General features: G+C 66.4%; 44 protein-coding genes, 1 tRNA gene, 1 pseudogene and 1 CRISPR repeat array (1 of these 47 only partly in view). Of the genes and pseudogenes, 32 read left to right on the forward strand and 14 right to left on the reverse strand.

All coding sequences use genetic code 11. From position 1 onward, the window contains the following. The 16 genes from F573_RS0110060 to F573_RS0110135 all read left to right on the forward strand — a co-directional run. Positions 1 to 339: the 3' end of an IscS subfamily cysteine desulfurase gene (locus F573_RS0110060; protein ID WP_019022481.1), read on the forward strand. Its footprint begins 885 nt before the window's first position; the window shows 339 of its 1,224 coding nt (coding positions 886-1,224); its start codon lies off the left edge, out of view; it ends in the stop codon at positions 337 to 339. A 48-nt stretch (positions 340 to 387) separates the two neighbouring features. Continuing rightward, on the forward strand, positions 388 to 795 hold the full coding sequence (gene iscU / locus F573_RS0110065; protein WP_019022482.1) for a Fe-S cluster assembly scaffold IscU: 408 nt from the start codon (positions 388 to 390) through the stop codon (positions 793 to 795). A 7-nt stretch (positions 796 to 802) separates the two neighbouring features. Then, positions 803 to 1,126 carry an iron-sulfur cluster assembly protein IscA gene (gene iscA / locus F573_RS0110070; RefSeq protein ID WP_018870403.1) on the forward strand — a complete coding sequence of 108 codons (324 nt, stop codon included), beginning with the start codon at positions 803 to 805 and terminating at the stop codon, positions 1,124 to 1,126. A gap of 122 nt (positions 1,127 to 1,248) precedes the next feature. After that, positions 1,249 to 1,770, forward strand: a complete 522-nt coding sequence (gene hscB / locus F573_RS0110075; RefSeq protein ID WP_019022483.1) for a Fe-S protein assembly co-chaperone HscB — start codon at positions 1,249 to 1,251, stop codon at positions 1,768 to 1,770. 56 nt (positions 1,771 to 1,826) lie between these two features. Then, the gene (hscA, locus tag F573_RS0110080) at positions 1,827 to 3,716 is read left to right on the forward strand and encodes a Fe-S protein assembly chaperone HscA (protein WP_019022484.1); all 1,890 of its coding nucleotides are present in this window, start codon (positions 1,827 to 1,829) and stop codon (positions 3,714 to 3,716) included. A 3-nt stretch (positions 3,717 to 3,719) separates the two neighbouring features. After that, positions 3,720 to 4,058 (forward strand): ISC system 2Fe-2S type ferredoxin, encoded by a 339-nt coding sequence (gene fdx / locus F573_RS0110085; RefSeq protein ID WP_019022485.1) that lies wholly within the window; start codon positions 3,720 to 3,722, stop codon positions 4,056 to 4,058. A 19-nt stretch (positions 4,059 to 4,077) separates the two neighbouring features. Further along, positions 4,078 to 4,281, forward strand: coding sequence for a Fe-S cluster assembly protein IscX (gene iscX / locus F573_RS0110090; protein WP_018870399.1), 204 nt, complete (start codon positions 4,078 to 4,080; stop codon positions 4,279 to 4,281). Between the two features lie 397 nt (positions 4,282 to 4,678). Then, on the forward strand, positions 4,679 to 5,110 hold the full coding sequence (gene ndk / locus F573_RS0110095; RefSeq protein ID WP_018870398.1) for a nucleoside-diphosphate kinase: 432 nt from the start codon (positions 4,679 to 4,681) through the stop codon (positions 5,108 to 5,110). Positions 5,111 to 5,353: 243 nt separating this feature from the next. Next, positions 5,354 to 6,487, forward strand: coding sequence for a bifunctional tRNA (adenosine(37)-C2)-methyltransferase TrmG/ribosomal RNA large subunit methyltransferase RlmN (locus tag F573_RS0110100; RefSeq protein WP_019022486.1), 1,134 nt, complete (start codon positions 5,354 to 5,356; stop codon positions 6,485 to 6,487). Continuing rightward, entirely contained in the window at positions 6,487 to 7,260 is a 774-nt protein-coding gene (gene pilW / locus F573_RS0110105; protein WP_019022487.1) for a type IV pilus biogenesis/stability protein PilW, read from the forward strand. Before F573_RS0110100 ends, pilW begins: the two co-directional genes overlap by 1 nt. Next, a complete protein-coding gene (locus F573_RS0110110) occupies positions 7,253 to 8,527 on the forward strand; it encodes a helix-turn-helix domain-containing protein (protein ID WP_019022488.1) in 1,275 nt (424 codons plus the stop codon). The genes pilW and F573_RS0110110 overlap by 8 nt, the downstream gene beginning before the upstream one ends. 54 nt (positions 8,528 to 8,581) lie before the next feature. Continuing rightward, positions 8,582 to 9,856 (forward strand): histidine--tRNA ligase, encoded by a 1,275-nt coding sequence (gene hisS / locus F573_RS0110115; protein WP_026300884.1) that lies wholly within the window; start codon positions 8,582 to 8,584, stop codon positions 9,854 to 9,856. 13 nt (positions 9,857 to 9,869) lie between these two features. Next, complete coding sequence (locus F573_RS0110120) at positions 9,870 to 10,484, forward strand: tetratricopeptide repeat protein (protein ID WP_018870393.1); 615 nt, start codon at positions 9,870 to 9,872, stop codon at positions 10,482 to 10,484. Between the two features lie 14 nt (positions 10,485 to 10,498). Continuing rightward, positions 10,499 to 11,689 (forward strand): outer membrane protein assembly factor BamB, encoded by a 1,191-nt coding sequence (bamB, locus tag F573_RS0110125; RefSeq protein ID WP_019022490.1) that lies wholly within the window; start codon positions 10,499 to 10,501, stop codon positions 11,687 to 11,689. A gap of 7 nt (positions 11,690 to 11,696) precedes the next feature. Next, positions 11,697 to 13,142: a ribosome biogenesis GTPase Der gene (gene der / locus F573_RS0110130; RefSeq protein WP_018870391.1), complete on the forward strand. Its 1,446-nt coding sequence runs from the start codon at positions 11,697 to 11,699 to the stop codon at positions 13,140 to 13,142. Beyond that, the gene (locus tag F573_RS0110135; RefSeq protein ID WP_019022491.1) at positions 13,126 to 14,298 is read left to right on the forward strand and encodes an aminotransferase class I/II-fold pyridoxal phosphate-dependent enzyme; all 1,173 of its coding nucleotides are present in this window, start codon (positions 13,126 to 13,128) and stop codon (positions 14,296 to 14,298) included. The genes der and F573_RS0110135 overlap by 17 nt, the downstream gene beginning before the upstream one ends. A 30-nt stretch (positions 14,299 to 14,328) precedes the next feature. Here F573_RS0110135 and F573_RS0110140 read toward each other — a convergent pair whose 3' ends face one another. Both F573_RS0110140 and queF read right to left on the reverse strand, forming a co-directional pair. Next, positions 14,329 to 15,642, reverse strand: coding sequence for an FGGY-family carbohydrate kinase (locus F573_RS0110140; RefSeq protein WP_019022492.1), 1,314 nt, complete (start codon positions 15,640 to 15,642; stop codon positions 14,329 to 14,331). 7 nt (positions 15,643 to 15,649) lie between these two features. Continuing rightward, positions 15,650 to 16,072 (reverse strand): preQ(1) synthase, encoded by a 423-nt coding sequence (gene queF / locus F573_RS0110145; protein ID WP_018870388.1) that lies wholly within the window; start codon positions 16,070 to 16,072, stop codon positions 15,650 to 15,652. Between the two features lie 148 nt (positions 16,073 to 16,220). Between queF and smc the strand changes: the two genes are divergently transcribed. Genes smc through F573_RS0110170 form a run of 5 tightly spaced genes read left to right on the forward strand, consistent with a single transcriptional unit; the run spans position 16,221 to position 23,774 of the window. Continuing rightward, positions 16,221 to 19,736, forward strand: coding sequence for a chromosome segregation protein SMC (smc, locus tag F573_RS0110150; RefSeq protein WP_019022493.1), 3,516 nt, complete (start codon positions 16,221 to 16,223; stop codon positions 19,734 to 19,736). A 31-nt stretch (positions 19,737 to 19,767) separates the two neighbouring features. After that, positions 19,768 to 20,949: a cell division protein ZipA gene (zipA, locus tag F573_RS0110155; protein WP_019022494.1), complete on the forward strand. Its 1,182-nt coding sequence runs from the start codon at positions 19,768 to 19,770 to the stop codon at positions 20,947 to 20,949. Beyond that, entirely contained in the window at positions 20,946 to 23,075 is a 2,130-nt protein-coding gene (gene ligA, locus F573_RS0110160; RefSeq protein WP_019022495.1) for an NAD-dependent DNA ligase LigA, read from the forward strand. Before zipA ends, ligA begins: the two co-directional genes overlap by 4 nt. Further along, positions 23,068 to 23,466 carry an HI0074 family nucleotidyltransferase substrate-binding subunit gene (locus F573_RS14250; protein WP_019022496.1) on the forward strand — a complete coding sequence of 133 codons (399 nt, stop codon included), beginning with the start codon at positions 23,068 to 23,070 and terminating at the stop codon, positions 23,464 to 23,466. Before ligA ends, F573_RS14250 begins: the two co-directional genes overlap by 8 nt. Next, the gene (locus F573_RS0110170; protein ID WP_019022497.1) at positions 23,454 to 23,774 is read left to right on the forward strand and encodes a nucleotidyltransferase family protein; all 321 of its coding nucleotides are present in this window, start codon (positions 23,454 to 23,456) and stop codon (positions 23,772 to 23,774) included. The genes F573_RS14250 and F573_RS0110170 overlap by 13 nt, the downstream gene beginning before the upstream one ends. Here the strand turns inward: F573_RS0110170 and F573_RS0110175 are convergent. Next, positions 23,771 to 24,622: an ion transporter gene (locus F573_RS0110175; RefSeq protein ID WP_019022498.1), complete on the reverse strand. Its 852-nt coding sequence runs from the start codon at positions 24,620 to 24,622 to the stop codon at positions 23,771 to 23,773. The two genes, F573_RS0110170 and F573_RS0110175, sit on opposite strands and share 4 nt — an antisense overlap. A 119-nt stretch (positions 24,623 to 24,741) precedes the next feature. Between F573_RS0110175 and F573_RS0110180 the strand changes: the two genes are divergently transcribed. Then, on the forward strand, positions 24,742 to 25,332 hold the full coding sequence (locus tag F573_RS0110180; RefSeq protein WP_018945677.1) for a cyclopropane-fatty-acyl-phospholipid synthase family protein: 591 nt from the start codon (positions 24,742 to 24,744) through the stop codon (positions 25,330 to 25,332). Between the two features lie 19 nt (positions 25,333 to 25,351). Here F573_RS0110180 and F573_RS0110185 read toward each other — a convergent pair whose 3' ends face one another. The 3 genes from F573_RS0110185 to F573_RS0110195 form a co-directional block, all read right to left on the reverse strand. Continuing rightward, positions 25,352 to 26,881 (reverse strand): phospholipase D family protein, encoded by a 1,530-nt coding sequence (locus F573_RS0110185; RefSeq protein WP_019022499.1) that lies wholly within the window; start codon positions 26,879 to 26,881, stop codon positions 25,352 to 25,354. Positions 26,882 to 27,017: 136 nt separating this feature from the next. Next, positions 27,018 to 27,094: transfer RNA gene (locus F573_RS0110190), tRNA-Val, on the reverse strand. A 265-nt stretch (positions 27,095 to 27,359) separates the two neighbouring features. Continuing rightward, positions 27,360 to 27,569 carry a CopG family transcriptional regulator gene (locus tag F573_RS0110195; protein ID WP_018870379.1) on the reverse strand — a complete coding sequence of 70 codons (210 nt, stop codon included), beginning with the start codon at positions 27,567 to 27,569 and terminating at the stop codon, positions 27,360 to 27,362. A 158-nt stretch (positions 27,570 to 27,727) separates the two neighbouring features. On the opposite strand from F573_RS0110195, the gene F573_RS0110200 reads away from it, so the two are divergent. Genes F573_RS0110200 through F573_RS0110210 form a run of 3 tightly spaced genes read left to right on the forward strand, consistent with a single transcriptional unit; the run spans position 27,728 to position 30,138 of the window. Next, on the forward strand, positions 27,728 to 27,949 hold the full coding sequence (locus F573_RS0110200; protein WP_018870378.1) for a hypothetical protein: 222 nt from the start codon (positions 27,728 to 27,730) through the stop codon (positions 27,947 to 27,949). Next, entirely contained in the window at positions 27,942 to 29,180 is a 1,239-nt protein-coding gene (locus F573_RS0110205) for a site-specific integrase (RefSeq protein ID WP_081617422.1), read from the forward strand. The genes F573_RS0110200 and F573_RS0110205 overlap by 8 nt, the downstream gene beginning before the upstream one ends. Next, positions 29,170 to 30,138: a hypothetical protein gene (locus tag F573_RS0110210; protein WP_019022500.1), complete on the forward strand. Its 969-nt coding sequence runs from the start codon at positions 29,170 to 29,172 to the stop codon at positions 30,136 to 30,138. The genes F573_RS0110205 and F573_RS0110210 overlap by 11 nt, the downstream gene beginning before the upstream one ends. 225 nt (positions 30,139 to 30,363) lie before the next feature. Further along, positions 30,364 to 31,577: a CRISPR direct-repeat array (repeat unit 36 nt; unit sequence GCTTCAATTCCACCCCGGCCAGAAACCGGGGAACAC). A gap of 126 nt (positions 31,578 to 31,703) precedes the next feature. On the opposite strand, the gene csb2 is transcribed toward F573_RS0110210, so the two are convergent. From csb2 to F573_RS15065, 5 genes are all read right to left on the reverse strand, one after another. After that, positions 31,704 to 33,179: a type I-U CRISPR-associated protein Csb2 gene (gene csb2 / locus F573_RS0110215; RefSeq protein ID WP_019022501.1), complete on the reverse strand. Its 1,476-nt coding sequence runs from the start codon at positions 33,177 to 33,179 to the stop codon at positions 31,704 to 31,706. Between the two features lies 1 nt (position 33,180). Next, complete coding sequence (cas7u, locus tag F573_RS0110220; protein WP_019022502.1) at positions 33,181 to 34,209, reverse strand: type I-U CRISPR-associated RAMP protein Csb1/Cas7u; 1,029 nt, start codon at positions 34,207 to 34,209, stop codon at positions 33,181 to 33,183. Continuing rightward, positions 34,206 to 34,904, reverse strand: a complete 699-nt coding sequence (locus F573_RS0110225; protein ID WP_018870931.1) for a hypothetical protein — start codon at positions 34,902 to 34,904, stop codon at positions 34,206 to 34,208. The genes cas7u and F573_RS0110225 overlap by 4 nt, the downstream gene beginning before the upstream one ends. Beyond that, on the reverse strand, positions 34,901 to 37,450 hold the full coding sequence (cas3u, locus tag F573_RS0110230; protein WP_019022503.1) for a type I-U CRISPR-associated helicase/endonuclease Cas3: 2,550 nt from the start codon (positions 37,448 to 37,450) through the stop codon (positions 34,901 to 34,903). The genes F573_RS0110225 and cas3u overlap by 4 nt, the downstream gene beginning before the upstream one ends. Before the next feature lie 567 nt (positions 37,451 to 38,017). Continuing rightward, positions 38,018 to 38,410, reverse strand: coding sequence for a hypothetical protein (locus F573_RS15065; RefSeq protein ID WP_155986653.1), 393 nt, complete (start codon positions 38,408 to 38,410; stop codon positions 38,018 to 38,020). 158 nt (positions 38,411 to 38,568) lie between these two features. Between F573_RS15065 and F573_RS0110235 the strand changes: the two are divergent. Both F573_RS0110235 and F573_RS15070 read left to right on the forward strand, forming a co-directional pair. Beyond that, positions 38,569 to 39,324: pseudogene (locus F573_RS0110235) on the forward strand (leucine zipper domain-containing protein); the annotation flags it as partial. Positions 39,325 to 39,918: 594 nt separating this feature from the next. Then, positions 39,919 to 40,239 (forward strand): hypothetical protein, encoded by a 321-nt coding sequence (locus F573_RS15070; protein WP_155986654.1) that lies wholly within the window; start codon positions 39,919 to 39,921, stop codon positions 40,237 to 40,239. A gap of 1,139 nt (positions 40,240 to 41,378) precedes the next feature. Here the strand turns inward: F573_RS15070 and F573_RS0110245 are convergent. The 3 genes from F573_RS0110245 to F573_RS0110255 are packed head-to-tail and all read right to left on the reverse strand — an operon-like array spanning position 41,379 to position 44,808. Continuing rightward, positions 41,379 to 41,585, reverse strand: coding sequence for a hypothetical protein (locus tag F573_RS0110245; protein ID WP_018870935.1), 207 nt, complete (start codon positions 41,583 to 41,585; stop codon positions 41,379 to 41,381). A gap of 10 nt (positions 41,586 to 41,595) precedes the next feature. Next, positions 41,596 to 42,600, reverse strand: a complete 1,005-nt coding sequence (locus F573_RS0110250) for a sensor domain-containing diguanylate cyclase (protein ID WP_019022505.1) — start codon at positions 42,598 to 42,600, stop codon at positions 41,596 to 41,598. A gap of 57 nt (positions 42,601 to 42,657) precedes the next feature. Beyond that, the gene (locus F573_RS0110255) at positions 42,658 to 44,808 is read right to left on the reverse strand and encodes an ATP-binding protein (RefSeq protein ID WP_019022506.1); all 2,151 of its coding nucleotides are present in this window, start codon (positions 44,806 to 44,808) and stop codon (positions 42,658 to 42,660) included. Positions 44,809 to 45,003: 195 nt separating this feature from the next. Here F573_RS0110255 and F573_RS0110260 point away from each other — a divergent pair, with 195 nt between their 5' ends. The 5 genes from F573_RS0110260 to F573_RS0110275 all read left to right on the forward strand — a co-directional run. After that, complete coding sequence (locus tag F573_RS0110260) at positions 45,004 to 45,786, forward strand: hypothetical protein (RefSeq protein WP_019022507.1); 783 nt, start codon at positions 45,004 to 45,006, stop codon at positions 45,784 to 45,786. Positions 45,787 to 45,789: 3 nt separating this feature from the next. After that, complete coding sequence (locus tag F573_RS0110265) at positions 45,790 to 46,848, forward strand: hypothetical protein (protein WP_019022508.1); 1,059 nt, start codon at positions 45,790 to 45,792, stop codon at positions 46,846 to 46,848. 436 nt (positions 46,849 to 47,284) lie between these two features. Then, positions 47,285 to 47,905 (forward strand): hypothetical protein, encoded by a 621-nt coding sequence (locus F573_RS15075; protein WP_155986655.1) that lies wholly within the window; start codon positions 47,285 to 47,287, stop codon positions 47,903 to 47,905. Positions 47,906 to 48,032: 127 nt separating this feature from the next. Next, positions 48,033 to 48,317 (forward strand): hypothetical protein, encoded by a 285-nt coding sequence (locus F573_RS0110270; protein ID WP_026300886.1) that lies wholly within the window; start codon positions 48,033 to 48,035, stop codon positions 48,315 to 48,317. A 111-nt stretch (positions 48,318 to 48,428) separates the two neighbouring features. Then, positions 48,429 to 49,221, forward strand: a 793-nt coding sequence (locus tag F573_RS0110275; RefSeq protein ID WP_019022510.1) for a YafY family protein, incomplete at its 3' end; no start/stop codon positions are given.

Here is a 49,221-nt window from a genome sequence, read left to right on the forward strand (position 1 = left end):
AAGGAACGCCGCGTCGCCCATAACCTGAACGTCTCGTTCAACTTCGTGGAGGGCGAGAGCCTGATCATGTCGCTGCGCGACATCGCGGTTTCCTCCGGCTCGGCCTGTACCTCGGCCAGCCTGGAGCCCTCCTACGTGCTGCGCGCCCTGGGTCGCGACGACGAGCTGGCGCACAGCTCGATCCGCTTCTCCATCGGCCGCTACACCACGGTCGAAGAGGTCGACCACACCATCGACATCGTGCACAAGGCCGTTGGCAAACTGCGCGAACTGTCGCCGCTCTGGGAGATGTACCAGGACGGTATCGACCTCAAGAGCATCGAATGGGCGGCCCACTGAGGCCGTCCCGGAACATCCACCCACGGGTACGCGAACAGGAGAGATACCATGGCTTACAGTGACAAGGTGATGGATCATTATGAAAATCCGCGCAATGTCGGCAGCTTCGACAAGAGCGACGAGGCGGTAGGGACCGGCATGGTCGGTGCGCCGGCCTGCGGCGACGTGATGAAGCTGCAGATCAAGGTCAACGACGAGGGCGTGATCGAGGACGCCAAGTTCAAGACCTACGGCTGCGGTTCGGCGATCGCGTCCAGCTCGCTGCTCACCGAATGGGTGCGCGGCAAGAGCCTGGAAGAGGCGAGCCAGATCAAGAACACGCAGATCGCGGAAGAACTGGCGTTGCCGCCGGTGAAGATCCACTGCTCGGTGCTCGCCGAGGACGCGATCAAGGCGGCGATCTCCGACTATCAGGAGAAGCACGACGCCGAGGAACCGGAACAGAAGACGGCCTGAAGACGATATGGCAATCACACTGACCGACAGCGCGGCCGACCGCATCCGGCACTTCCTCGAACAGCGGGGCAAGGGTGTCGGCGTGCGGCTCGGGGTGAGGACCACCGGCTGCTCCGGCATGGCCTACGTGGTGGAGTTCGCCGACGAGGTCGAGGAAACGGACACGGTGTTCGAGGTGGACGGGGTGAAGCTTGTGGTGAGTCCCAAGTCCCTGGTGTACCTCGACGGGACCGAGCTCGACTTTGGCAAGGAAGGCCTCAACGAGGGGTTCCGTTTCAACAACCCGAACGAGAAGGCCCGCTGCGGCTGCGGTGAAAGCTTCAACGTCTGAAGGTACCGGACCAGCGCGGGGTGCGGCGGGATCGTGCGGCTACGGGCGTCCCGCTCACCCCTTTTCTTTGCCGGGCCTGTGGGCCCGGTTTTTCGCTATGGACAAGGAATGACAGTCGGCCGATGAACGATCCGTTTGAACAGTTCGATCTTCCGGTTACCTTCGAGGTGGATCGTGATGCCCTGGAGGAACGGTTCCGGCGCCTGCAGGCGGAGCTTCATCCCGACCGCTTCGTGCGTCAGGGCGATCAGGCGCGGCGCATGGCCGCGGCGATGGCCGCGGACGTGAACGAGGCCCACGATATCCTGGCGAACGACTATCGGCGCGCCCTGCACATCCTCGAGCGGGCGGGATTCGAATTCGATCCCGAACGCGACACCAGCCGGGACATGGGTTTCATCGAGGCCCAGATCGAATGGCGGGAACGCCTGGAAGACGCGGAACGTGCCAGCGATGCCGCGGCGCTGGACGCCCTGGCCGACGAGCTGAACGGGGCGCGGGCCGAGGCGCGCGAGAAAGTCGCCACGGCCCTGGCCGATCCGGAGAAACCGGCGGACGACGCCCGTGATCGGGTGCTCGAGCTGCGATTCTTCGACCGTTTGCTGGAGGAACTCCAGCGAACCCGACAGTCGCTGGCGTCGTAACCGACGCCGGCGGAAGATTCCCCTTCGACCGAGAGCTTCCTCAGGAGCCGAACGCGATGGCGTTATTGCAGATCACCGAACCCGGCGTTGATTCCGCCCCGCACCAGCGTCACCTGGCTGCGGGCATCGACCTGGGCACCACTCACTCGCTGGTGGCGACGGTTCGCAGCGGCGAGGCCGATACCCTGCCCGACGAACAGGGCCGGCACATCCTGCCCTCGGTGGTGCATTATTCGGCGGACGGTGCGCAGGTCGGATACGAGGCGGCGGAGCATGCCGGCGATGATCCGCACAACACCATCGCATCGGTCAAGCGCCTGATCGGCCGCGCGGCATCCGACGTGGCGACGCTCTCGGGCGAGCTGCCGTTCCGGCTGAAGACCGGAGACGGTTCGAGCGTGCCGCGCATCGAGACCGCCGCCGGGGACAAGAGTGCCGTCGAGGTCTCCGCGGATATCCTCGGCAGCCTGCGGGCGCGGGCCGAGGAGAGTCTGGGTGACGAACTGGAAGGCGTGGTGATCACCGTGCCGGCGTATTTTGACGACGCCCAGCGCCAGGCGACCCGTGACGCCGCCCAGCTTGCAGGCCTGAATGTCCTGCGCCTGATCTCCGAGCCGACCGCCGCGGCGGTCGCCTACGGGCTGGACCAGGGCGAGGAAAGCACCATCGCGGTGTACGACCTCGGCGGCGGAACCTTCGACATTTCCATCCTGCAGCTGCGTCGCGGCGTGTTTGAGGTGCTGGCCACCGGCGGCGACTCCGCGCTGGGGGGCGACGACGTGGACCGCAGCGTGGCCGAGTGGCTGCTGCAGCAGGCCGGCATGCAGGGCGAAAGCGATCCGCAACGCCTGCGCCGCGTGACCCTGGAGGCGCGTCGCGCCAAGGAGGCCCTGACCGAGGCCGACAGCACCGAGGTGCGGGTGACGCGCGCCGATGGCAGCGAATGGCAGGGGCAGCTGGATCGTGCCGGCCTGCTGGAACTGGCGCGACCGCTGCTGGACCGCACCCTCGACTCCTGCCGCCAGGTGCTGGCGGATGCCGGTCTGGAGCGCGATGCCATCGACGAGGTGGTGCTGGTGGGCGGGTCGACCCGCATGCCGGCGGTGCGCAAGGCGGTGCAGGAATTCTACGGCCGCGAACCGCGCGCCGGCATCGATCCGGATCGCGTGGTCGCGATCGGGGCCGCCCAGCAGGCCGACATCCTCGCCGGCAACAAGCCGGACACCGAGCTGGTGCTGCTGGACGTGATCCCGCTGTCGCTCGGACTGGAAACCATGGGCGGGCTGGTCGAGTTCATTGTCCCGCGCAATACCACCATTCCGGTCAGTCGGGCGCAGGAATTCACCACCTTCAAGGACGGCCAGACCGCGATGTCGGTGCACGTGGTGCAGGGCGAGCGCGACGTGGTGGACGCCAACCGTTCGCTGGCGCGCTTCACCCTGTCGGGGATCCCGCCGATGGTCGCCGGCGCCGCGCGCATTCGCGTGAGCTTCCAGGTGGACGCCGACGGCCTGCTGAGCGTGACCGCGCGCGAGCAGACCCAGGGCGTCGAGGCCCACGTGGAGGTCAAGCCCAGTTACGGCCTGACCGATGCCGAGATCGAACAGATGTTGCGCGATTCCGCCTCCGCGGCGCGTGACGACATGGAGGCGCGCCGCCTGCGCGAAGAACAGGTGGAGGCCGACCGCGTGCTGGAGGCGCTGAACGCCGCCCTGGAAACCGACGGCGACCGCTATCTGGATGCCGAGGAACGCGCGAACATCGAGAGCGCGCGCGACGCCCTGGCCGAAGAACGCGGCCGGGGCGAGGATCCGGACGCCATCGAGGCCGCGCGCAAGCGCGTCGAGCAGGCCTCCGAGGCCTTCGTCGCGCGCCGCATGAACGACAGCATCCGCCGCGCACTGGCGGGGCACAACGTCTCCGAATACGACGACTCAGGGAACTGACCCATGCCACAGGTGATCTTTCTGCCGCACGAAGAAATCTGTCCGGAGGGCGCCTCCATCGAGGCCGAGCCGGGCATCAGCATCTGCGATCTCGCCCTGAAGAACGGGATCGAGATTGAACACGCCTGCGAGAAGTCCTGCGCCTGCACCACCTGCCACGTGTATGTGCGCGAAGGTATGGACAGCCTCGAGGAGCCCAGCGAGGATGAAGAGGACATGCTCGACAAGGCCTGGGGCCTCGAGCCCGATTCGCGCCTGTCCTGTCAGGCGGTCGTGAGCGATGCGAACCTGGTGGTCGAGCTGCCCAAGTACACCATCAACCAGGTGTCCGAGCACCACTGATCTGCGGGAGAGTGCGGTCATGAAATGGACTGATACCAGCGAAATCGCGATGCAGCTTGCGGATGAGCATCCGGACGTGGATCCGCGCAACGTCAACTTCGTTGACCTGAGGAACTGGGTGGTGGAGCTGCCGGAGTTCGATGATGACCCGGACCGTTCGGGCGAGCGGATCCTCGAGGCGATCCAGCTCGCCTGGATGGACGAGGCGGACGTCGACGACTGAGCGGCGGTACCGGATCGCCGGATCGGCCAGGGGGCTGGCCTCCCACAGGTCGAACCCTGTCCCCGGTGGGAGGCCGGCCCTCCGGCCGATTCCCCGTCCGGCCCATCTACCGCGCCGGATCGGCCAGAGGCTGGCCTCCTGCAGGATTCGTCAGGCATGTGGGAGCGGCCTCGGCCGCGAACGCACGTGCGGGGTCGGCAGGTGCCTGATCGGCCAGAGGCTGGCCTCGTACGGGGCGCGCGGCCGTTGCCGCGCGCCGGCGGGGCCGCTACACTGCGCGCCGCATGTTGCCCCGTGACCGCGTTCGCATCGGGAACCCGCCATCCGGCGGGTTTCGCGTTTGCGGGAGCGGGTGGCGACCCGAGTCGAACCATTGCCCCTACAGGAGAGCCGTCCCATGGCCGAAGAACGTACCCTTTCCATCATCAAGCCCGACGCCGTCTCCAAGAACGTGATCGGCGAGATCTACAGCCGCTTCGAGAAGGCGGGCCTGAAGATCGTCGGCGCGCGCATGATGCACCTCGATCGCGCCCAGGCCGAGCGTTTCTATGAAGTTCACAAGGAACGCCCGTTCTTCAACGATCTGGTCGAGTTCATGATCTCGGGTCCGGTCATGGTGCAGGTTCTGGAAGGCGAGGATGCCATCGCCAAGAACCGCGACATCATGGGCGCGACCAACCCCTCCGAGGCGGCCCCGGGCACCATCCGTGCCGACTACGCGGTCTCCATCGACGAGAACGCGGTGCACGGTTCCGACGCCGCGGACACCGCCGAGCGCGAGATCGCGTTCTTCTTCGGTGATGACGGGGTTTGCCCGCGCACCCGCTGATTGCGAGCCGTATCCGGTGTCGGGGGCTTGATGTGCCCGGCCTCCTGCCGGGACAGGGTTCGGCCCGTTCGACCCGCAGGAGGCCAGCCCCCTGGCCGACCCGGCGTTGCCCGACCGGGCACAGGATGTTCCCCTGGCGCCCGATCGGCCGGAGGGCCGGCCTCCTGCCGATGGGGGTCGCCCTGTAGGCATGCGGTGCCCGGGCGAAGTACACTGTGGCATCCGCTCCAATCGGTCGTAATAATGTCCTTGCCCAACCACGCCCCCGTCAACCTGCTGGGTTACAGCCGCGATCAGCTGACAGAGCTGTTCGGGGAATGGGGCGAGCCGAGCTTTCGCGCCACCCAGGTCGCGAAGTGGATGCATCAGCACGGGGTCACGGACTTCGACGCAATGACCAACGTCTCGCGCAAGCTGCGCGAGCGACTGGCGCGTGAGGCGGAGATTCGGCCGCCCGAGGTCGCGCTGGAAAAGACCTCCGACGACGGCACCGTCAAATGGGTGCTGCGTCTCCCCGATGGCAACGCCATCGAGACCGTCTACATCCCCGACAGCGGTCGCGGCACGCTGTGCGTGTCCTCTCAGGTGGGCTGCGCCCTCGACTGCACCTTCTGCTCCACCGCGCAGCAGGGGTTCAACCGCAATCTGACCAGCGCCGAGATCATCGGTCAGGTGTGGCTGGCCATGCAGCGCCTCCCGGCGCCCGAAGGGCGTCCGCGCGCCGTGACCAACGTGGTCATGATGGGCATGGGCGAACCGCTGGCCAATTTCGATGCGGTGGTCCCGGCGTTGCAGCTGATGACCGACGACAATGCCTATGGCCTCAGCCGCCGGCGGGTGACGGTGTCCACCTCGGGCCTGGTGCCGGCGCTGGACCGCCTGGCCGGGCACACCGATGTCGCCCTGGCTCTGAGCCTGCATGCCCCCAATGACGAGCTGCGGGACCGGCTGGTGCCGATCAACCGGAAATACCCGATTGCCCCGCTGATCGACGCCTGCCGACGGTATGTGGAAGCAACGGGATCGCACAGCGGGGTTACCGTGGAATACGTGCTGCTGGCCGGGGTCAATGACCGGCCGGAACATGCGCGCGAGCTCGCGGCGCTGCTGCGCGAGCTGCCGTGCAAGCTCAACCTCATCCCGTTCAATCCGTTTCCGGGTGCGCCGTTCGACCGGCCCTCCGAGGCGGACATCGAACGTTTTGAACGCCTGCTGCAGAAGGCCGGCTATGTGACCACCGTGCGGCGCACGCGCGGCGATGACATCGACGCCGCCTGCGGTCAGCTCGTCGGTCAGGTGGAGGACCGTACCAATCGTGGGATGCGCATGATCCGTCTGCATGCGGAGATCCCGGGAACCGAACGGAGGGCATCGTGATGATGCGCGGTGGCTGGCAGGGGAAGGCGGCCGCAATGCTGGTTTTGGTGGCATTGCTGCAGGGTTGTGCCGGGATGGATCGGCAAACGGGGCGCGATGGCGAAGAAGCGGCGGATATCAATGCGGAGCTCGGCATCGGCTATCTGCGGGAAGGCGAAATGGAACAGGCCGAACGCAGCCTGAAGCGGGCGCTGGAGTTCGACCATCGGCATCCGATGGCCAATCTGGGGATGGCGACGGTGTATGAACGCCGTGGGGCGGTCGACGAGGCGGTCGAACACTACGAGGTGGCGCTGGCGCAGGACCCGGACGATCCCCATATCCAGGTGAGCACCGGCGCGATGCTCTGCCGCCAGGGCGAGTTCGAGCGGGCCCAGGAGCTGTTCGACAAGGCGATCAACAACGTGGATTACGACCGGCGCGATGTTGCGCTCCTCAATTCGGGGTCCTGTTACGCCGATGCGGGTGAATACGAGCGTGCCGAGCAGCGCCTGCGGGATGCACTGGAACGCAGCCCGGAGAATCCGCGCGCGCTCCTCGAGCTGGCGTCGGTCAGTTATCAGGCGGGCCAGCCGATGCAGACGCGCGCCTTCCTGCAGCGGCTGAGCGGTCGCGGCATCGAGAACGCCGAGACGCTGCTGCTGTGCTACCAGTCGGAAACCGCGCTGGGACGGGATCGCAACGCCAGTGCCTGCGCGGACCGCCTGCGTGAAGAATACCCGGACAGTGACGAAGCCGAACGGCTGCGGCGCCTGGAGCGCGAGAGTGACTGAGCGGCGCAGCCGGGATCCGGATCTGGGGCGCGTCGAGGACGTCGACGATACGGCTTCCTCGCGGCCTCCACTGAGCGGGGACCCGGGCGTGCCGGGGCCCGATGAACCGCCCGTGGCCGCGGGCCTCACGACTCGCGACCAGCCCGAGGACGATCCCACGGGCCAGGGTGGCGGCGAAGGCGACGAGCAGGATGCGCAGCCGGGACGCGGACTGCGCGTGGCCCGCGAGGGGGCCGGGCTCGAGATTGCCGAACTCTCCCGGCGCACCCATCTGGGGAAGGCACTGCTGCAGGACCTCGAGGCCAATCGCTTCGAGCACATGCCCCCGGCCTACGTGCGCGGCTATCTGCGCTCCTGTGCCCGGGAGCTCGGGGTGGATCCCGAGCCCTGGGTACAGGCGTATGATCGCCGTGCCCCGGCGGAGCCGGCACCGCGCCCGGTCGCGACCCGCAGGCATCGCCCCCTGCGGCGCTCCGTCTGGCCGTACTGGCTGGCGGCGGCGCTGGTGGTGGGTCTGCTGGCCGTCGCTACGGTGTTCTGGGCGGAAGACGTCTCGGTGGACGCGCTGCGGGAGTTCGGGATCGGGGACGGGCTGGAAGGCCTGCCGGCTCTGGAAACGGAGACCACACGGGACGAGCCGGCGGGGCAAGATCCGGCCGAAGACCGGCCACGAGACGAGCCGGGGGCCGGTGCCACCGAGGGCGACACCTCCCCCGACACGGACACCGACACCGAAACAGGGACCGTTGAGGCCGAAACGCCGGCGATCGGACCGCCGGAACCCCTGGCCCGGCCGGAACGTGATCCGGCTGCGGAGGAAGGTTCGGAGGAGACCGCGGCGGACACGGGCATGGATACCGTGCCCGAGGATGCGGGGATCGACGAACCGGTTGCGCCGGCCCCGCTGGACGAGGCCGGTACGGCCGGCGAGGAAACCGACATCGTCGAAGCCCCCGAGGAAATCACCGGGGAAATCACCGAGGGAACGACCGGGGCGGCCGAAACGGCGCCGGCCGCGGACGGGCAGGCCGAACTGATCCTGGAGGTTCGCGAGACTTCCTGGGTCGAGATCCGTGACACGGACGGAGCGGTGGTTCTGACCGGCGTGCTCTCGCCGGGCACGCGCGAGGAACTGCAGCTGGAACTCCCCGGACGTGCGGTCCTGGGCAATGCCGCCGGCGTCGAACTCACGCTGAACGGCGAGCCGGTGGCGTTTGACGAGCATGTCCGTGACGACCGTACGGCCCGCTTCGATCTGGAAGAATAATCAGGCGCGCATCATCCGGCGCGCCCCAACCCGATACCAATCCGAATACACCCGATGAAAGCCATCCGATCCATTCGCGGGATGCACGACATCCTGCCCGACAGTGTTCACCTGTGGCAGCACCTCGAGGACCAGTTGCGTGACCTGCTGACGCGTTACGGTTACCACGAGATCCGCATGCCGCTGGTGGAGGCCACGGAGCTGTTCGCGCGATCCATCGGCGATGTCACCGACATCGTGGAGAAGGAGATGTACACCTTCGAGGACCGCAACGGTGACAGCCTGAGCCTGCGCCCGGAGGCCACGGCGAGTTGCGTGCGCGCCGGCATCCAGCACGGGCTGCTGCACAACCAGGTTCAGCGGCTGTGGTACATGGGGCCGATGTTCCGCCACGAACGTCCGCAGAAAGGGCGTTATCGCCAGTTCCATCAGGTCGGAGTCGAGGTGTTCGGTCTGCCGGGACCGGACATCGATGCCGAGGTCCTGGCGATGACCGCGCGTCTGTGGCGCATGCTCGGTCTGAGCAACGTGCGCCTGGAGCTCAACACGCTGGGAACCCCGGAATGCCGCGCGCAGTATCGGGAGCACCTCATCGCGCACTTCGAGGCGCATCGGGAGCAGCTGGACGAAGAGGCCCGCAACCGGCTGTACGACAACCCAATGCGCATCCTCGACAGCAAGGATCCGGGGTCCCGCGAGGTGGTGGCCACGGCCCCGTCGCTGATGGACCATCTGGACGCCGAATCGCGGGCGCATTTCGATGCGCTCTGCGGTCACCTGGATGCGCTGGGCATCGCCTGGGAGCACAACCCGCGTCTCGTGCGCGGGCTGGACTACTACACCCATACGGTGTTCGAGTGGATCACCGACGAGCTGGGGGCGCAGGGTACGGTGTGCGCCGGTGGGCGTTACGATGGCCTGGTGGAGCAGCTGGGTGGCCGCGGGACGCCGGCAATCGGCATGGCCATGGGGCTGGAACGCCTGGTGGCCCTGCTGGAGGCCCGCGAAGACGCGCCGGCGGCCGGGGTGCCGGACGCCTATCTGGTGGTGCCGGATACGGAACAGACGGGCGAGGCGCTGCGACTGGCCGAGGAACTTCGCGAGGCGCGTCCCGATCTGCAACTGGTACAGCACTGCGGCGGTGGCAGCATGAAATCGCAGATGAAACGCGCGGACCGGCTGGGTGCGCGCGTGGCGCTGGTACTGGGGCCCGACGAGGCCGCGGCGGGCACCGTGACCGTCAAGCCGCTGCGCGGCGAGGGCGGCGAACAGCAGACCGTGGCGCGTGCCGATCTGTCCGCGCATATGGACACCGCCCTGCAATCCTGAAGGAATACCTGACATGAGTTATCTCACCGACGAAGAAAAGGCGGAACGGATCAAGCAGTGGTGGTCCGACAACGGCATGGCGGTCATCGCCGGGCTGGTACTCGGGATCGCCGGGCTGTTCGGCTACAACTGGTGGAGCGGTCAGCAGGCCGAACGTGCCGAGCAGGCCTCGGAGATGTACCAGGCGCTGCAGTTCAGCATGCGCGCCGGCCAGTACGAGCAGGCCGACGAAATGGCCCGGCAACTGATCGAACATGGCGGGCGTACGCCCTACGTGGCGCTGGCCTGGGCCCATCGCGCCGAGGTCGCGCTGGCCGGTGGCGAGCAAGAGGCCGCGGTGGCCGCCCTGCGCGAGGCCGTGGACGCCGCCCCGGATGACGGCCATCGTGCGCTGTTCCGTCTGCGGCTGGTGCGTCAGCTCATCCGGACCGAGGCCCTGGACGAAGCCGCATCGGTCCTCGCCACCGTCGAGCACGATGCATTCCGCGGCCTGCGGCTGGAACTCGACGGGGATCTGGCACGTGCCCGGGGTGACCACGACACCGCCCGCGAGCGCTACCGCGAGGCCCTGGACGCCGGCCACAGCCCGGAATACCTGCAACTGAAATTCGAGGATCTCTCCGCGTGAGGACGCCCGCCGACATGGATCATTTCGCGAAAATACGCTACGCCCTGCAGTGGTTCGCGGTGGCGGGCCTGGCACTGTCACTGAGTGCCTGTGGCCTGTTTTCCCGGGATGAGAGCGAGCCTCCGGCGGAACTGACCGATTTCGAAGTGCGCGGCGAACCCTCCGAACGCTGGTCAGCCTCGCTGGGGCGGGGCGGGGATCGCTTCCTCTGGGAAGTCTATCCGGCGATCGAGGACGACCGGGTGTTCGCGGCCGGCGCGGATGGCCGGATCGTGGCGCACGACCGGGAATCCGGCGCCCGCGCCTGGCAGACGCGACTGGACGACGTGCGCATCGCTTCGGGCGTGGGCGTCGGCGAGGGCATCGTGGTTGTGGGGACCCTGGAAGGTCTGGCGATTGCGGTGAGCGATGACGGCGAAGGCGAGCGCTGGCGGAATCAGCTCTCCAGCGAAGTCATCGGGATCTCGGAGGTCGCGTCGGGAATGGTGATCGCGCGCACCAATGACGGGCGGCTGCACGCCATGGACGCGGCCACCGGTGCGGTGCAGTGGACCGCGCTGCGGACCACGCCGGCACTGAGTCTGCGCGGGGCGCATGTGCCGCAGATCGTGGGCGGGCGCGTGCTGGCCGGCTTTGATGACGGTCGGCTGATGATGCTGGGCCTCACCCGCGGCAACACCCTGTGGGAGGCGACCCTGGGCGTGCCCACCGGCCGCTCCGAGGTCGAGCGCATGGTGGACGTGGATGGTCATATTCCGGTCTACCGCGGTGCGGCGCTGGGTGTCAGCTACCAGGGGCGCATGGCCGCGGTGGATCTCAATTCCGGCGAGCTCTACTGGGACCGGGAGTTCTCGTCCTATCAGGGCGGGGATGTCTCGATCAGCCGCAACGTGATGGTGGTCAGCGACGCCGACAGCCACGTGCGCGCGGTGGATCCGCGCAACGGCGGGGATCTGTGGGAAAACGCGGGTCTGCGCCTGCGCGGGGTGACCGCGCCGGTGATTCACGAGGGTTACGCCATCGTCGGCGATTTCGAGGGCTACCTGCACTGGCTCGACCTGGAAGACGGCGAATTCGCCGCCCGCACCCGCGTGGCGCGCGGCGCCGTGGTGGCACGGCCGGTGCTGGAGGGCGATACCCTGTACGTGATCACCGACAACGGTCGGCTGACCGCGATCGACGCGCGCATCGACGAGGACGCCTGATCCCCTCATGATCCCCGTCATCGCGCTGGTCGGCCGCCCGAATGTGGGCAAGTCGACCCTGTTCAATCAGCTCACCCGCTCGCGCGACGCGCTGGTCGCGGACATGCCCGGTCTGACCCGCGACCGCCAGTACGGAATCGGCCGGGTGGGCGAGTTTCCCTACATGGTGGTGGACACCGGCGGCCTGTCCGGCGAGGAAGAAGGGGTCGACCGGGCCATGGCCGAACAGACCCGCCGCGCGGTCGCCGAGGCCGATCACGTGCTGTTCCTGGTGGATGCGCGTGACGGCCTGACGCCGCAGGACGAGGCGATCGCCGAGCAGCTGCGTGCCAGTGGCGTGCGTGCCCGGGTCATCGTCAACAAGACCGACGGCCTGGATGCCGACGTGGTCAGCGCGGAGTTCCACGCCCTGGCCCTGGGCGATGTCACTCCGATCGCCGCGACCCACGGTCGCGGCGTGCGCGGCCTGATGCAGGCCGTGCGGGAAGACGTGGCCCGGGATCGGGAAGCGGCAGGCGGTGAAGGCGAGGGCGCCGGCGACGGTCTCGACGTGGACGCCCAGCAGGCCGCGCTGGACGACTGGCCGGGTATCCGTGTTGCGGTGGTGGGGCGGCCCAATGCCGGCAAGTCCACGCTGGTCAACCGCATCCTCGGGGATGAACGGGTGGTCGCCACCGACGTGGCGGGCACCACCCGCGACAGCATCTTCGTGCCGTTCACGCGCGAGGACCAGGACTACACCCTGATCGACACTGCGGGGGTGCGGCGCCGCGCCCGGGTCCACGAGACCGTCGAGAAGTTCAGCGTGGTCAAGACCCTGCAGGCGATCGAGGCCGCGCACGTGGTGATCATGGTGATTGATGCCCGTGCCGGCCTGTCGGATCAGGACGCCCACCTGCTGGGGCTGGTGATCGATGCCGGCCGTGCGCTGGTGGTGGCCGTGAACAAGTGGGACGGCATGGACCCGGATGATCGCGAGTGGGTCCGGTCCGAGATGCAGCGTCGCCTCGGTTTCGTCGATTACGCGCGCATGCGCCTGATCTCGGCTCTGCACGGCACCAACGTCGGGCACCTGCTGGACGACGTGCGCGAGGCCCACGCCAGTGCGTTCGTGGACATCTCCACCCCGGAGCTGACCCGGTTGCTGGAAGCCGCGGTGGCCGAGCATGCGCCACCGCTGGTCAGCGGGCGGCGGATCAAGCTGCGCTATGCGCACCAGGGCGGGCAGAACCCGCCGGTGATCGTGGTCCACGGCAATCAGACCGATCGTCTGCCCGGGGCCTACAAGCGTTATCTGGAGAACTTCTTCCGCCGTCAGCTGAAGCTGGTGGGGACGCCCCTGCGGCTGGAGTTCCGTTCCGGAAAGAACCCCTATGCCGGCCGGCGCAACAAGCTGACGCCGCGCCAGCAGCAGAAACGCAAAAGGTTGATGCGTCATGTCCGCAAGCGCTGAGCCCGCCCTGTCGGATTTTGCGCAGGTGGTCGAGCCGTTCCGCGTGATGGACATCCTCGACCGCGCCCAGGCGGCCGAGCGCGCCGGCCGCGACATCATCCATCTGGAGGTCGGCGAGCCGGATTTCGTGACCCCGCGTGGTGTGGTGTCCGCCGGCGAGATCGCCCTGGCCGCCGGGGAAACCCGCTACACGCCGGCGCACGGGCGCGAAAAACTGCGCCGGGCGATCGCGCAGGACTACCGCAACCGCCACGCGGCCGAAGTGGACCCGGAACGGGTCGTGGTCACGTCCGGGGCCTCGGCGGCCATCCTGCTGGCGCTGGCGGCCGGCGTGAATCCCGGGGAGGAGGTGCTGCTGCCGGACCCGGGCTACGCCTGCAACCGGCAGTTCGTCGCGGCCCGGGGTGCGCGGCCCCGGCCCCTGGTGGTGTCGGCCGAGGACGCCTGGCAGCCGACCGCCGCCGCGGTGGCCGCGGCCTGGAGCGACACGACCCGCGCGGTGCTGCTGGCGTCGCCGGCCAACCCCACCGGCACCTGCCTGTCGCGCGAGACCCTCGCGGAGATCGTGGCGGTGGTGGAGGCCCGCGGCGGGCTGGTGATCATGGACGAGATCTACGGCCAGCTGGTATTCGGCGAGCCCGAGCGCAGTGCCGCGGCCCTGCACCCGAACGTGGTGGTGATCAACAGCTTCTCCAAGTATTTCGCCATGACCGGCTGGCGTCTGGGCTGGATGGTGGTACCGCCCTCGTGGGTCGATCCGGTCCGCCGCCTGGCGCAGAACCTGTTCGTGGCGCCCTCCAGCGTGGCCCAGGCGGCGGCGATGTTCGCCTTCGAACCGGACACCGAAGCGGAGCTGCAGCAGCGGGTGCGCGAGCTCGAAAGCCGCCGCGACTTCCTGCTGCAGGCCCTGCCGGAACTCGGCCTGGAGGTGCGCGCACGTCCCGAAGGGGCGTTCTACATCTATGCCGACTGCAGTGCCCATGGCGCGGATTCCGAGGCCCTGTGCGCCCGCATCCTCGACGAGGCGGGCGTCGCGCTGACGCCGGGGACCGATTTCAGTCCATCCGATGGCGCGCGCCATCTGCGCATCTCCTATACCCAGAGCGAGGCCCGGCTGCGCGAGGCGGTCGAGCGCCTGCGCGGCGTGCTGACCTGACCCGGGCGTAGAGCCGGGCCCGTCTCCGGGTCAGGCCGGAGCCGGTTCCTGCAGCGCCGCGAGCGCGGTGCCCCGCGCCAGACGGGCAGTACCGACCGCGGCCTCGTCGTCCGCTGCCATGCTTACTTCGACCCCGAGGATGCGCGCCCGGATCCGGCTCCAGGCGGGGCTGCGCGCGCCACCGCCGAGGGTCACCACGCGCTGCAGCGCGGGCGCGCCCAGTTCCCGCAGCCGTGCATAGCCGTCGCGTTCGATGCGCGCGATCCCTTCGAACAGCCCCTGTAGAAAGCGCGCATCGTCCGTCGGGCGGGGTTCCATGCGGGGCGGCAGATCCGGATCGTTGACGGGGAAGCGTTCGCCGGGGCCGGGGAGCGGGAGATAGTCCAGGCCGCTGTCGCGCTCCGGATCCAGGGCCGCACCCAGCCGCTCCAGGTCTGCATTGTCGAAGAACTGCTGCAGCACGGCCCCGCCGCTGTGCGATGCGCCGCCGGCCAGCCAGCGATCCCCCAGACGGTGGCTGTACACCCCCAGTTGCGGCGCGAACAGCGGCCGCGGAGAGAGCTGCTTGAGCGCCAGCGTCGAGCCCAGGCTGGTGACGCCGGTGGCGGTATCCGCGACCCCGGCGGCGAGGAAACCGGCGATCGAGTCGGTGGTGCCCGCGACTACCCGCGAGGCCGGATTCAGGCCGAGGTTCGCGGCCAGGTCCGGGTCCACCGGGCCCAGCGGGGTGCCCGCCGGCACCACCTCGGGCAGCAGGCCGGTCTCGTCGCCGAGCTCGCAGAGCAGCCATTCCGGCCAGCGGCGCCGGACCACGTCGTAGCCCAGCTTGAGGGCATTGTTCTCGTCCATGCGGTCGTAGCGCCCGCGCAGGCGGCCGGCCAGCCAGTCGGCCGGGTGCAGCACGCGGCGCACGCCGGAGAGCCCGTGCTCGCCGCGCAGCCACAGGAGCTTGGCGGCGGAACTGGAGGCCGAGTGGACCGCGGCCTCGGGCGGGGCCAGGCGTGCCAGGCGGGGCACTGCCGGGGCCGCCCGGCGGTCGTCGTACATCAGCGCCGGGTGGAGCGGGTGGCCCTGTTCGTCGGTACAGAGCAGGGTGCCCGAGGTGCCGTCCACGGCGATGGCGGCGGGTTCACCCTCCAGGCCGTCGGTCAGCTCTGCCAGCACCCCCTGCAGCGCATCCCACCAGTGCTCCGGCTCTTGTTCGTGCAGTGGACCGTCATGCCGGATACCGGCGGGTTCCAGCGCGCGGCTGGCGGTGGCGCGGCGCCCTCCGTCGGGGTCCAGCAGCACGCCGCGCACCCCCGAGGTGCCGACGTCCAGTCCGATGGCCCGGGGCGGATGCACGGCGATGTCAGTATTCGGTGCCCTGCGGGCTGCGCGTCGGCGGCGGCAGGGTCACGCTCTCCGGCGGGGTCCAGCCCTCCTGACGGTGTTCCGCGACCACCGTGGTGTAGATCCCGCCGCGCACGTAGAAGTTGGCGGTCAGGCGCATGAACCGCGGATCGGTCGCGGCCACCAGGTCGTTGAGGATCTGGTTGGTCACGGCCTCGTGGAACGCCCCTTCGTTGCGGAACGACCACATGTAGTTCTTCAGCGACTTCAGCTCCACGCAGCGCTGGTCCGCCACGTACTGCAGATGCAGCTCGGCGAAGTCCGGCTGCCCCGTCGCCGGGCACAGGCAGGTGAACTCCGGGATCCGGATGTAGATCGCGAAGTTGTTGTCCGGGGAGGGGTTGTCGAAGGTGTCCAGGGTCTTGCTCGGCTGGCTGGGCATGAATGCGTTCTCGTGTTTCGGCTGTTTTAGCGTGCGCGGTTGGAGAAGCGGGTCGCGCGCGAGTTCCCGTCGGGGTCACGTTCGACCTGTAAGCGTGTACCATTCTACGCCCGTACACCCCAGGCTGCGGAACACCCAGGATACCGACGTGCGCCTTGCCCGAATCAAGCTGGCCGGCTTCAAGTCCTTCGTGGACCCCACCACCCTGGTGCTGCCCGGCAACCGGGTAGGCGTGGTGGGGCCCAACGGCTGCGGCAAGTCGAACACCATCGATGCCGTGCGCTGGGTGATGGGCGAATCCTCGGCCAAGCATCTGCGCGGGGATTCCGGCGAGGACGTGATCTTCAACGGATCCTCCAGCCGCAAGCCCGTGGGGCAGGCCAGCATCGAACTGGTGTTCGACAACTCCGAAGGGCGACTGGGCGGCGAATACAGCGCCTACACCGAGATCGCGGTCAAGCGCGCGCTCACCCGCGACGGGCAGTCGAAGTACTACCTGAACGGCCATCGCGCGCGCAAGCGCGACATCGTGGATCTGTTCCTGGGCACCGGCCTGGGGCCGCGCAGCTACGCCATCATCGAGCAGGGCATGATCGCGCGGCTGATCGAGGCGCGTCCGGAGGACCTGCGCACCTATCTGGAAGAGGCGGCCGGAATCTCCAAATACAAGGAACGCCGGCGCGAGACCGAGAACCGCGTGCGCCACACGCGCGAAAACCTGGAGCGCCTGGACGACCTGCGCGAGGAGGTGGGCAAGCAGGCGGAGCGGTTGAACCGGCAGGCGGCGACCGCGGAGCGCTACCAGCAGCTGGCCGCGGATCGCCGGCGCAAGCGGGCCGAGGCGGTCCTGCTGCGGCTGCAGGCGGAAGAGGCCGCGCTGGAAAGCCGCCGCGCCGAGCTGTCCGCCGCCGAGACCGAACTCGCCCGGCTGCAGGCCGAGGCGCAGAACGCGCGCACCCGCTCCGAGACCCTGCGCCAGCAGCGCGTGGACCGCGAGGCGGCAGTGTCCGAGGCACAGAGCGCGTACTACGATCGCGCCGCCGAGGTCTCGCGCCTGGAGCAGTCGATTCGCCATGCCGAGGCCGAACTGGAGCGCGAGACGCGCGAACTGGAGGACCTGGACACGCGCATCCGCACGGCGGGCGAGCAGCAGGATGCGGTGGCCGGGCGCATCCGCGAGGCGGAGCGCGAATGCGAGCGCCTGCGCGAAGCGCTGGAGAATGCGGAACGCGAACAGCAGCGCCTGGAGGCCGCCGCCGAGGAGGCCGAACACGCGGACCAGGCGGCGCGCGAGGCCCAGCAGGAATGGGAGCGCAATCTGGCCGAACCGCGTCAGGCCGCGCAGGTAGCCCGTTCGCGCATGGACAGCGCCGAACAGACCCGCCAGCGCCTCGCGCGCCGGCGCGAGAAACTGGAATCCGAAAAGGCCGCACTGCCGCAGACCCATCCGGGCGAGGAGGCCGAGCGCGTGGAGGGCGAGCTCGCCGGGCTGCGCGAGGCCCTGGAATCCGAGCAGGCGCGCAGTGCCGAGGCGCGCGCCGAGCTGGAACGTCTGGAGGCGGAGCAGGCGGAGGAACAGGAACAGGCCCATGCCGTGGAGCGCGAGCACCGCGAGGTGGCCGGGCGCCTGGCCGGGCTGGAATCCTTCGGTGGCGAGGCCGATCCCGAGGCGACTCGCAAGCAGCGCGAGGAATGGGCCCGGCGCCACGGTATCGACGCCGGCCGCCCGCTGGTCCAGGCGCTGGAGGTCGAGGACGGCTGGGACACCGCGGTGGAGGCGGTGCTGGGGAACTGGCTGGAGGCCGAGGTGCCCGAAGGTGCCGGCGATCCCCTGGGGCTGGAGGCCGCGGCTCTGTCCGATCTGCCCGAGGCGCCGCTGCGCCGCCTGGATGGCACGGCGTCCGCCGAGCCAGTACCCGACGACAGTCTGGCCGCGCGGGTGCGCGGTCCGGCAGCCGTGCGGCGCTGGCTGGCCGGCATCTACTGCGCCGCCGATGCGCAGGCGGCGCGTGAGCGGGCCCGGGACTGTGGCCCGGGCGAGAGCGTGATCACGCCCGGCGGGACCTGGCTGGGCCCGGGCTGGCTGGCCCATGGCACGCTGGAAGCCGAAGTCAGCGGGGCGGTCGCGCGGGTGCGTCTGGCACGCGAGCTGGAGCAGCAGCGCGATGCCCTGCAGGAGCGCAGCCGGGCGCTGGAGGCTTCACTGGCGGGGCGCAGGGAGCGCATCGGCGCGGCGCGCGAGGCCCGCGACGCGGTGGACGCGCGGATCGCGGAACAACGCAAGCAGCTGCAGGAGGGCGAGAACCGCGTGCAGCGGCTGCACGATCAGGCGCGACAGCTGGAACAGCAGCAGGCGCGCATCGACCGCGAGCTGGAAGAGGTCGCCGAGGAGGACGAACGCGTACGCACTCAGTTCGACGAGGCCGAGGCCGAACGCAATCGGGCACTCGAGCGTCTGGAGGGTCTGGAGGCCGATCGGGAAGCCGTGGAGGCCCGCGTGGCCGCGACCCGCGAGGCCCGTCAGCAGGCACGCGAGCAGGCCCGTGCGGCACGCGATGCCGCGGGCAAGGCACGCCTGGCCGAGCAGGAGGCGCGCCATCGGCTGGAGCGCGAACAGAGCGAGCGGGAACGCCTGGAACGCCAGCTGAGCGAGGATCGCGAGCGTCAGGAACGTCTGCGCGAGGGTCTGGAGGGCCGGCGTGCCCCGCTGGAACAGTGGAAGAAGGACCTGCAGGCGGCGGCCGAGGCGCGCCAGGCGGCCGAGAGCGCGCTGACCGCCGCGCGCGGCCAGCTGGACGAGTGCGATCATGCCCTGCGCGAGGTGGCCGGCGAGCTGACGGAGCTGGAGCAGCGGGTGGAGCAGCAGCGTTCCACCTGCGAGGAATACCGGCTGGACCAGCGTTCACGGGCCACGCAGCTGGAACAGCTGCGCGAACAGCTGCAGGAATCCGGATTCGACGCGCGCGACCTGGCGGCCGAGCTGCCGGAAGACGCCGGCGTGGAGGTCTGGGACCGGGCGATCGCCGAGCTGGACCGGGCGATCGAGAAGCTCGGGCCGATCAACCTGGCGGCGATCGACGAGGCCCGCGAGCTGGAAGAACGCCAGCGCTATCTGGAGGAACAGCACGCCGATCTGATCGAGGCGCTGGAGACCCTGGAGGCGGCGATGCAGCGCATCGACCGCGAGACCCGCACGCTGTTCCGCGAGACCTTCGACAAGGTCAACGCCGGGCTGGGGGAGAAATTCCAGCGCCTGTTCGGCGGCGGCGAGGCGCGCCTGGAGATGACCGGCGACGACCTGCTGGATACCGGCGTGGCGATTATGGCGCGTCCGCCGGGCAAGCGCCTGTCCACCATCCATCTGATGTCCGGGGGTGAGAAGGCGCTCACGGCTTCGGCGCTGGTATTCGCCATCTTCGAGCTGAATCCGGCACCCTTCTGCATGCTGGACGAGGTGGATGCGCCGCTGGACGAGGCCAACGTGGGGCGTTTCGGCGAGCTCCTGCGGGAGATGTCGGAGCGGATCCAGTTCATCTTTATCACCCACAACAAGTCGACCATGTCCATGGCGGAACAGCTGATCGGCGTTACCATGCACGAACCGGGCGTGTCGCGTCTGGTCAGTGTGGACGTCGACGAGGCCGTGGAAATGGCCGGGGCCTGACGGCGCCGGGCGCAACGAGCGAGGAATTTTCGTGGACTGGATGCGGTTGAGTCTGCTGCTGCTGGGAATCGTCCTGATCGCGGGGATCTGGATCACGCACCGCATGCGCACGCGTGCGCGCGAGCGTGACGAGGCCGATGACGCCGGCGACTGGGCCGATGATGCGGTTCACATCCGTGCCGGCGCGCCCGATCCGCTGGACGAGGGTCCCCGCGTGACCGGCGGACGGCGCGAGCCGCATCTCGGCGTGACCTCGCCGGGCCCGGATGCGGAGCCCGATCCGGATGATCCGTTCGAGGCCGCGCCGCGCGGCTCGACCTCCGCGCAGGAACCGGTCAACGACATCTACGGCGTGCTGGAGGACGAAGAGCCCGGCGCCGGGGCCGCCGACCATGGTGCGTCCGGTCCGCGCGGGTTCGAGACCGATTACGGCGGCGACCTGCGGGCGGAGCCCGAGCCCGACCCCGACCCCGAGCCCGGGCGCGGGACGGCCCCGGCGTCCCAGCGTCGCCGGAATGCGAAGCCGTCGCCGATGGAACGCCTGATCGCCGTCACTCGCCAGGGTCTGGATGCCGTACGCGCGCGCATGCCGGGAGCCGGACGCAAGTCGCGTGGCCCGGTCGGCGAACGCCTGGACCCGGACCACGAGGTGGATCCGGATCTGATCGAGGAGCCGGACAGGCCGGATCCGGAATCGCTGGGCGAATACGTGTCCGATCCGTGGAAGGCGGGCGAGAACCCGCGCGCCGCGTCGGCGTCGCTGCAGGAGAAGATTCTCCTGCTGCACGTGGTCGCGCCCCGGAACAAGCCGTTCACCGGCGTGGCGCTGGGCGCCGCGCTGGAGCGCGCGGGCCTCAAGCCCGGGGCGATGGACATCTACCACTACCATGAACCCGAGAGCGACAAACGACAGCCGCTGTTCTCGGTGGCCAACATGGTGGCGCCCGGGACCCTGCGTGACGAGGACCTGGCGGACATGATGACCCCCGGCGTCACCCTGTTCACCCAGGTGCACTACAGTGCCCATCCGCAGCGCGCGTTCGAGGCACTGCTGGAGAACGCGCACGCGCTGGCACGCGACCTCGGGGGCACCATCCTGGACGCGCAACAGTCGACGGCGACGAACCAGACCCTGGCGCACATGCGCGAGGACCTGAACCAGTGGCTGCTGCGCAACCGGCCCGACATCCTCCGGCGCGGGAGGACGCAATGAGCGCCGACCGCGAGCGCCTGGAGGCGCTGCGCCGACAGATCGAACACCACAACCGGCGCTATTACGTCCACGACGACCCGGAGATCTCGGACGCCGAATATGACGAACTCCTGCGCGAGCTGCAGGCGCTGGAGGCCGCGCACCCCGAATGGATCACCCCGGACTCGCCGACCCAGCGCGTGGGCGCGCAGCCGGCCGAGGGCTTCGAGCCAGTGCGCCACCGGCTGCCGATGCTGTCGCTGGCCAACGGCTTCGAGCCCGGGGAGATTCACGACTTCGACCGGCGGGTGCGCGAACGCCTGGCGCGCGACACCGGTGATCCGGCACGTGCCGAACAGGCCGTCACCTACATGGCCGAGCCCAAGCTGGACGGGCTGGCGATCTCGCTGCTGTTCGAAGACGGAGTGCTGGTGCGCGCCGCCACCCGCGGCGACGGCGAAACCGGCGAGGACGTGACCGCCAACATGCGCACCGTGCGCCCGGTGCCGCTGCGCCTGGATCCGGCCGGGGCGCAGGCCGTGGGCGGGGCGATCCCGGCCGTGCTGGAGGTGCGCGGCGAGGTGTTCATGCGCCGGGCGGATTTCCTGCGCCTCAACGAGGGGCTGGAGGCCGAGGGGCAGCGCGGTTTCATGAACCCGCGCAACGCCGCCGCCGGCAGCCTGCGCCAGCTCGACCCCAAGGTGACGGCCCGGCGCCCGCTCAGTTTCTTTGCCTATTCCGTGGGCCATGTCGAGGGCGGGGCGCTGCCGGGGCGGCAGTCGGCGGTGCTGGACGCCCTGCGTGATCTCGGCCTGCCGGTGTGTCCCGAACGCCGCGTGGTGACCGGGGTGGAGGGCTGCCTGGGCTATTACGACGAGCTGGCCGCGCGGCGGCGCGATCTGGATTACGAGATCGACGGCATCGTGTACAAGGTGGACGATCTGGCCGACCAGCAGGTGCTGGGGTTCGTGTCGCGGGCCCCGCGCTGGGCGATCGCGCACAAGTTCCCGGCCGAGGAACGCACCACCACTTTGCGCGACGTCGAGTTCAACGTGGGGCGCACGGGGGCCCTGACGCCGGTGGCGCGGCTGGAGCCGGTGCTGGTGGGCGGGGTGATGGTGTCCAACGCCGGCCTGCACAACATGGATGAGGTGGAGCGCAAGGATATCCGCATCGGCGACCGCGTGATCGTGCGCCGCGCCGGGGACGTGATCCCCGAGGTGGTGGGTCGCGCCGGAGGCGAGCGGCCGGCGGAGACCCGCGCGATCGAACTCCCGGCCACCTGCCCGGAATGTGGCTCGCACGTGGAGCGCCCGGAAGGCGAAGTGGTGGCGCGCTGCACCGGCGGGCTGGTCTGTCCGGCGCAGCGGCGCGAGGCGCTCAAGCACTTTGTGTCGCGTCGCGCCATGGACATCGAGGGCTTCGGCGAGAAGCTGATCGAGCAGCTGGTCGACAGCGGCCGGGTACGCACCCCGGCGGAGTTGTTCGCGCTGGATGCGGAGACCCTGCAGCAGCTGGAACGGGTGGGGCCGAAACTGGCCGACAACCTGGTGCGCGCGCTGGAGACCGCGCGCGAGACCACGCTGGCGCGCTTCATCTTCGCCCTCGGCATCCGCGAGGTCGGCGAAGTCACCGCGCAGGCCCTGGCCGCGCATTTCCGTGACCTGGATGCCCTGATGGCGGCGGATGCCGAGACCCTGCAGTCGATCCCGGACGTGGGGCCGGTGGTGGCCGAACACATCGTGCATTTCTTCGCCGAGCCGCATAATCGCGAGGTGGTCGAAGCCCTGCGTGCGGCCGGCGTGCACTGGCCGGAACCGGAGCCGGCGGCGGCCCCGCCCGGCGACGCCGGGGACGAGGCCGCGCAGGCCCCGCTGGCGGGCCGCACGTTCGTGCTCACCGGGACCCTGGAGGAGATGAGCCGCGACGAGGCGCGCGCGCGCCTGGAGGCGCTGGGCGCCAGGATCACCGGCTCGGTGTCGAAGAAGACCAGCGCGGTCATCGCGGGGGCCGACCCCGGTTCCAAGGTCGCAAAGGCCGAATCGCTGGGCGTCCCGGTGCTGGGCCCGGAGGAACTGGCCCGGCTGCTGGCGGGCGAGGATCTGCTGGCCGAGCCGGAAGCCACGGAAGGGGCAGTGCATGAGTGACGGTCTGCTGGTGACCCCGCTGCGCGACGCGGCCGCCTTGCTGGAGCGGGCGCTGGCGCAGCCGAAGGACGAGTTCATGCGCGATGCGACCATCCAGCGCTTCGAATACAGCTTCGAGCTGGCGTGGAAGCTGCTGCAGCGGCGGCTGGTCGAGGATGAGGGGCGCGAGGTGGTGATGCCGCTCAGTCGTCGGGAGCTGTTTCGTCTGGCGGCAACGCGGCAATTGATCGAGGATCCCGCGCAGTGGTTTGCCTTCCACAGAGCCCGCAACATGACCTCGCACACGTATAACGAAGCCGTGGCGGAGGAGGTGTACGAGATTGCGCAGAAGCTTTCTGCCCGCCGTGCAGGCCCTGATCGAGAAGCTGGAGCATCCGGGTGGTTGACCTGACGCCCGCTCAGCGGGAGGTGGTGGAGCGTCTCGTGCACCGGCATTTGCCCGCGGGGACGCGGGTGTGGCTGTTCGGCTCGCGCGCCACCGGGTGCAGCGCGCCCGCTTCGGACCTGGACCTGCTGGTGGATGCCGGCGAGGCCCTGGATTTCGCGATCCTCGGGGAACTGGAGGCCGACCTCGCCGAGTCGGATTTGCCGTTTCCGGTGGATGTGGTGGATCTGCACCGCATATCGGAGGCGTTCGCGGCCCGCATCCGGCCCGAATGCGTGCCGCTGTCGGAGACCGGGGCCGGGGAGGTCGGCTAGCGTCCTTCGCGCGATCGCTGTTCCAGCAGGTTCTGCATCCGGGACAGGCGTTCCTGCAGCGCGCTGGTCTCCTCGTGCAGGGCCTGGAGTTCGTTGTGCAGGGCCTTGTTTTCCTCGTGAACGCTGTCGTGGATGGCCTGCTTTTCGATTTCCACCGCGCGGTCGTGCATGCGCTGCATCGCATCCACGATGATGGCGATGAACAGGTTGAGCACGGTGAACGTGGCGATCAGGATAAACGGCACGAAGAATGCCCACGCCCAGGGGTGCTCCTCCATGACGGGGCGAGCCACGTCTTCCGACCAGCCTTCCAGCGTCATCACCTGGAACAGGCTGTACATGGTCGCGCCGAGAGTGCCGAACATCTCGGGATGCGTTTCGCGGAACAGCCCGGTGGCGATGATCGCGAACACGTAGAAGATCAGCAGCAACAGACCGATGATGGAGATGATACCCGGGATCGCGCGCAGCAGCGCCTCCACAATGAACCGCAGCTTGGGCACCAGCGAGACCAGACGCAGCAGACGCAGCACGCGCAGCACCGAGAACGGGCCGGTAGCCGGGATCAGCGCGATGCCAACGACGAAGAAATCGAACACGCTCCACGGGTTGCGCCAGAACCGCAGGCGGTAGACGAACATCTTGGTCAGGACCTCGACGGTGAAGATCGACAGGATGATCGCGTCGGCGCTGTTGATCACGGGGCCGATCGCCTGCATCACCGCATGCGAGGTTTCGAGGCCCAGGGTCAGGGCGTTCAGCAGGATCAGTCCGATGATGAAGCGCTGGGTGTAATTGGCTTCGATCAGGGCCGTCAGGCGGCCGCGCAGGGTTCCGGTCTCGGTCATGGTGGCCTGGTCGTGAAAACGAACGTATGAAGAAGCAATCGGGTGACTGCAGGGCGCGCCAAGAGTAGGGCAAACCCGCTCGCCCGGCAATGGAGCCCGGAACATGCAAGGAGTTGATGATGTGGGATGATCGCTATTCAACGGAGGAATTCGCCTACGGCACCGAGCCGAACGACTTCCTGCGCGAGGCCGTGGCCACCCTGCCGCCCGGCGATGCGCTGTGCCTGGGCGAGGGCGAGGGACGTAACGCGGTGTATCTGGCCGAACAGGGCTTCGACGTGACCGCGGTCGACAGCTCTCTGGTGGGCCTGCGCAAGGCCGAACGGCTGGCGGCCGAGCGCGGGGTGAGTATCCGGACCGAGGTCGCCGATCTGGCGGACTACCGCATTGATCCCGAAAGCTGGGATGTGATCGTGTCGATCTTCTGTCACGTGCCACCGGAGATCCGTCGCCGTGTGCATGCCGATGTCGTTCAGGGGCTGCGCCCCGGCGGGACTTTCATCCTCGAGGCGTACACGCCGGCTCAGCTGGCGCACGGCACCGGTGGCCCGCCGGTGGAAGAATTGATGATGGACCTGAACGCGCTCAGCGAGGAACTCGATGGCCTCGAGTTCGATTACGCCCACGAGCTGGAGCGCGAGGTGATCGAAGGGGTTTACCACACCGGTCGCGGCGCGGTGGTGCAGGTCGTCGGCCGGCGTCCGTCCTGAGCGGGCTGCCCCGCGGGTATTACAGCAGCCTCTCCACCGGGAACAGGATGGTGAGATCCGAAAGGATCTGACGCATGTGGCCGGCCTTGGGATCGCGCCGCCACGTGCGGCCCTGGTCGTCGCTCCAGATCAGGTTGTCCTCGGCGTCCAGCTCGACCCGGTAGGCGAACTCGGGCTGGATAATCCGCTCGTGCAGGTCCACCACCTGGCCGACCAGCGCCGGTTCGCGCAGGAACACCCCGGATTCGGTATTGCTGTAGGCCGAACGTGGATCAAGATTGTAGGAGCCCACGAACGCTTCGTGGCCGTCCATCACGAACGCCTTGGTGTGCAGGCTGGTCTGCGAAGAGCCCAGGCCCCAGCGCCTGGCCCGTTCCTCGCCGTTGGGCAGGGCGGTGGGGCGCAGCTCGTGCAGCTCCACGCCGCCCTGCAGCAGGGTGGGGCGGCGGCGTGAATATCCGCTGTGGGTGAACACCACATCATTGGAGGCCAGCGAATTGGTCAGCACGCTGATACGAACGCCACGCTCCGCCATCTCGATCAGTTCCCGGGTGCCCCGCCGCTGCGGCACGAAATAGGGCGTGATGATGCGCAGCTCGTCGCGCACTTCGGAAAAGCGGGCCCGCAGCGCCGGGGTGACCCCGCCATCCCGTTCGGGATCGAAACCCGCGGTGTCCAGCGCCTTGGCGGGCGGGTCCGCCACGAAGTCCGCCGCCGCAGTCCAGACATAGGCTTCATCGTCATCGATATGTCCGGGGGGCAGGCGCCCGGCCGGGGCCTTCTGCAGCAGCGGGTGGTCGTTCTGTGTCGACAGCCATTCCTGCAGGGCCTCGCGATGCTCCTGCAGCCGGGGCGGATCCGGGAGACGCGAGACCACACGCTGGATGCCGATGGCACCCTGGCTGTTCCAGAAATCGTGGAAGGAGGCCTCCACCTCGGCGGCCATTGGCCCGACGATCGCCACGTCCAGATCCGCGAAATTGTATTCCGGACTGGCCTCGAAGTACTCGTCGCCGATGTTGCGCCCGCCGATGATCGCCAGGTGGCCGTCGACCACCCAGGCCTTGTTGTGCATGCGCCGGTTGAGCTGAACACCCCGGGTCAGGAATTCCAGTCCCTTGCCGAGCATCCCGTGACGGGTGCGGAAGGGATTGAACAGGCGGATGTCGATGTTGGGGTGCTGATCGACGGCGGCGAGGATGTCGTCGCGGCCACGGGCATCGATGTCGTCCAGCAGTACCGAGACGTTGACCCCGCGGTCGGCCGCGCGCAGCAGCTCGCCGAGAAGGGCCCGGCCGGCGGCATCGTTGCGCCAGATGTAGTACTGAATGCTCAGCCGATCCTCGGCCTTGCGCGCGCTGAAGGCCCGCCACTGAAAGGCCTCGACGCCATCATCCAGCAGACGGAATCCGGATTCCCCTGGGGATGCATCCACCCGGGGCGTGATCCATTCGGCGAGAGGGCCTTCGGCGGCCGGTGCGGAGGGCGGATTCGCCGGGCGGTCGTCGCGCGGTTCCAGCGACGCACAGCCGGAGGCCAGCAACAGCACCGCAAGCCCCGTTACCAACGCCCTGAGCCTGGACTCCATGTCTGACCGCCCCGATCTCCGGCAGCCCGACCCGATGCACGGGTTCCGGGCGAAAAAAAGGCGAGCCGGACCAGGTCGGGCTCGCCTTTCACAAATCTGGTAGGCGCGAGTGGACTCGAACCACCGACCCCCACCATGTCAAGGTGGTGCTCTAACCAACTGAGCTACGCGCCTGTCGTGTCCGAGACGCGTATTCTACAGCGTCTTTCGGGTGTGTCAAAGGATGCTGTAAGTATCGGATTAGTTGAGCTATTTCGAGCGGCATTCTGGCTATTGTGGCACATGTCGCGTTGATCATGGACTGCCCGGTTCCGGACGGGTCATCGCTGGTTCTGCTGCCTGGGCCTTGTGTGGGCCTTACATGTGCCTAGATCGAACGGGGCTGGGCCGATTCGGTGCCGAGGTGGAAGCGCAGAAGTGAGTACCACCGAGTTGGGCCTTAACGGTCGTTCGATGACTCCGAGGGCGGGTGGCCATCTCTGGCACGGCGCTCCAGAAATTCCTCGATCGCCATCCGAACGACATCCGAGCGTGTCGGGATATTCGGGAACTGATCCCTGAGATCGGAGCGGCATTCATCCAGGCGGTCGAGCGTCTCGTCGTCCAGCCGGATGTTCACCTGCTTCTGATGGGTCTTGGAGGGTTTCATGGAGAGATCCGTCGTCGGTTTCGATTCCGGGCAGTATACCCGCGCGTCCGTATAGCCGTATAGCGAATAGCGCCTATTTACTTGACTTCATCGTATAGCCGCTATACACTTAAGACATGGCCGTATAGCGGCTATACATCGACAAAAGGAGATGAATGATGACTTATCTGAGTTCGGCAGAGCTTGCCGAGAAGCTTCACCTCAATCCTCGCTACGTCAACAACGTCCTGCGGCATGAGTGCCTCTCGGAAGGACGGCACTACGTCCGGCCGTTCGGGCGCCGCAAGGTGCTCTACATCTGGGAAACGATCGAAGAGGACATGTTCACCGATGCGGTGGCCGCGATCCCGATGGCCAACGGAGGTAAGACCAATGGGTAGTGTTCGAGTAAGGAAGGAAACGGGCCGCCTGTTTCTGGACTTCGTGTACCAGGGGGTTCGCTGCCGGGAGTACACGGCCATGACCGACACGGTTGCGAACCGAAAGCGGGTCGCGAAACTGCTGGAGCGGGTGGAGGCTGAAATCCGGGTAGGGGTCTTCGATTACGCCAAGACCTTCCCGAACAGCCGCAATGCGCAGCGCTTCGCGCAGCCGGATGCGGTTGTGCCGCAGGATAGCGGTCCCGAGGCGTCCGCGGATCAGCCCACGATGCGGGAGTTCAGTGACACCTGGTTCGCGGAAAACGCTCCGCTGTGGAAGCCCTCGTACCAGACGAAGGTAACCGACATCCTGTCGAAGCACGTGGTCCCGCAGTTCGGGGACCGAAAGGTCGGCGACATCCAGAAATCCGAAATTCTCCAGTATCGCGCAGAACTCGCCAAAGTGAACCGCGATACCGGGAAGGCGCTGTCCGCGTCTCGGATCAACCAGATTCTGAACGTAACGAAGCAGATTCTGGAGGAAGCCGCCGACCGCTTTGACTTTAACACGCCGTTTCAGGGCATCAAGCCCATGCGAATCGGGCGTTCGCAGGTGGATCCGTTCTCTCTGGAGGAGGTGCAGCGGTTCCTGGACGCCGCGCCGCCGGAGTGGCGCGGGTATTTCCTGGTCCGCTTCTTCACCGGTATGCGGACCTCGGAGATCGACGGGCTGAAGTGGGACTGCGTCGACTTCGATCGTCGGGAGATCCTGGTGCAGTCGGCCCGGGTGCAGGGCGAGGAGACCACGACCAAGACCGACGGGTCGACGCGGACGATCCAGATGTCCGAAGTGGTGTACCGCGCGCTGATGGAGGAACGCGAGGCCATGCGTCAGCGCCCGCAGACCCACCGCAGCCGCTACGTGTTTTCCACCCGGTACGGGTACCCGATCGCCTACCGCAACGTGAACAACCGGGTCTGGTACCCGACGCTGAAGAAGGCCGGACTCAAGCGCCGCAATCCCTATCAGACGCGGCACACGGCCGCGACCCTGTGGCTGGCGGCCGGCGAGAGCCCGGAATGGATTGCCCGGCAGATGGGGCATTCCAACACCAAGATGCTGTTCACGGTGTATTCGCGCTACGTGCCCAACCTGACGCGCCAGGACGGGTCCGCCATCGACCAGCTCCTGCGCATGCGCCTGCAGGGCGGGACGGTCGACAGCAGCACGGAGGTGGAACATGAAGGCTGAAACCGTGGAAGACCTCAAGATGTTCGTGGAGCTCGACGACATCGCCTGCCACGAACCGGTGGACCTGTCGGCACGAGTGGAGATCTTCGAAAAAGGGACGGCACCGAGCGGTGAGCCGTACCTGAGGCTGCGCCTGTATGACTCTTCCGGATGGGTCGGGGCGTTTGCCCGGTGCGGTGACTGGGCCGGCCACGGTCTGGTGGACGGCCAGCTCCGGGATCTCTCGCTGCACACGGCGGACACGCCCAAAGGGCAACGGGTGCTGGTCGCGCACCCGGATTACGGTCAACCACCGTGCGAACGGGATGCGCTGGATCTTCTTCCGGCGCACCGGGCGCCGAATCCGGAGGACCTGGGCCGCCTGATTGATCTAGTTGAAGGCCTGGAGACCGAAGGCTATCGAGCGTTCGTTCGGGACGTCTTTTCTGACCCTGATTTCGCCATCAGCTTCGTGACCGGCACCGCCTCGGGCCGCTGTCATCATGCGGAGCGGGGCGGTCTGCTGAATCACAGCCTGGAAGTGGCCGAAGCGGTCTCCGTGGCCACCGAGCGGATGAGCGTGGCGACCTGCATCCGGGAAGCCGGCATCCTGCTGGCGCTCTTTCACGATGTGGGGAAGTGCGCTGTCCCGGATGCGCACCGTATTCCGGAAAAGCGCCACGAGCGGCTGATCGAATATCACCTGCAGGAACCCATGGCCGCGCTGCGGAAGCGGGACCGGGATGCGCATGACGCGCTCTGGCTCACCATCGCCGCCTACCGCAGCGGCGAGACCTATGGTGCGCCGATGGCGGCCCTGGTTCAGGGGCTCGACCAGTGCAGCGCTCAGGCGGATGTTGCGCAGCGGACACTTCGGGCGGGCCGTAAGGGCTACTGGCATCGGTTCTGCGGCGGGCGCCCGGTATGGATGCCCCCGAGAGATCCCGAACGCCCGGCCGGCTGGCTGGGGAGTACTTGAAGGGCTGTAGGAAGAGGCGGGGCAGGTCCCCGCCTTTTCGCGTTTGGGGGGCGCCGGGTATTTTCGCTTCGTTCCGACAGTACCCAAGCGCCGTAGAGAGTTGATGGGTAGGCAGAAGTAACCCTATTCGCTCCAATTTGGCCGACGTGCGTTCGCGGCGAAGTTGCCAAGCCCCGTGGGTGCGGACACCAGCTCTTGGATCCAATAACCGGGCAGCTCTGGAGAGCCTCAATTCCACCCCGGCAAGAAGCCGGGGAACACGCCGAGATCAATTACGACCCGCTGGGCCGCAAGCCGTACTTGCTTCAATTCCACCCCGGCCAGAAACCGGGGAACACGGAGAAGCGGCTGGGTCAGATTGATCGCGAGGTCGCGCTTCAATTCCACCCCGGCCAGAAACCGGGGAACACGAAGCGGAACGCATACGTGCGGCCGCGGCACTGGTGGCTTCAATTCCACCCCGGCCAGAAACCGGGGAACACACGGAGCGCAAAGGCTGGCACGAACTGATCGCCGACGCGCTTCAATTCCACCCCGGCCAGAAACCGGGGAACACTCTGTTCGTCGGACCACTCGCCGGTCCAGGTCTGCTGGTCGCTTCAATTCCACCCCGGCCAGAAACCGGGGAACACGTGAGGACCGCGAGCAGGGTCGCTCAAGCACGGAGATGCTTCAATTCCACCCCGGCCAGAAACCGGGGAACACCCAACGCCACAACCATATCGACCTTGATGGGCCCGTCGCTTCAATTCCACCCCGGCCAGAAACCGGGGAACACTCGGTATGACGAAGAATAGTGACTCAATCCAAGGGGCTGGCTTCAATTCCACCCCGGCCAGAAACCGGGGAACACACGGCGTCCGCTGCGTAGGTATATACACCTGCCATGTCTGCTTCAATTCCACCCCGGCCAGAAACCGGGGAACACGTTACTGCGACGTTGCCGACCTGTCCGCCTTACAGGGGCTTCAATTCCACCCCGGCCAGAAACCGGGGAACACGGCAGCAACGAAACTTAGACTCAGAAGAGACGGGCAATGGCTTCAATTCCACCCCGGCCAGAAACCGGGGAACACCAGAACGCTCCTGCGGCGAAAACCGTGAGAGGGATGCTTCAATTCCACCCCGGCCAGAAACCGGGGAACACAAGTGATGAAGGAGCTTCGGGCGTTGCGTGCGGAGTAGCTTCAATTCCACCCCGGCCAGAAACCGGGGAACACTTGGCTCTATACCACGCCGCCGTCAGGTTTTCCCAGTTGCTTCAATTCCACCCCGGCCAGAAACCGGGGAACACGCTCTTTCCATCGTTCGGGTCCGGGCGGCAGGTAGTGGCTTCAATTCCACCCCGGCCAGAAACCGGGGAACACTTCGTCTACCAGGTAGTACGCCGCCTGGTGCCGAACGCTTCAATTCCACCCCGGCCAGAAACCGGGGAACACAGGCTCGCGTACGACGCCCTGATAATGCCTCTCTCAACGTGCTTTCGCGAGTGGTGGCGCTGAATCGGGTCTCCATTCGCCTTTGTCATCTTGGCTGGGATTCAGTATCCCTAACAAGTCTTTGAATTATCGATCGTTCGCATCCTGCGAGTGCTCCCGGGGTGCCGGCGCGCCACTCGGGTGCTCGCGATGGGTCAGCAGTCCGAGACCGCACCCCTCACCCGCTCCGAGAATCAACGGCCCGGGAACGGGCGTGTGGAACTCGATCGAGACGAACCGACGCGGGTAGGAACGCAGGTAATGCGGGACCTCCACCGCCCGCGCCGGCTGGGCCCCCGGAAGTTGGGGTGCCTCGTCGAGGCGTACCCGCCGAACGGCTTCTTCCGGGATCCCGGCATGCCGGAGCAGGCGACGGACGGACTTCCCGGGGCGCGGTCGGCCGCGTCTGGTGTCGAAACCCGGCAGGATGATGGGTGAGGCCGCCGACCATGCCGAGGCCGCATCGGTAAACCGCCACAGGATCCGGTCATCCTCCGGCCGCGGAACAGGGGCCAGCATTCCCTTGAGTTCGCCCGTCCCCGCCTCGATCAGCTCGGCTGAAACCATCCGCAGCAGGACGGCATGCCAGGTATCGGAGTCGACCGCGGGGGGAGCCGCGATGAGGACGCGCCGTATCCGACCGTCTGCCCATTTGTGGGCGACGTTCGGAACCGGCAGGGCATACAGTCGGCCCGGGCCGTCGTGTCCCATCAGGGCGCCGATTGCTTTATCTCCCAGTCCCGCCTGCCTGGCCGCCTGGTGGAGGGCATGGCGCACCATTCCGGTGACACGCATGGCTTCCTCACCCGGCACTGACCAGGGGCCGCTGTCGTCCGGCAGCCGGAGCGTGAAGGCGCCCCATCGCAGGGTGGGCGGGGCCATTGGATCATGGTACGCGGCGAGCGCTGCGGGCGGTTCCTGGGCGCCGCCGACATGTTCCCCGCGGATGCGCGACCGTGCACTCTCGTGGAGCGACTCCATGCGTTCCACCTCTCCCGGACCGGGAACGGGCATCGCGAGTCCACCCTGGTCCTCGTCGGGACGCCACCGGTAGCCGGACTGCGGGGCCGCGTCCTCGGCCCATCGGGCTTCGGCGCTGACCAGGTCCGTTCCCTGACCGAGCAGGGTCAGGCCGTCGGCAAGGAGCGAGAATGCTTCAGGGTCCGGGTCTGGTTCGGGGAACCGCCAGAGATAGGTGACCGGCCCGGGAACGGACCATCCCTGACGCGACCGAATGGTGCGTAGCGCGGCCTGTTTCTTGCGGGCCTGCTCGGGTATGCCCTTACGGTGGAGTTCCATCACCACGTCGGAATCGTTGTTCGGCACCGCCGTGGCGACGGGCTCGAGCCGTTCCGGAACCGGGCCGCTAATTTCCGGGGCATCGAGCTGCTCCAGCCGCCGCAGAGCCTCCCGGCCGCGCGCACCACTGCCACCCGGCCGGCTCGCGCCCGCAAGCAAAGCCCGGAACACGCGCGCAGGCGAGGGTGGCCACTCTCTGCCGTGGTAAGCAGGCAGTCCCTCCCCTTCGGCGAGCCAGCGGACCGTCAGTTGCAGGGTCGGCATGTCACTCACCGGCGCCTTTCTTAAGCAGCGCCTTGCCGGCCTTCGGATCGAACGTGGCCTGGTGGATCGGATCCGGTCCGGTCCGGATATCGAGCGTGGCGGCGGCGGGTACGGCGGTGTCGTTGAGGAACCGGTTCACCTGTTCCTCATCGAGCTCCAGCTCCGAGCGCGTGCCGTCGCGCTGGATCGCCTCGATGGAGGGGGTGCCCTGTGGGATCAGCCAGCAGCCGGTGCGCAGGTCATAAGCGCGCCCGCCGACCCAGTACCCGGCCAGAGCGAGACCAAGAAGGTAAGTCCCGAGACCGGGTCGAGCCTGCTCGAGCTGTCGGCAGGCCCCGAGATGCAGGGTCATGATCTGGCGGATTTCACCGTGGACCACAACGCCCCCGTGCTGGTCCACCGATGGCGTCGGGGCAAAACCGACCTCCGCTCCTTTCTTCCATTCGTTTTCCGTCAGGCCAAGGTCCTCACGGGAGAATGCGGAGGTGAACTGCGCGGAGCGGGTAAAGATGTCGACGTCCCATGCGTAGATCTCGCTGCGGATCATGCGGGGGATCTTCACCCGGGTGTCACGGCTGTCCCACGCACCATAGACGAGCGAGGTCGGACCGAGTTGAGCGACGGGAAGGGGGTCGCCCGCATCATAGGCCTCGAATGCGGCGCGGATCTCGTCGTGAAGGTCACTGGTGCGGATGGCCGCATCCGCGAGCCGGTGGGGCAGATCGGGGAGGCCAATCGTGCGCTCGCCCGCGGTGATCGATACGGTCGGGACGGTGTGCGCCAGCTCCCCGGAGAAGCTCGCTTCCATCCGGTTCGCCTGGCTCTGGACCGTATCCAGGGTCGCCACCCAGCGGCCATCCCTGAGCTGATTCACGGTGTAGGGGGTGTCGTGCCGGTGACCGGCCTTGTCCGCGGCAGGGTAGGTGGCGGGAAAAACCGGGACCTCCCACCCCTCCATCGGCTCCAGTCCCTGATTGACGCGCAGGGCAACGGTCCCCGCGTTTTCGAGTAGCGCCTTGATGTTCGTCATGGTTCCTCCCTTAACGGGTGCGCGGGTTTGAGGAATCGGTTGCTTCCGGCACCTGCGATTTCGGTGCGCCAGCCCTGGAGGCTGTACCGGCTTGCGCCGGCGATGGCAAAGCGGGCGATGAGGGCGGGAGCGGGCTGCCAGAGGTGGTAGCGGAATCCCTCGCCTCGGTCCCCCTGAACGGGGAAGTGCTGTAGCCCGAGAAAAGCGAGCAGTTCGACGTAGGGCCGGCAAAGGTATTTGAGGCGGTTATGTTCGTTGACGGACCAGCCCAGCCCCAGACTGTTCCAGGTCCCCTGAGGATCCACGCCGAGGCGTCCCGTGGTTGGGGCCTCGTGCGTAAGCCAGTCGGCAGGGTCACCGGTCCGGGCGGCTTCGACAAGGTTGGTGAGCACCGAACGGGCCGACTGCTGTCCTGCCCAGAACTTGAAGCCGGTGTTCAGGCCGTAGGGGTGCTGGAACCAGTCGAGACGCTGGTCGTCGAGCCAGACAGCACCATCCTCCTCTCGCGGTTCCGTTTCGAGGAGACGGGTGAGGGTGGCGTGAGGCAATGGGGCCTCGAAGTACCAGCGTGCGTCGCTCTGGATGAAACCGCAGTCGTTCGGGCCGGTTTCTTCTTCGGCAAGACGGGTGATGGCGGCGCAGGCGAGGATTTCGCCGGGGTTGGTCGGGTCGACGGGGAACCGTTCGGCCATCATTCTTCCTCCAGATCGGCGTAGCCGCTGGAAACCCAGGCGTCCGCGCATTTCAGGATGGCTTCGAGCCATGCCAGCCCCCAGGGACCGAATCTGGCCTGGAGCCGCGCATAACGACGCTCGGCATCCCTCGCCAGGTGTTCCGATTGCGCGTCCGGCAGCTCGGGATCCCACTGCCGCCGGTCCGGGAAGCCGGGCCGCGCGTGGCCGTGGTGGGCCGCGATGAGGTGCAGGACCAGTTCCCGCTGCAGGTCTTCATCCGTGTGCGAAACCGGCAGGGCGCGGTCCACGCGTGCCAGGGATCCGAATTCATGGCGGTATCCGCCGAGCAGCCCTGGCCGAAACCGCCCGCGGACACTCTTCGCGACCGGTGGTTCCTGCCCCGGATTGCCCGCGGCGCGTTGCCATATCCGGGCGGCCTTTCCGTCGTCATGACCGTCGCCGCCCTTGCGGAGCGCGGCCACGACCCAGTCATCGAGTCCCAACGCATGGCCGATGCGGGCAGCGGCATCGCCGACCCGGGCATTGTGCGTCTCCAGCGGCTCGGCCCTGCGAGCCAGACGGGTGAGGTCCGTTTCGGCCTGGAGTGCGAGTTCTCCGGCTCGACGGCGCGCGTACACCCACCAGCGGGGCTCGGCATCCTCATCGTCCTCATCGTGCAGAGGGACCCACCATTGGACGGCGCCGTCCACCCATTCCGGCAGGTCCTCGGGATGCTCCCCCGCGGTTTTCTCGAACCGCAGGGCGTCTCCGTCGTCGGCCAGATCGGCAACGGCTTTACCGGCTTTTCGCGCGTCCAGAAATCCGGCTTCGGACAGTCCACCCACTTCGGCGGGCAGTACGAGCGTCCCGTAAGCGAGCGTCGAGGCCAGCCCCTGGCTGTCGGACGTGATCTGGAACCGGCCGACGCTGCCATCCGGCCGTCTCAATACACCCTCGAAACCGCCCGTTGTCTCCGCCATCTTCGCCAGTTCCTTGCCCGCCGCTATCGCGGGAATCCTCAGCGTTTCGCGCGGCCGGGGCGGCAGGAGCGTGAGGGCGTCCTGACAGGCGCCAGGGCCCTGCTCGAGCAGCAGACCCAGATCGGCGCGCCACAGGACATGTACGTCCGCGGTTTCCGGCTCGTCGGATATGCCACGGAGGAGAGGCGCCACAGGCGGAAGCCCGATCCCAGCACTGGTCCCTGCCAGCAGCTCGATGCGGTCGTGTTCGAGTGGTGTGAACAGCGGGGCGGGTGAGGAAGCCTCCTGAATCGATTCCATGGGAACGCCCAGGAGGTCCATCGGAGCAAGGTTGGGCAGGCTCTGGAGGAGCTCCAGGGTTCTTTCGCAGGCGGCGGCGTAGCGGTGCTTCCATCCGCTGTTGTTGGCCTTGTAATCGGTATCCTCGGGCGTGTAAACGATCGTCACGCCACTGTCGGAGTGCGATCCAGCGCGGTTGAGGCGGCCCAGACGCTGGATGACGGTGTCCAAGGGCGCCAGATCCATGATCATGTCATCGGCATCGAGGTCGACACCCACTTCCGCGGCCGCCGTGGCCACCAGATAAACCGGGTCGCCGCCGGGTGGCTCCGTGTCCGGCTCGGAAAAGCATTTCCACAGCGGGCTGTCGGTCAGGGCCTCGCGTTCGGCGCCGCGCAGCGTCCCCGTGAAAAGTCCCACGCGATCGCCGCTGTCCGTACCCAGCGCCTTGAGCAGATCATGATGGAGGCGCTGCGCTTCCTGAGCCGAACGGGTAAACAGCAGGGTCTTGCCGGTTTCCCGCGCCAGTGCGTGGCTGACCATCGTCTCCCGCCACTGGGCTTTGCCTTCCACCTTCCGGAGGTGGAGCCGTTTCACGGCCCGCAGGCGCCTCCCGAGAACCGGGTCTGCTTCATCGGCGGATTCAAGCGTCGCCTCGCCCACCTCCCTTGGGGTCGCCGACATGGTCATTGCGCGGAAGCCGTGACGGGTCGGGCGCTCCTGAAGCTGCTCGACCTGACGGAGGGTTTGGGCAAAAGCCGGGCTGAGGTGCGACTCGTCAAGCACGACGGTGGTGTCGACCCCGAGAAGCCCGGCGTGCAGGGCTCGGCGACTTCGGCCATCGCCGTACCCCGAAAACAGTAGCCGGGAACCGATCATGTCCACGGTGCCGACGAGGACGGCGGGCCGGGCGGGGTCAAGCCGCCACTCGCCGCTGTCCATCAGCCCGCCCCGCAAGGTGCCGATCGCGACCGGTCCTGCATCCGGGTGCCGGAAGGCCGCTTTTTCTTCCAGCGCCTCCCGCGCCTCGTTCATCTCAGCTAGAGCGTCGATCCACGTCCGTAACTGCGCAGTCGTCTGGTCCACGATAGCGCGGCGGTCCACAACGTACACCAGACGCCGAGGCAGCGGCGCCCCGGCGGCCAATGCCAGAAGGTAGAGCGGAACGACCGACGTTTTTCCTGTGCCGGTCGGCAGTGCCAGCTCATCGGGGATCTCGCCGTCCAGCAACCGTGCGAAGCAGCGGCGTTGCCAGGGATAGGGTGAGCGCCCGGTTATCGCTTCAAAATCGTCGATTGTTACTGGCATGGGTTTGCTTCCTTTCCCCAGTCGCTACGTCAAACGTACCCGAAGGCGCATCCGTCCGAAACACCGGCAGGTTGCTCCATTGAACATGGTGGGTGCAAACCGACGGGGCGGTGGCCTGCGGCATGCGTTACATCCAAGGCCATGGACATCCTCGAGAGGAGGGGGCCTCGCTGGTGGTGCGGGACGCGGTTCAGCAGCGGTCCGTCCACCGCCTGATCCCGCATCATTTGCCGATTGACTGACGCACGGCTCATCATTGGACGGTACGTTTTACGCACCCTTAGGCCGCCCGGCTGCGGAGTCCAGCCATCGGGGTCTCGAGCTTCCATGCCGCCGGTCAGCGTCCGGCTACACTTGCGCCACCTGTCTGCGTTGCGGATGTTGCCCGGTTCGGTTCTGGGCGGATGCAGCTTGCTAGACCACCATCGGTTTTGCTCCTTGGTTCGCCCCGGATTATGCCTTGGCGCTCCACGTCCACCCAGTCGTCGTCTGGACGATCTCCGGTCCTCACAAACCAAATAGACGCATGGCGAAGCATGGCGAATTCACCATGCCGCGGGACAAGTTTCAGAATTGAGATAGAAAAAAAGCTGAATAATACGCCGCTAAAGCAGTCACGGCTATTTGAGATACACGCAGAATGACGGCGGTTCCATATACCGCGAACATAGAAGATAGAGACGAATTATGGGGGTTAACAAAATTAGAGTATAGCTTAGCGAGCGCTGATCCAATCAGAAAAAAAATTCCCCCAAGTATTCCTGAGGCGGCAAATGTGCCAATTATGAAGAAAACAAATGCTTGCCAAGATATAAACGAAAGAAATCCATCCATGTAAAATAGGTAAATACCAAAAGCCCACCAAACAAATATCGAGAAGCGTCCGTAGCTGTCCGCCTGTTGCAGGCGCTGTTCCTCAAAAAAATCTTCCAAGTGGTCTTCTGGGTCCTTTTTCGACATCTCCTCACTCTCCGAACACCGTGGCTGTCAAGGGAGCTTGCACCTGCACTCCACGGAAATTTTGTAGTCCCTAGCTGTGATCTCTCAGTAGGTCGTTCATCCGGGGTGGAGTCCCCGAAGCTTCAGGTGCGACCCAGTCCACTTGAGGGAGACCCCGAATGAACACGCACAAACATGCCCGACTTACGCCCTATGGTCGAGCCCTGTTGGTCCGTCGGATGATGACCGAGGGGCTTCGCGTCGAGGACGCACCCCACGTACGCACCGCCTTCAAGTGGTACCGGCGCTATCCCGATGAAGGCGAGGCCGGGCTACAGGATCGCCCCTCGCGGCCGGCAGCCTGTCCGCACCAGACGCCCGACGCGGTGCGTGACCAAATCATCGCGCTGCGGCGCGAACGCCGCACTTACCGCCAGATCAATCAACAGACCCGGGTGGCGATGGCCACCATCGGTCGGGTGCTGCAGCGGGCCGAGCTCAACCGCCTGTCGGTGCTCGACCCGCCACGGCCAGTCCGACGCTACGCGTGGGATCAACTCGGGCAGCGACTGCACCTGGACATCAAGAAGCTCGGGCGCTTCCAGCGGCCGGGCCATCGGGTGACCGGTGACCGCCGCAACGCCTCCGACGGGGTCGGTTGGGACTACGTTCATGTTGCCGTCGACGATACGTCCCGCCTCGCGTTGAGTACCGTGCACTCCGACGAGACTGCCCGCCGTGCCTGCCGGGCGCTGGCCGAGGCCCTGCGCGAGTGGACGTATGCCCGGTGCTACGACCACTCAATCCAGCGCAACGCGCACCCGCCCGTCTGGCTGCACCAGTACAAACGGCATCGACCTCGCGCCAGCCTCGGATACCAATCGCCCGTCAGCATCCTCGGCCCCGATGTGAACAACCTGGTGGGTTTACATGCCTCGGGCGTGAGGCTGTCGATCTTGCCCAGAACCGTGTACCGCTGCTTCTGTTTGCCTGGCATGGTCCGGCTCGGGGCGATGTAGCTGGGATTCCTGCCCCTCAGTGTTGAGCGGGGCCCTCGCGCCACCGGATAACGGACAGTCGGGGTAGCCTACCCGTGAACTCGGAGAATCAAGGTGAAGGTAGCCCTCCCCACCTGTGTCCCAGAAAGCAGACGGGTGCGGCCGGCAATGATTACCGCCCTGAGCCGGGCCAGAGGAGATTACCGACGAACGCCTATTGTACCCTCACTTCATGTGCGTCTCCGAGTCATGATAGGTGGTGGCAGTATGTTCACGATGAAGCCGGGCGCCGCTCGCGTGTTTCTGAGGTTATGGGCCGTGGTCGCGATCGTGTTGTTTCTACCGGTAACCGGTAAAGTGGCTGTTGAAATCGTTCCAGAAGAGTCGCATGCACAGGCAGTCTAGAATTATTGTTCTGAGCGATGGCGCTCGTGGTGGGACGAGCCAATTGAGGGCCGAGGGGACGATCGATCAAGGCGCGATCTGCTCGACACCGAGCCAGATCGTTTCGACGAATTCGAGATTGATCCCATGGAGCCGCGCGAGCCTCAAAGCGAACTTGCAAAGAAAGGGAGAAAACTTGCCAGGACTCGTGAGCGTGGTGAGACCGAAGCCGCGGCAGAGATCGCTGGGGAAATCCGCGAGATACGGGTCGAACAAATTCGTGAACGTCGTCGGCTTGAGATTGATCCTGAGAACGTTAACTCAGTTTGCGCAAGGGAAAATGAGGGCCAGCCTGTCCGGACGGCTGTGGCTTTCCTCGGCGTGTACTGGGCACGGCCATTGGCACTGATTGTGTTCTTTGGAATGGCTGCTTTCTGGATAGTCAGAGGCTTCCATTCGCATTCATAAATGTCAGGTCTGGCCTCTTTTTTCTGTCACGTGCTGAGGTCTATCGCGCGTACTTATGGGGTGTCTAGGTGTCTGTCTAGTTGTCAGGTTTCGGCTGGTTCCATCCCGCGAGAGAAGGCACCCCAGTTTCATGGTCGAGAGTGGATGTGTTATGTCGCCGATGGATGGACGGGGGCGGACCGCATGGCGAGTACGGTTTATTCTAAGGCTCATCAATCATCTTGGCGTGTACTTCACGTTGACAGGCAAAAGCCCGGAGCGTAATCGGGGAAATGCTTGTGGCCGGCTCGATGGGCTCGCCGAAAGGACCGCTCCATGCAGACCAGGGCCGCAAAGCCGGAGGCTGGGTTAGTCGGCCGATCCGTGACTGGAAGCCCATCGGGGCGGATGACACAGTAATGCCTATGTGTGTAGGCTGTTGTTGGTTCTGTTCTGCCATCGAGCGCTCATCGGAGGCCTGCGGCCTTGGAAGACGGATCGTTGACGAGGCGACGAGGATTCTAGTTTTGGCCACGTAGATACGGTTAGTCCTCTGGAAGTCGGTGCCGTCTCGAGGAGTCTCAGGATTGTCGTCGATTGATAAACTGATAATCAAAAAGGAAAGTGCCTTGAGTTTGCGTCGCGCATGCGTAGCAATAATATTATTTGCGCCCCTAACAGCTTGTAGCCTGACCTTGCCGGTAGAAGGTGAGGTCCGCGAAACAGGCGAGTCCTTTAGCGGTACAGCGACTGGCTACATGGATGGCGCTGGTGATCTCAAGATCGAATCGAGCGAGGGAGTCGTTTGCGAAGGTAATTTCACTTATGTGACCTCGAGAAAAGGCGAAGGGGTGTTTACGTGTGACGATGGTCGATCCGGTCCCTTCGAGTTCGTCTCCACGGGAAACAGGGGTACGGGGCATGGAGAGCTTAATGGTGATCGTTTTGTCTTTACTTTCGGTCAACCACGATAATGCAAAGTAACGGTGTGTCTTCACTAAACAACTTTGGCCGCCTTAGTTGAACCCTGGTGTTGCAGAGCAACTGCAACGTCCGACCCCGAGGCCCCGCAAAATCGTCCGGTGTCCACCCGGGTGAACTGGCCGGCCGAAGACGACTCAACGTTGGTTGCATCGATCGCCAAAGGGTTCGTCCGGCTCTCATTCGTTCTGCGTGTTCACCAACGGATCGCCGCCCAGGTAATCGCGTAGGGCTTCGTACTGGTAAAGCGCTGCAAGCATCTGCACGAACTCGCTTTCCCGCAGCAGGACCACGCGCGAACCGTCCGCGATGCGGACGAACTCGGGGTGCAGTGTTAGCCCATCGACCGGGTCCTGCGTATCGGACGTCGTGTTGTTCGGGGGCATATGCTGTGCCTCAGTCTGCGGGGGTCTGCTGCTCATCCGGGCCGGCCGAGGTTTCGTCCGTTTCCAGACGGTTGCGACCACGTTCCTTGGCCCTGGAGAGGGCGGCGTCGGCGCGGCGAAGAGCCTCCTCAAACCCTTCACCATGGTCCAAAGAAGCCGTCCCCGCCGAAACGGTCAGGGTGGGGGCGATGGGGGTGTCGGCGACAGTGATGGACCGGGTTTGCTCCACGACTCTTTTTCCCAGGCTGGCCGCGCCGGATAGGTCCGTGTCCGGCAGGAGGATGACGAATTCTTCGCCTCCAATCCGCCCCAGACAGTCGCTGGTGCGCAGCAGCTCGGCGCAGGCCTGCGTGAAGCACCGCAGTGCTTCATCCCCCCGCGCATGTCCGAAGCGGGTGTTGATGCTCTTGAAGTGGTCGATGTCCAGGATGAGAAGCGACAGCGGGTGCCCGTAGCGGCGGGCGCGCTCGACTTCCGAGTGGGCCCGTTCGAACAGAGCACGCCGGTTGGCGATCCCGGTCAGCGGATCGGTCTCTGCCGCCTGGCGCCAGTACTGCTCGAGCTCTTTGCGCGGCGTGATGTTGACCGCGACCCACAGGACCACGGGCTTGGGATGATCGTAACCGGGCAGGGGCAGGACACGGCCTTCAAAACACTGTTCGACCCCATCCTGCGTGGCTTCTCGAGCCGAGGGCGGGAGACCGGCCACATCGTCGACGCGGAGCTGGTACTCCAGGGTCTGCATGTCGCCGGTCCGCAGGGCGGTTCGGATCGCCTCGAGACATGCTTCGGCGACAGTCGGGGGCAGCGCTTCGGTGACGCTGTGCCCCTCCAGTCCCTTGCCGCTCACGTACATGGCTTCGTTCGCCCCGCCGATGACCCGAACGTACAGCCCGTCCTCGTCGATCACGAACGAGATGTCGGGCAAAGCCTTGAGCAGGGTGAGGAGCTGATCGCGCTCGGCCCTCAGGCGCTGGATCAAATGATCCCGGTTCGGTCGCGAGATGTCGTCCATGTGTTCTCTCCATATCCACGGGCCGTCAGGCCCCGGTCCGTTCGAAGGGGTGTGGGCTTAGGCGAAGCCCGCCGCGCGGCGTCCGGCCCCGGGCTTGATGCGCTGCTCGGCCGCCAGGGCCTCGGCCAGGGCCTCCTGGGTCAGGTCGCCGGTACCCTGCCGGCGGGTATGCGCTCGCACGACCGTCGCGAAATCGCCGGGTGTGAGGTCCTCGAGCCTTTGGATGGTTGCGCGGGCGGATTCCGTAGCGCAGCCATCGCTGGCATCGACCGGCTGCAGCCGTTCCACCAGTCGCTCGAACAGCCGTACCCGCTGCTCCATGGTCAGCGGACGCAGTTCCAGTTTGTGGTCGAACCGTCGCAGGGCGGCCGGATCCAGCGCTTCCAGGAAATTCGTGGCGCACACCAGGATCCCGCTGAATGCCTCGATCTGGACCAGCAGTTCGTTGGTGCGGGTCGTCTCCCAGGAGTGGCGAGCGCCGGAACGGTCGGTCAGGAAACTGTCGGCTTCGTCCAGCAGCAACACCGCGCCTTCCCGTCGCGCTTCGCGAAAGGCCCGTGCGAGGTTCTTCTCGGTCTGGCCCACGTAGGGGGAGATGAGCTCTGAGGCGGTCCGCTTGCGCAGGGGGCGGTCCGCCCGTTGTGCCAGGTGATGGGCCAGCGCGGTCTTGCCGGTCCCCGGAGGACCGTGAGCCAGCAGGGCACCGGACCCCGCGAGGACCAGATCCTCCAGGAGCGAATCCACGTCCCCCTCCGTGTTGAGGTTCTCGAGACCGTATTCCAGTGCGTCGTACGCCCGGGGCATGGCAAGCGGGGGCCGCCCCTGGAGCTCGGCCTGCTCGGACAGGTGGTCGGTGATGACGGATTCCGCCGATTCGCCATGGGCGGCCTGATCCAGCAGGCGTGCGACCCGCGCGGAGCGCTGGATCTCGGCCGGGGTAAGGCCCTCGATGCCGGCCATGTGGTCCAGCCATTCGTCACTGACCTCCAGCCCCTCGCAGGCGCGCGCCATCAGGGCGCGGCGGACCGAGCGCGGGGGATGACCGACCTCCAGGGTGAAATCGAAGCGCCGCAGATAGGCCGGATCCAGTTGCTCCGGGTGGTTCGTGATCCAGATGGCCGGGACCGGGTTATCCTCGAGCATCTGGTTGGTCCAGGCCTTGCCGCCGGTACGGGGTCCGCGCCGGGTGTTGCCGAACAGGGCGGCCAGCGGATCCTGCCCGAACACGTCTTCGATCTCGTCGAAGGCGACAAGGGAGCGGGGAGCCCGCCTCAGGAGATACTGGCAGAGCTGATAGGCCCGCTGCCGGTGCGGCGCGTCCATCGGTGTGCCATCGGGGCTCTCGTGATTGACCTCGCGCCCCTTCAGGCCGAGTTCCTGTGCGAGGCGCCGCACGAGCTGCGTCTTTCCGGTGCCGGGGGGCCCGTAGAGCAGGATATTGACCCCCGGAACGTTCTGCGAAGCGGCCTGGCCGAGCAGGGCCCGCAGCCGTGCCAGCGGCTGCTCCAGGTGGGCCAGGGCCATCTGATCCCCCTCCGGCTCGGGCATCGGGCGGAAAAACGAGCTGAAGACCGGCTCGGCCGACTCCATCCGACCGACCAGTTCCGACGCCAGATCGCCGAGCAGGTCGAAACCGAGCTGGTTCGACATCAGCATGCCGCGGCCCTCGGTCTCGACGAGGCCGGAACGCACCAGCGTGTTCCGAGGCGACAGGGCTTCCCGGACCTCACGCAGTGAACGGCCCAGGGCGACCGCCACGATTTCCTCCGCGGTCAGGTCCACCGCGTCGCGCACGCTGGACAGCAACGAGGCGAAAGGATGATGTGAGGCATTCAGTGCCAGGATCTGCAGGACCTCGCGTTCGCATTCCGAAAGGCCCAGGGGCTCCCCGAAAAGGCGGACGTTACGGGCGATTGGGTGATCCCGCTGCAATGGGCCTGCCTGCTGTTCGACCGCGTCGGCCCGCTCGATGACCGCCTCCACCCGTTCCGTGTCGTCCCAGATGTCTCCGTCGTGGTCCACGCCCAGCGCCTGAAGCATGTCGTCATCCAGCGAACGCAGGAGCGTCCCGGTCAGGTCCATGGGCAGGGCATGGCGCAGGACACGCAGAGCCCAGAGGGCCCGGATGCCTCCAAGGTTGCCGGGCAGCTCCCCCCGGCGGGCGGAGCGGAAAGACTTGCGTGAGCGGCGGCGTTTGCTGACGGGCATGGCCTGGACTCCTCGACGAATGGAGCTCCAGCCTTGCACAGGCAGGCGACGGTTTTTGACGTGTGCTCGTCGCGCGGCTCACCGGGTGATCGGGCGCGGCTCCCGTACTGCCGCCAAGCCTTGCCCATGTTCTGGGCATAACGGACGATGGTTACTCCGCAACATGAGGAGGGCGCTGGTGCCAGGAGCGGCGGGATGACGGGGGTACGCCCGAACACGATGCGATCTGCGCTGCTGATTATGGCGGCTGCAGGCGTGCTCGGGGGGAGCGTTCAGCTCCTCCCGGTCCTGCCATGCTGGCTGGCGATCCTGCCGATGGCCGCGGTGGCCGGCGTGATCGGGCACGGGCTGTTCGAGTTCCGAAAGACGCGTCGGCGGGCCTGGGCGCGGCAGTATCTGCGAGAGGATGGAGCCCTCGCCCGGTGGGTTCGGCCCGGGTTGCTGATGCGTCTGGTCAGTGCCGGGGTTGGATTTTTCCTCGCGATTCTGTTGCTGGTCCAGCTTCATCGCTGGGCGAGCGCTCAATGGGTCCTTCTTGCGCTCAATATCCCGGTGTTCCTGTTTCTGGCCGTACGGGCCCGGCGATGGCTGGAGCCGGAGGTTCTTCCCCAATGGCTCGAGCCACTCTCGAGGGTGCTTGCCGTGCGTCTAAACGTCGCGATCCTGACGCCTTTCCTGGTGATACTGGATCTCCTTGCCGAGCAGACGTACTACCGCGGCGAGCCGTACGAACACGTTCTGGAAACGGTGGCGGCTTCGCCCGGATGGAACTGTCATCTACTGGACCCCGTCCTGCGGGGCATGGTCTACGTTACGGAACTGAGCTACTGGGCCATGCAGAACCTGGTGGGGAGCGTCGAGACCGGAGGGCCCTGGGTGCTGGTGGCCTGGATCCTGCTCTTCCTGGCCAGCCTGGGTGCGGCCTGGGCGTGGTCGCGGCTGTTGATGGGACTGTGTTACTTCGCAGAAGGAAGGTAGAGGATGGATGAGCGGGAATGGGAAGAAGGCGGCACGACGGAGGAGCATGACTCCGCCGGCGCCGAAACGGAGTCGGACTCCCCCGAGGAACCGACGGCGCCGACGGAGGACGATGCTCGAAGCCGGAGAATCAGTCTTGTCCTGGGGGCCTTCTTCGCGGTGATCGCCGTTGGTTTTCTCGCCCTTGTGGTGCCAGGTATCGACGAGGCCCTGGAATCGAAGACCCTGACGGTGGTGGTCGGTGGGGAGGCCTGGGAAATCGAAGGCGAAGACGCGGTCGATCGGGTGCGCGCGGAAGCCGGCGCGAGCTTCGAATCCGAGCAGGCCCGGATTCGACGGGTCCTGCAGCATGAGTACCACACCGGCGTGGACTGGGCCTTCGAGGCAGCAATCGATCAGGTTCCGGCGTTCGTTGATGAATACCACTCTTTCGGTGGCTGGGCTACACGAATGTCGCTACCTTTCTTTGGTGATCTCGACGAGTATCTGGATGAACAGGCGCAGACCTTGTTGGAGGAAGAATCCCGGATCCAGGAACACCTGGATCGGGCGGACCGGCACCTCCGGGAACAGGTGCTGCCCGCAGAAATTGCGAAATCGGGAGCACGCCTGACGCACCATCTTGCGGACGTCCTGGATCGGAAACCGTCAGCCACCCGCGTCGATGAACAGGTCGAAACGGACGTTGAGCTGTCGGGACTGTCGGCGCAGCTTGAGCAGTGGGTCAGTGAGGACCTCGAACGGCTTTCGCAGAGCGGTGCTTGGGTATCTGGTAAAACCTTGAGTGGGCCGATGATGGGCGTGGTGGGTTCCACAACCTTTGTGCTCGTGACGGTCGCCGAGGGTGTGCAGGTATATAGGCAGGAGCAGGGGAGGGCCGCGGAACTCACTCAGGAACTCGAATGGGCGTTACTCGCGGAACGGGAGGCCGTGAAATGCCGGGCAAGTGAGTCAATGGATGGATATCTGGATGCCGTTCTCGATGCATGGGGCGAGCAGGTGGGGGAGCATTCGCGGGTCTCGACGGACACCGCTTCATTCCGAATCTTTGATGGGTCGTGAAGGAGTTCGCGGGCTGCGGGCCGGCGAATCAGGGCTGAACCTGCGTTGGCTCCTAATCGAGAATCGATTCGCGTTTTTGGAGGACCTGGAGAACGACGGGGCAATCTACTTTTCCACGCGGTCGGCAGGCGGTATCCCTGTTCGAAATGTCGAATCCGACGATCCAGGCGGCACAAATTGACGCCTGAATGAGTGAGCCTGTGTTTGATCACATTCATCTGGCGGTATGTGATGGATTATTCGAGCGCCTGTAGCCGCGCATTGCCAGGCTGTGCCGTCACGCCGACGTCCAGAGGAGAACGCCCCGCCGCCGGGGCATCCGTTGATCCGGGGTGTTGACCGGCGCATGATCGGTTACGTCGACACCAGCCGCCGGGCCTGAAGGTAACGTTAAGAGAATACAGTCAGGCCGGAAGATCTGAACAAATGGGCGCGAATGATTAATAAGAAAGACTCCAAAAACGATATAGCAAAGGCTGTTTGCGGTGGGATTGCTGAGTCCCAGAAGGCGTACGAGAGGCTTTCAGGCGGGGAATGGGCTTGGATGGCTCCTGAATACTGGATGACGACAGAGGTAGCCCGCCAACTGGGGAGCGTAGATCCAGATCGATTTAATGTAACTTTAGAGTCAGGAGTTCGAGACATTCTGGAAGCCGGAGGGGGCATTCGGCGAGGGCGGCCAGCCTATGCAAGCCGCATTGACGGGAGGTTCGATGCTGTCGTGTGGGATGAACATGGGTATCCGATCGGGGTTGTAGAGGTAAAGCGGCAAACGCCTGTTGATAATGTTCGAGAGGATGTCCTGCGTATTGCTGAGGTGCTGAAGATGCGCGCGGAAACATCGACGATTTCATTCGGCGTAATTGGGTATTATTTTTCATCGAGACCCGTGGTGAGCCGTTCGGCGGAAATAAATGTGGCTGATCGTCTTAATAAACTACAAGCATCCGTTCGCGATTGGGTTGGAGAAAATATGCCGACTAGGGTGTGGGTAGAAAGATCGAATGCTGACGATTCGGGTGATGTGTGGGGTGCTTGTTCTATCTGTATTGGGTAAAAGGCGGAATTCACACAGTAACTTGTAAGCTTGTCCTGCATTGGAGGCCATGTCCCCGTGGCCGGGCGACAGAAACGGACGTCCGGATGAGCCACCCTGACGGTCCAATCCATCCGCCGGGGGCGTCATGGACGTTCTGAAAGTCGGTTGTGTCTTCCTGCTCGCTGCGCTGACGGGGTGTGCCGTGCCGTCGTCATCCGAGCGGGATTACCCTTCACCCGGGCAGCCGCTGATCCGTGATGCCGATGGCCGCATCACCGGCTACATCGACGAGCAGCCGCCGGGGCCCACCTACATCCGCGGTACGGACGGCCGGATCCGCGGCACCGTGGAGGAGGGGCCGGGCTCCGCGCCGACGCGGATTCGCGATACGGACGGGCGCATTCGGTATGAAATCGGTGAGCTACGTTGAAAGGTCGTGCCTCGGCTTCAGGGTGCGGGCATCGAATCTTTGCACGGCCGATGGGCGGCTGGCAGGCTCCACCGTGAGCGGGACAACCGACGGGCAGGGGATGGACGGGAAATGACCAAGGGCAACGGAATGCGCGCGACGCTGCAGCGGCGGATGCTGCTGCTGGGCATGGTGCCAAGGCAGTCCCGCCGGATCAGTGCGCCGGAACTGGTTGAACGCCTGCAGGCGCGGGGACTGGATACGACCCTGCGAACCATCGAACGGGACCTGGAATCGCTTTCGGCATTTCTACCGCTTGGGCGCGACGAGCGGGACCGTCCGTACGGATGGTATTGGCTGGCCGATGCCCCGCTGCAGGACATGCCCGCACTCGACCCCGAGACGGCGCTCACCCTCCAGATCCTGGATGCTCACGCATCACGCCTGCTGCCGCCGTCCGCCCGGGAACGGCTGGCACCGCAGGTTGCGCGGGCGCGGGAGGTGCTGGAAGCCACGGGGCAGTCGTCCGGCCTGAGTCTGTGGCCCGAGCGGGTGCGTATCCTTCCCAACGGTCCGCCACTGGGTCCGCCGGCGGTCCCGGAAGGTGTGTTCGCGACCGTGCAGCAGGGCCTGCTGGAACGCCGCTGCCTCGATATCACCTACCGCTCGCGCTCGAAGGAGCGGGTGCGCGACCACCGCATTCACCCTCTGGCGCTGGTGTTCCGCGAGCCGGTCACCTACCTCCTGGCTACCATCGAACCGCACCAGGACGTGCTGCATCTCGCGGCGCACCGGATCGAGGCTGCGGCCCTGACCGAGGTGCCGGCGCGCGATCCGGACGCCGGCTTTGATCTCGACCAGTTCATCGAGCAGGGCGCATTCGATTACCCCGAAGGCGAAACCATTCGCATCGAACTCCGGGTGA

Source organism: Thioalkalivibrio sp. ALE23 (genome assembly GCF_000378545.1).
In the GTDB taxonomy this organism is placed as follows: domain Bacteria; phylum Pseudomonadota; class Gammaproteobacteria; order Ectothiorhodospirales; family Ectothiorhodospiraceae; genus Thioalkalivibrio.

Bases quoted from the DNA above. Each gene is read 5' to 3' on its own strand.
- F573_RS14250 (WP_019022496.1), top strand. From the start codon at position 23,068: ATGAGTGACGGTCTGCTGGTGACCCCGCTGCGCGACGCGGCCGCCTTG.
- bamB (WP_019022490.1), top strand. From the start codon at position 10,499: ATGGATCATTTCGCGAAAATACGCTACGCCCTGCAGTGGTTCGCGGTG.
- F573_RS0110100 (WP_019022486.1), top strand. From the start codon at position 5,354: ATGTCCTTGCCCAACCACGCCCCCGTCAACCTGCTGGGTTACAGCCGC.
- F573_RS0110175 (WP_019022498.1), bottom strand. From the start codon at position 24,622: ATGACCGAGACCGGAACCCTGCGCGGCCGCCTGACGGCCCTGATCGAA.
- F573_RS0110205 (WP_081617422.1), top strand. From the start codon at position 27,942: ATGGGTAGTGTTCGAGTAAGGAAGGAAACGGGCCGCCTGTTTCTGGAC.
- hisS (WP_026300884.1), top strand. From the start codon at position 8,582: ATGAAAGCCATCCGATCCATTCGCGGGATGCACGACATCCTGCCCGAC.
- cas3u (WP_019022503.1), bottom strand. From the start codon at position 37,450: ATGCCAGTAACAATCGACGATTTTGAAGCGATAACCGGGCGCTCACCC.
- ndk (WP_018870398.1), top strand. From the start codon at position 4,679: ATGGCCGAAGAACGTACCCTTTCCATCATCAAGCCCGACGCCGTCTCC.
- F573_RS0110260 (WP_019022507.1), top strand. From the start codon at position 45,004: ATGACGGGGGTACGCCCGAACACGATGCGATCTGCGCTGCTGATTATG.
- F573_RS15070 (WP_155986654.1), top strand. From the start codon at position 39,919: ATGGAGCCGCGCGAGCCTCAAAGCGAACTTGCAAAGAAAGGGAGAAAA.
- der (WP_018870391.1), top strand. From the start codon at position 11,697: ATGATCCCCGTCATCGCGCTGGTCGGCCGCCCGAATGTGGGCAAGTCG.
- queF (WP_018870388.1), bottom strand. From the start codon at position 16,072: ATGCCCAGCCAGCCGAGCAAGACCCTGGACACCTTCGACAACCCCTCC.
- F573_RS0110180 (WP_018945677.1), top strand. From the start codon at position 24,742: ATGTGGGATGATCGCTATTCAACGGAGGAATTCGCCTACGGCACCGAG.
- hscB (WP_019022483.1), top strand. From the start codon at position 1,249: ATGAACGATCCGTTTGAACAGTTCGATCTTCCGGTTACCTTCGAGGTG.
- F573_RS0110250 (WP_019022505.1), bottom strand. From the start codon at position 42,600: ATGGACGACATCTCGCGACCGAACCGGGATCATTTGATCCAGCGCCTG.
- F573_RS15065 (WP_155986653.1), bottom strand. From the start codon at position 38,410: ATGTCGAAAAAGGACCCAGAAGACCACTTGGAAGATTTTTTTGAGGAA.
- hscA (WP_019022484.1), top strand. From the start codon at position 1,827: ATGGCGTTATTGCAGATCACCGAACCCGGCGTTGATTCCGCCCCGCAC.
- F573_RS0110225 (WP_018870931.1), bottom strand. From the start codon at position 34,904: ATGATGGCCGAACGGTTCCCCGTCGACCCGACCAACCCCGGCGAAATC.
- iscX (WP_018870399.1), top strand. From the start codon at position 4,078: ATGAAATGGACTGATACCAGCGAAATCGCGATGCAGCTTGCGGATGAG.
- iscA (WP_018870403.1), top strand. From the start codon at position 803: ATGGCAATCACACTGACCGACAGCGCGGCCGACCGCATCCGGCACTTC.
- F573_RS0110210 (WP_019022500.1), top strand. From the start codon at position 29,170: ATGAAGGCTGAAACCGTGGAAGACCTCAAGATGTTCGTGGAGCTCGAC.
- iscU (WP_019022482.1), top strand. From the start codon at position 388: ATGGCTTACAGTGACAAGGTGATGGATCATTATGAAAATCCGCGCAAT.
- cas7u (WP_019022502.1), bottom strand. From the start codon at position 34,209: ATGACGAACATCAAGGCGCTACTCGAAAACGCGGGGACCGTTGCCCTG.
- fdx (WP_019022485.1), top strand. From the start codon at position 3,720: ATGCCACAGGTGATCTTTCTGCCGCACGAAGAAATCTGTCCGGAGGGC.
- F573_RS0110245 (WP_018870935.1), bottom strand. From the start codon at position 41,585: ATGCCCCCGAACAACACGACGTCCGATACGCAGGACCCGGTCGATGGG.
- F573_RS0110270 (WP_026300886.1), top strand. From the start codon at position 48,033: ATGGACGTTCTGAAAGTCGGTTGTGTCTTCCTGCTCGCTGCGCTGACG.
- F573_RS0110120 (WP_018870393.1), top strand. From the start codon at position 9,870: ATGAGTTATCTCACCGACGAAGAAAAGGCGGAACGGATCAAGCAGTGG.
- F573_RS0110200 (WP_018870378.1), top strand. From the start codon at position 27,728: ATGACTTATCTGAGTTCGGCAGAGCTTGCCGAGAAGCTTCACCTCAAT.
- F573_RS0110255 (WP_019022506.1), bottom strand. From the start codon at position 44,808: ATGCCCGTCAGCAAACGCCGCCGCTCACGCAAGTCTTTCCGCTCCGCC.
- F573_RS0110195 (WP_018870379.1), bottom strand. From the start codon at position 27,569: ATGAAACCCTCCAAGACCCATCAGAAGCAGGTGAACATCCGGCTGGAC.
- csb2 (WP_019022501.1), bottom strand. From the start codon at position 33,179: ATGCCGACCCTGCAACTGACGGTCCGCTGGCTCGCCGAAGGGGAGGGA.
- F573_RS0110135 (WP_019022491.1), top strand. From the start codon at position 13,126: ATGTCCGCAAGCGCTGAGCCCGCCCTGTCGGATTTTGCGCAGGTGGTC.
- pilW (WP_019022487.1), top strand. From the start codon at position 6,487: ATGATGCGCGGTGGCTGGCAGGGGAAGGCGGCCGCAATGCTGGTTTTG.
- F573_RS0110265 (WP_019022508.1), top strand. From the start codon at position 45,790: ATGGATGAGCGGGAATGGGAAGAAGGCGGCACGACGGAGGAGCATGAC.
- F573_RS15075 (WP_155986655.1), top strand. From the start codon at position 47,285: ATGATTAATAAGAAAGACTCCAAAAACGATATAGCAAAGGCTGTTTGC.
- ligA (WP_019022495.1), top strand. From the start codon at position 20,946: ATGAGCGCCGACCGCGAGCGCCTGGAGGCGCTGCGCCGACAGATCGAA.